44 protein-coding genes are annotated in these 48,850 nt (G+C 69.9%); 12 read left to right on the top strand and 32 right to left on the bottom strand.

Features of this window, described 5'->3' with window-relative positions:
* Positions 1–115: 115 nt before the first annotated feature.
* Genes ACFWQC_RS24560 through ACFWQC_RS24545 form a run of 4 tightly spaced genes read right to left on the bottom strand, consistent with a single transcriptional unit; the run spans position 116 to position 3,386 of the window.
* Positions 116–382, bottom strand: a complete 267-nt coding sequence (locus ACFWQC_RS24560) for an acyl carrier protein (protein ID WP_378684187.1) — start codon at positions 380–382, stop codon at positions 116–118.
* A gap of 15 nt (positions 383–397) precedes the next feature.
* Positions 398–1,585 carry a pyridoxal-dependent decarboxylase, exosortase A system-associated gene (locus tag ACFWQC_RS24555; protein ID WP_378684184.1) on the bottom strand — a complete coding sequence of 396 codons (1,188 nt, stop codon included), beginning with the start codon at positions 1,583–1,585 and terminating at the stop codon, positions 398–400.
* Positions 1,585–2,451, bottom strand: a complete 867-nt coding sequence (locus tag ACFWQC_RS24550; RefSeq protein ID WP_378684181.1) for a hypothetical protein — start codon at positions 2,449–2,451, stop codon at positions 1,585–1,587. Before ACFWQC_RS24550 ends, ACFWQC_RS24555 begins: the two co-directional genes overlap by 1 nt.
* Complete coding sequence (locus ACFWQC_RS24545) at positions 2,448–3,386, bottom strand: glycosyltransferase family 2 protein (protein WP_378684178.1); 939 nt, start codon at positions 3,384–3,386, stop codon at positions 2,448–2,450. The genes ACFWQC_RS24550 and ACFWQC_RS24545 overlap by 4 nt, the downstream gene beginning before the upstream one ends.
* A 123-nt stretch (positions 3,387–3,509) precedes the next feature.
* Between ACFWQC_RS24545 and ACFWQC_RS24540 the strand changes: the two genes are divergently transcribed.
* Positions 3,510–4,175, top strand: a complete 666-nt coding sequence (locus tag ACFWQC_RS24540; protein ID WP_378684175.1) for a polysaccharide deacetylase family protein — start codon at positions 3,510–3,512, stop codon at positions 4,173–4,175.
* 3 nt (positions 4,176–4,178) lie between these two features.
* Here ACFWQC_RS24540 and ACFWQC_RS24535 read toward each other — a convergent pair whose 3' ends face one another.
* Positions 4,179–5,750: an acyl-CoA ligase (AMP-forming), exosortase A system-associated gene (locus ACFWQC_RS24535; protein WP_378684173.1), complete on the bottom strand. Its 1,572-nt coding sequence runs from the start codon at positions 5,748–5,750 to the stop codon at positions 4,179–4,181.
* Complete coding sequence (locus ACFWQC_RS24530; protein ID WP_378684170.1) at positions 5,747–6,412, bottom strand: hypothetical protein; 666 nt, start codon at positions 6,410–6,412, stop codon at positions 5,747–5,749. The genes ACFWQC_RS24535 and ACFWQC_RS24530 overlap by 4 nt, the downstream gene beginning before the upstream one ends.
* A 323-nt stretch (positions 6,413–6,735) precedes the next feature.
* Between ACFWQC_RS24530 and ACFWQC_RS24525 the strand changes: the two genes are divergently transcribed.
* Positions 6,736–8,208, top strand: a complete 1,473-nt coding sequence (locus ACFWQC_RS24525) for a DUF4082 domain-containing protein (RefSeq protein ID WP_378684167.1) — start codon at positions 6,736–6,738, stop codon at positions 8,206–8,208.
* On the opposite strand, the gene ACFWQC_RS24520 is transcribed toward ACFWQC_RS24525, so the two are convergent.
* Entirely contained in the window at positions 8,143–9,525 is a 1,383-nt protein-coding gene (locus tag ACFWQC_RS24520; protein ID WP_378684164.1) for an O-antigen ligase family protein, read from the bottom strand. The genes ACFWQC_RS24525 and ACFWQC_RS24520 overlap by 66 nt on opposite strands.
* Positions 9,526–9,531: 6 nt before the next feature.
* Positions 9,532–10,323, bottom strand: a complete 792-nt coding sequence (locus tag ACFWQC_RS24515; protein WP_378684161.1) for a hypothetical protein — start codon at positions 10,321–10,323, stop codon at positions 9,532–9,534.
* Positions 10,324–10,496: 173 nt separating this feature from the next.
* On the opposite strand from ACFWQC_RS24515, the gene ACFWQC_RS24510 reads away from it, so the two are divergent.
* A complete protein-coding gene (locus ACFWQC_RS24510) occupies positions 10,497–11,204 on the top strand; it encodes a hypothetical protein (RefSeq protein ID WP_378684158.1) in 708 nt (235 codons plus the stop codon).
* Here the strand turns inward: ACFWQC_RS24510 and ACFWQC_RS24505 are convergent.
* From ACFWQC_RS24505 to ACFWQC_RS24445, 13 genes are all read right to left on the bottom strand, one after another.
* The gene (locus ACFWQC_RS24505) at positions 11,188–12,957 is read right to left on the bottom strand and encodes a hypothetical protein (RefSeq protein WP_378684155.1); all 1,770 of its coding nucleotides are present in this window, start codon (positions 12,955–12,957) and stop codon (positions 11,188–11,190) included. The two genes, ACFWQC_RS24510 and ACFWQC_RS24505, sit on opposite strands and share 17 nt — an antisense overlap.
* 12 nt (positions 12,958–12,969) lie before the next feature.
* Entirely contained in the window at positions 12,970–14,223 is a 1,254-nt protein-coding gene (locus tag ACFWQC_RS24500; RefSeq protein ID WP_378684152.1) for a glycosyltransferase family 1 protein, read from the bottom strand.
* Positions 14,220–15,338: a DegT/DnrJ/EryC1/StrS family aminotransferase gene (locus ACFWQC_RS24495; protein WP_378684149.1), complete on the bottom strand. Its 1,119-nt coding sequence runs from the start codon at positions 15,336–15,338 to the stop codon at positions 14,220–14,222. Before ACFWQC_RS24495 ends, ACFWQC_RS24500 begins: the two co-directional genes overlap by 4 nt.
* On the bottom strand, positions 15,335–16,801 hold the full coding sequence (locus tag ACFWQC_RS24490; protein WP_378684146.1) for an oligosaccharide flippase family protein: 1,467 nt from the start codon (positions 16,799–16,801) through the stop codon (positions 15,335–15,337). The genes ACFWQC_RS24495 and ACFWQC_RS24490 overlap by 4 nt, the downstream gene beginning before the upstream one ends.
* Positions 16,798–17,820 (bottom strand): glycosyltransferase family 2 protein, encoded by a 1,023-nt coding sequence (locus ACFWQC_RS24485; RefSeq protein WP_378684143.1) that lies wholly within the window; start codon positions 17,818–17,820, stop codon positions 16,798–16,800. Before ACFWQC_RS24485 ends, ACFWQC_RS24490 begins: the two co-directional genes overlap by 4 nt.
* Positions 17,821–17,846: 26 nt before the next feature.
* Complete coding sequence (locus ACFWQC_RS24480; RefSeq protein ID WP_378684140.1) at positions 17,847–18,473, bottom strand: acetyltransferase; 627 nt, start codon at positions 18,471–18,473, stop codon at positions 17,847–17,849.
* Positions 18,470–19,603: a DegT/DnrJ/EryC1/StrS family aminotransferase gene (locus ACFWQC_RS24475; protein ID WP_378684137.1), complete on the bottom strand. Its 1,134-nt coding sequence runs from the start codon at positions 19,601–19,603 to the stop codon at positions 18,470–18,472. Before ACFWQC_RS24475 ends, ACFWQC_RS24480 begins: the two co-directional genes overlap by 4 nt.
* A complete protein-coding gene (locus ACFWQC_RS24470) occupies positions 19,600–20,616 on the bottom strand; it encodes an NAD-dependent epimerase/dehydratase family protein (RefSeq protein WP_378684134.1) in 1,017 nt (338 codons plus the stop codon). Before ACFWQC_RS24470 ends, ACFWQC_RS24475 begins: the two co-directional genes overlap by 4 nt.
* Positions 20,613–21,683, bottom strand: coding sequence for a Gfo/Idh/MocA family protein (locus tag ACFWQC_RS24465; RefSeq protein WP_378684132.1), 1,071 nt, complete (start codon positions 21,681–21,683; stop codon positions 20,613–20,615). Before ACFWQC_RS24465 ends, ACFWQC_RS24470 begins: the two co-directional genes overlap by 4 nt.
* A gap of 82 nt (positions 21,684–21,765) precedes the next feature.
* Positions 21,766–26,532, bottom strand: coding sequence for a DUF4082 domain-containing protein (locus ACFWQC_RS24460; RefSeq protein ID WP_378684130.1), 4,767 nt, complete (start codon positions 26,530–26,532; stop codon positions 21,766–21,768).
* Between the two features lie 23 nt (positions 26,533–26,555).
* Complete coding sequence (locus ACFWQC_RS24455; RefSeq protein ID WP_378684128.1) at positions 26,556–27,401, bottom strand: glycosyltransferase; 846 nt, start codon at positions 27,399–27,401, stop codon at positions 26,556–26,558.
* Positions 27,402–27,446: 45 nt separating this feature from the next.
* Positions 27,447–28,145: a serine O-acetyltransferase gene (locus ACFWQC_RS24450; RefSeq protein ID WP_378684126.1), complete on the bottom strand. Its 699-nt coding sequence runs from the start codon at positions 28,143–28,145 to the stop codon at positions 27,447–27,449.
* A complete protein-coding gene (locus ACFWQC_RS24445; RefSeq protein ID WP_378684124.1) occupies positions 28,135–28,401 on the bottom strand; it encodes an acyl carrier protein in 267 nt (88 codons plus the stop codon). The genes ACFWQC_RS24450 and ACFWQC_RS24445 overlap by 11 nt, the downstream gene beginning before the upstream one ends.
* A 212-nt stretch (positions 28,402–28,613) precedes the next feature.
* Here ACFWQC_RS24445 and asnB point away from each other — a divergent pair, with 212 nt between their 5' ends.
* Genes asnB through ACFWQC_RS24425 form a run of 4 tightly spaced genes read left to right on the top strand, consistent with a single transcriptional unit; the run spans position 28,614 to position 32,603 of the window.
* Entirely contained in the window at positions 28,614–30,608 is a 1,995-nt protein-coding gene (gene asnB, locus ACFWQC_RS24440; RefSeq protein WP_378684121.1) for an asparagine synthase (glutamine-hydrolyzing), read from the top strand.
* Positions 30,605–31,606, top strand: a complete 1,002-nt coding sequence (gene nadE, locus ACFWQC_RS24435; protein ID WP_378684118.1) for an NAD(+) synthase — start codon at positions 30,605–30,607, stop codon at positions 31,604–31,606. The genes asnB and nadE overlap by 4 nt, the downstream gene beginning before the upstream one ends.
* A gap of 15 nt (positions 31,607–31,621) precedes the next feature.
* Entirely contained in the window at positions 31,622–32,263 is a 642-nt protein-coding gene (locus ACFWQC_RS24430; RefSeq protein ID WP_378684115.1) for an SRPBCC family protein, read from the top strand.
* A gap of 4 nt (positions 32,264–32,267) precedes the next feature.
* Positions 32,268–32,603: an ArsR/SmtB family transcription factor gene (locus ACFWQC_RS24425; RefSeq protein WP_378684112.1), complete on the top strand. Its 336-nt coding sequence runs from the start codon at positions 32,268–32,270 to the stop codon at positions 32,601–32,603.
* 524 nt (positions 32,604–33,127) lie between these two features.
* On the opposite strand, the gene ACFWQC_RS24420 is transcribed toward ACFWQC_RS24425, so the two are convergent.
* The 5 genes from ACFWQC_RS24420 to ACFWQC_RS24400 all read right to left on the bottom strand — a co-directional run bounded on the left by ACFWQC_RS24420 (position 33,128) and on the right by ACFWQC_RS24400 (position 38,061).
* A complete protein-coding gene (locus tag ACFWQC_RS24420; protein ID WP_378684109.1) occupies positions 33,128–34,402 on the bottom strand; it encodes a DUF222 domain-containing protein in 1,275 nt (424 codons plus the stop codon).
* A 397-nt stretch (positions 34,403–34,799) separates the two neighbouring features.
* On the bottom strand, positions 34,800–35,201 hold the full coding sequence (locus ACFWQC_RS24415; RefSeq protein ID WP_378684106.1) for a VOC family protein: 402 nt from the start codon (positions 35,199–35,201) through the stop codon (positions 34,800–34,802).
* Complete coding sequence (locus ACFWQC_RS24410) at positions 35,194–35,601, bottom strand: holo-ACP synthase (RefSeq protein ID WP_378684103.1); 408 nt, start codon at positions 35,599–35,601, stop codon at positions 35,194–35,196. The genes ACFWQC_RS24415 and ACFWQC_RS24410 overlap by 8 nt, the downstream gene beginning before the upstream one ends.
* Positions 35,602–35,628: 27 nt before the next feature.
* Positions 35,629–36,483 carry a hypothetical protein gene (locus ACFWQC_RS24405; RefSeq protein ID WP_378684100.1) on the bottom strand — a complete coding sequence of 285 codons (855 nt, stop codon included), beginning with the start codon at positions 36,481–36,483 and terminating at the stop codon, positions 35,629–35,631.
* Between the two features lie 3 nt (positions 36,484–36,486).
* On the bottom strand, positions 36,487–38,061 hold the full coding sequence (locus ACFWQC_RS24400; protein WP_378684097.1) for a class I adenylate-forming enzyme family protein: 1,575 nt from the start codon (positions 38,059–38,061) through the stop codon (positions 36,487–36,489).
* A 164-nt stretch (positions 38,062–38,225) separates the two neighbouring features.
* Here ACFWQC_RS24400 and ACFWQC_RS24395 point away from each other — a divergent pair, with 164 nt between their 5' ends.
* The 4 genes from ACFWQC_RS24395 to ACFWQC_RS24380 are packed head-to-tail and all read left to right on the top strand — an operon-like array spanning position 38,226 to position 41,887.
* A complete protein-coding gene (locus tag ACFWQC_RS24395) occupies positions 38,226–38,882 on the top strand; it encodes a hypothetical protein (protein ID WP_378684094.1) in 657 nt (218 codons plus the stop codon).
* A gap of 4 nt (positions 38,883–38,886) precedes the next feature.
* The gene (locus ACFWQC_RS24390; protein ID WP_378684091.1) at positions 38,887–40,155 is read left to right on the top strand and encodes an MFS transporter; all 1,269 of its coding nucleotides are present in this window, start codon (positions 38,887–38,889) and stop codon (positions 40,153–40,155) included.
* Complete coding sequence (locus ACFWQC_RS24385; RefSeq protein WP_378684088.1) at positions 40,152–41,183, top strand: hypothetical protein; 1,032 nt, start codon at positions 40,152–40,154, stop codon at positions 41,181–41,183. Before ACFWQC_RS24390 ends, ACFWQC_RS24385 begins: the two co-directional genes overlap by 4 nt.
* A 59-nt stretch (positions 41,184–41,242) precedes the next feature.
* Complete coding sequence (locus ACFWQC_RS24380; protein WP_378684085.1) at positions 41,243–41,887, top strand: DapH/DapD/GlmU-related protein; 645 nt, start codon at positions 41,243–41,245, stop codon at positions 41,885–41,887.
* 19 nt (positions 41,888–41,906) lie between these two features.
* Here ACFWQC_RS24380 and ACFWQC_RS24375 read toward each other — a convergent pair whose 3' ends face one another.
* Both ACFWQC_RS24375 and ACFWQC_RS24370 read right to left on the bottom strand, forming a co-directional pair.
* Positions 41,907–42,581: a LuxR C-terminal-related transcriptional regulator gene (locus tag ACFWQC_RS24375; RefSeq protein ID WP_378684082.1), complete on the bottom strand. Its 675-nt coding sequence runs from the start codon at positions 42,579–42,581 to the stop codon at positions 41,907–41,909.
* The gene (locus ACFWQC_RS24370; protein ID WP_378684079.1) at positions 42,568–43,320 is read right to left on the bottom strand and encodes a sensor histidine kinase; all 753 of its coding nucleotides are present in this window, start codon (positions 43,318–43,320) and stop codon (positions 42,568–42,570) included. Before ACFWQC_RS24370 ends, ACFWQC_RS24375 begins: the two co-directional genes overlap by 14 nt.
* A gap of 294 nt (positions 43,321–43,614) precedes the next feature.
* On the opposite strand from ACFWQC_RS24370, the gene ACFWQC_RS24365 reads away from it, so the two are divergent.
* Complete coding sequence (locus ACFWQC_RS24365) at positions 43,615–44,652, top strand: LCP family protein (protein ID WP_378684076.1); 1,038 nt, start codon at positions 43,615–43,617, stop codon at positions 44,650–44,652.
* An 81-nt stretch (positions 44,653–44,733) separates the two neighbouring features.
* Here the strand turns inward: ACFWQC_RS24365 and ACFWQC_RS24360 are convergent, their stop codons facing one another.
* Genes ACFWQC_RS24360 through ACFWQC_RS24345 form a run of 4 tightly spaced genes read right to left on the bottom strand, consistent with a single transcriptional unit; the run spans position 44,734 to position 48,705 of the window.
* Complete coding sequence (locus ACFWQC_RS24360) at positions 44,734–46,077, bottom strand: LLM class flavin-dependent oxidoreductase (RefSeq protein WP_378684073.1); 1,344 nt, start codon at positions 46,075–46,077, stop codon at positions 44,734–44,736.
* A complete protein-coding gene (locus ACFWQC_RS24355; RefSeq protein ID WP_378684070.1) occupies positions 46,077–46,820 on the bottom strand; it encodes an ABC transporter ATP-binding protein in 744 nt (247 codons plus the stop codon). Before ACFWQC_RS24355 ends, ACFWQC_RS24360 begins: the two co-directional genes overlap by 1 nt.
* Complete coding sequence (locus ACFWQC_RS24350; protein ID WP_378684067.1) at positions 46,793–47,644, bottom strand: ABC transporter permease; 852 nt, start codon at positions 47,642–47,644, stop codon at positions 46,793–46,795. Before ACFWQC_RS24350 ends, ACFWQC_RS24355 begins: the two co-directional genes overlap by 28 nt.
* On the bottom strand, positions 47,644–48,705 hold the full coding sequence (locus ACFWQC_RS24345) for an ABC transporter substrate-binding protein (protein WP_378684065.1): 1,062 nt from the start codon (positions 48,703–48,705) through the stop codon (positions 47,644–47,646). Before ACFWQC_RS24345 ends, ACFWQC_RS24350 begins: the two co-directional genes overlap by 1 nt.
* Between the last annotated feature and the right edge of the window lie 145 nt (positions 48,706–48,850).

Genomic DNA, 48,850 nt, shown 5'->3' with positions numbered 1-48,850 from the left:
CCAACACGGTCCCATCGAGCGCGGAGGGCACCGTGTTGGTCTCGACACGCTCGGCCGCAGGCGGCCTCGCGGCTCGACCAGCGGGGGGCGGGACGGCTCGACAAGCGGGGCGGCGTCAGCCGACCTGCGCCCGCACGTACTCCGCCAAGGACCCGACGGACTCGAAGACCTCGGCGTTGATGTCGTCCTCGTCCATCTCGAAGCCGAAGCGGTCCTCGAGGACGGTGATCAGCTCGACCAGGGCGAGCGAGTCGAGCTCGGGCAGGGAGCCGAAGAGCAGGGTGTCCGCGGTCAGCGTGCCGGCGCCGTGGTCGGGTCCGATCACCTCGGTGATCGCCCCGGCCACCCGGTCGAGGATCGCTTCGGTGGTGTCGATGGTCATGGGACTCCTTGGGTTTCAGACGAGAACTTCGAGCGGGACGGGGTGGCTCAGGAACGCGGTGGGGCTGGCGGTGAGGCCGTACGCCCCGGCCTGGTGGACCACGACCAGGTCGCCCACCTCGGCGCGCGGCAGGTTCACCTTGTCGCCGAGCAGGTCAAGGGGCGTGCAGAGACAGCCGACGACCTGGACGGTCTCCACCGCAGCCTCAGCGTCACCAGCAGCCGCGGCGACCGAGATCGGGTAGTTGCGGCGGATGACCTGGCCGAAGTTGCCCGAGGCGGCGAGCTGATGGTGCATGCCGCCGTCGACGATCAGGAAGGTCTTGCCGCGGGAGATCTTGCGGTCGACGACCCTGGTCACATAGACCCCGGCCTCGCCGACCAGATAGCGGCCGAGCTCGATGACGACCTGCGCGGACGGCAGCGCAGGACGCACGCGGGTGGCGAGCAGCTCCTCGAGGCGCGATCCGACCAGCGAGAGATCGAGGGGCTGGTCCTGGGTGTAGTAGGGGATGCCGAAGCCGCCGCCGATGTTGAGATAGGTCATCGGCGAAGGAAGGTCACCGGACAGCCGCAGCACGAGGTCGACGGTGCGCTCCTGAGCCTCGGCGAGGATCTCGGCGTGCAGGTTCTGGGAGCCGGAGAAGACGTGGAAGCCGGCCACCTCGACGTCGCGGTCGTGCAGCGTCTTGAGCAGCATCGGCACCGTTTCGGCGTCGACCCCGAACTGCTGGGCGCCGCCGCCCATGCGCATCCCGGAGCCCTTGACCTCGAAGTCCGGGTTGACCCGCACCGCGACCCGCGGCCGGCGACCGAGCCGCTCGGCGGCCGCGACCAGGCGGTCGGCCTCCAGCGGCGACTCGATCTCGACGAGCACCCCGGCCGCGACGGCCTGGGACAGCTCGCCGACCGACTTGCCCGGCCCCGCGAAGCTCACCGACCCCGGGTCCGTCCCGGTGTCGAGCGCCACCCGCATCTCGGCCCCCGAGGCGACGTCGAGCGCGTCGACGGTGCGGGCCAGGTGCTGCACCACCGCCGGCATCGGGTTGGCCTTGACCGCATAGCTCAGGTGCACATCCCCGGGCAGCGCCTCACGCAACGAGGCGACCCGGGCGTCGATCGCGGCCCGGTCGTAGGCGAAGAACGGGGTCGATCCGACCCGCTCCGCCAGCAGCCGCACGGGCACTCCACCAACGTCGGTCATCACCACTCCAGACATGTCAGCTCGCTGTACAGGTAGTCGACCCGGGCCGGGTCGAGGGCATCGCTGCGCAGCATCTTCGGTCGAGCCCGCGACAGCCGGTAGGAACCGTCCGGTGCCGCGCCCGCGACCCGGTGCTCGACCAGGGTCGCCGCAGCTCCGTGCTGGGTCAGCAGGTGCGAGGCCAGCCGCGGCGCGTGCCGCCGGAGCAGCTCCGGGTTGCTCGCGTAGAGGACCGAGGCGAAGGCGCGTACGCCCTTGCGGGTGTCCTTGCGGGCCACGACGTAGCAGTGCTCCGAGCCCGTGCTCAGCACCACGTGAAGGGCCGCCGCCGCGGCACGGTGGTCGGCATAGAGGTCCCGCTCCTCACCCTGGAGCACCGAGTCCAGTACGTCGGGACGGCTGCTCACTCGCACCCCGCGCCGCCTCGGCAGCACAGTGGCGGGCGATACGGCCGGCACCAGCGATGTGGTCGTGTCCAGGTCGGTGAACTTGAGCTTCCGGTTGAGCGCGATCACGTTGCCCGAGGGCGAGAAGTCGGTGAACTCGTAGCCGGGCTGCTTGAGCAGCGTGGTCAGCAGCCGCAGTCCTTGATGGCGGTGGCTGTCGAGCACGCACCAGGCGCCCAGGTTGCAGACCTGGAGCTTCTCCGTCCCGACCCGACGCTCGGAGTAGTAGGCGAGGTAGGCCCCGACGACCCGGTCCCCCTCGGCGAGGAAGAACCCGTGGTTGGGCTGGGGTACGTCCCACGGCACCCGCAGCGCCTGGGTCCACTCCAGCTCCTGCACCCGCGGGTTCAGCTGCTCGTGCAGGAAGGTCGAGACGGCCGGGAGGTCCTCTGCGGTGATCGGGGCGAGCACGGCCTTCATGCGCTCGCCACCCACTCGGGCCCCCGCGGGGCGCTCATCCGGCGGGGGCTGACCAGGGTGCGTACGGCATGTCGCGACGTCTGCTTCCCCAGCAGCGCCCGGCTGCACTCGCGGGCCAGCACCATCAGCCAGTACGCAGCCCCCTGGACCCGCCCGCGGCGGACCGTGAAGAGCCGCACCCGGTTGGCGACCAGGAGCGCCCACAGCCCAGGCGAGGTGGTGGACTCTCCGCCGAGGTGCACGGCACGCGCGGCCGGCGCGAACCGCACCCGGAAGCCCCGGTCGCGAGCCCGCAGGTGGAACTCGGTCTCCTCGGAGTAGAGGAAGTAGGACTCGTCCCAGGGACCGCACGCGCGCCAGCACTCGGCACTGATCAGCTGCGTCGAGCCCTCGGCCCAGTCGGTGTCCTGGCCGCGCTCGTACTCCGCCGGGTCGGCCACGATCTCCCCCGCCCACCGGACCCGGCCGGCGCGGTTGGCGCCCACCACGGCGTCGGCGAAGGCCCGCACCAGGCTCGGCGCGCCACGCATCGACTCGATCAGCCGGCCCTCGGCATCGACCAGCCGGGGCACGGCCACGCCGACTCCGAACACGAGCTCGCGGGCGAGCGCCGTGACACAGTCGGGCTCCAGACGTACGTCCGGGTTGAGCACCAGCACCGCGTCGACGTCCGGATCTTCGGCGAAGGCGGCTGCGACACCCGCGTTGATCCCGGCGGCGTAGCCGCCGTTGCGACCGGTCTCGACGACGGTCGCGTCCGGCGCGAGGCGGCGCGCGGTCGCCACGGAGTCGTCGGCGGAGGCGTTGTCGGCGACCACCAGCCGCCACCCCAGACCGGCGAGCCCACCCGGCAGAGAGCCGACGAGATCGGCCAGCAGGTGAGCGCTGTTGTAGGTCACCACCACGACGGCGATGGTTCGGATCGGGAGCGACACACCAGTGAGTCTCAACGGGGTCCACCCCCACCGGACCCGGCTCCCGACCGCAGATCCCCCGTATGAGGTAGGCCAACGCAGACGGTCGCCCGGCACGGCCTCCGGATCCTTAGCGTGGAGAACATGCCCGCCCACGTGACCAACATCTGCTTCCACGGTATCGGCGAGCCCGAGCGCGAGCTGGAGCCGGGCGAGGACCGCTACTGGATCAGCCAGGACGCCTACGAGGACATCCTCGATGCCGTCGCCGGCCGGCCCGAGGTGCGCATCAGCTTCGACGACGGCAACCACTCCGACGTCGCGATCGGACTGCCGGGCCTCCAGGCCCGTGGCCTGAGCGCGACCTTCTTCGTGCTGGCCGGACGGCTGGGGAAGCCGGGGAGCGTCGACCGCCTCGACGTCCGGCTCCTCCGGGTGGCGGGCATGCGGATCGGCACCCACGGCATGGACCACGTCAGCTGGCGCGGCCTCGATGCCGAGGGCGTACGCCGCGAGCTGATCCAGGCCCGCGAGCAGATCACCATGGCGGCCGGGGAGACGGTGGACGAGGCAGCGCTGCCGCTGGGCCGCTACGACCGCGCCACGCTGCGTCACCTGCGCCGCCTGAGCTATGAGCACGTCTACACCAGCGACCGTGCCCACGCGGTGGCCGGAGCCTGGCTGCAACCGAGGTTCAGCGTCACCGCGGAGGACGACGGGGCCAGCGTACGCAGCCAGATCCTGACCGGGCAGGGCATCGCCAAGAGGATGGAACGGCAGGCGGCGGGCCTGGTCAAGAGGCTGCGCTGAGGGTCACGACGTCAGGACGGTCCGGATCAGGACGCGGTCGAACTTGCCGTTCGGCGAGCGCGGGAGCTCGGGACGTACCTCGATGGCCGAGGGCACCATGTAGGGCGGCATCGCGCGGCGCAGCGCGGTCAGCAGCCGGTCGACCTCGATCTCCGTCTGGCCGGCAGGGGGCGTCACCAAGAGGACGATCCGCTGCCCGAGCCGTTCGTCGGGCAGGCCTAGGGCGACCGCGTCGCGGACCAGGCCGGTGTCGTAGGTGACCTCCTCGATCTCGGTCGGGCTGACCCGGTACCCGGAGGTCTTGATCATGTCGTCCAGGCGCCCGACGAAGTAGAGGAAGCCCTCCTCGTCGGCCATGACCCGGTCCCCGGACCACACGCACAGCTCAGGCGTACGCCACGAGGCCTGCTCCCGCGGCAGCGGCCGGAACCGTTCGGCGGTCCGCACGGGATCGCCCCAGTAGCCCTGGGCCACCAGGGCACCACGATGGACCAGCTCCCCTTCCTCGCCGGGCTCGCAGGGCGTCCCGTCGGGACGTACGACCAGGACCTCGGCGTTCGGGATGGCCTTGCCGATGGAGTCCGGACGCCGGTCGACCTCGGCCGGGTCGAGATAGGTGGAGCGGAACGACTCGGTCAGGCCGTACATCAGGAAGGGCAGGGCCGTCGGGAAGTGCTCACGGAGCCGTTGCAGCGTGGCCCGTGGCATCCGGCCCCCGGTGTTCGCGAAGTAGCGCAGCCCGGCCCGAGCTTCCTGCGGCCACTCGACACCGGTCAGCTGCAGCCACAGCGGCGGTACGCAGGTCAACCCCGTCACGCCGTGCTCCGCGCACAGCCGGGGAACCTCGCCCGGCAGCAGATAGTTCATCAGCACGACGTGCGCGCCGGCAGCGAAGGCGGTGGTGATCTGACTGAGACCGGCGTCGAAGCTGAGCGGGAGCACCGAGAGGATGACGTCCTCGGGCCCGTTGCCGAGGTAGCTGCTGACGCTCTCGGCACCCACCACGAGGTTGCGGTGGCTCAGCACCACGCCCTTCGGCCTCCCGGTGCTGCCCGAGGTGTAGAGGATCGCGGCCAGGTCCTGGTCGATCGTCACATCGAGAGGCGCGGAGGCACCGGTCGAGAACACCTCGGCCCAGGTGTGCACCCCGATGTCGAGCGCGAGCTCATCATGGCCCCCCGTCCCGACCAGCACGATGTGCTCGAGCGACTCGCACCCCTTCAGCTCCTCGCGGAGCAGAACCAGCCTCTCCCGTGAGGTGATGAGCACCTTGACCGAGCAGTCGTCGAGGATATGGGCGACCTGGCCGCCCTTGAGCAGCGGATTGACCGGCACGAAGACCCCGCCCGCCGCCATGGCCCCGAAGATCGAGGCGACGGTCTCTGGCCTCTTCTCCAAGAAGACGGCACAACGGTCGCCCCGCGTCAGACCGAGGGCGCTGAGACCGGCGGCGACCGCGTCGACCGCGGCCACGACCTCGGCGTAGGTCTGGGTGAGAGCCTTGTAGGTCAGCGCAGGCGCATCAGGTCGCGCGAGCGCGTGCTCACGGAGGACGGAGTGGAGCGTCGTCCTCATCGCGTCCGCACCGCGATCATCGACTTGGTCAGGCCGAGGACCCTCTCCCTGAGGATGTCGGAGTCGGGGAAGTAGGAGCGCATCTCCGTCATCCCGACCAGCTCGGTCCACTGCACGTCGGCCATCGCCTCGGCCCGTGAGGCGGGAAGCGTGTGGACCAACGGCCAGCGCTCGGCGACCCGGGCCCTCAGTGCCATCGGAAGGAACTGCATCCCGGGGAAGAGCCAGTGCGGCTCGATCGGGAAGTACCGGTAGGGCGTCTGCACCCAGTGCCGCGGCGCGGCCTGACGGATCTGCTCGGCCAGCCTGGACCGCTGGGCATGGCCACCGACGTGCTCGAGCAGAGAGTTGGAGAACACCAGGTCGTACGCCACCGGCGCACCCGCACCTTCCAACGCGCCGCGTGCGTCACAGGCATCTCCCGCCACCGGCGTCAACCAGCCCTCAGCACCGGCTCCGGGCTCGGTCAGGTTGAGCACGACGACGTGCGCGGGTCGTACCGGTGCCCGCAGCCAGGAATCGGTGGTGCCGCCGACGTCGAGGACCTTCATGTCGGCGATATCAGGAAAGAGCGTCGTGAACCTCTCCCAGCGCCGCAGCCGGAGCATGGCGCCGAAGGACGCAGGAGAATCCACCAGTCGGGTTCGGAGCTCGAGCTTCACGTGGCAATCGTCAACGGCCCACCGACCAGAAGAACGGCTCGGGGAACCCGGATCCCCCGTATCAGGTAGACGCCGGGACGCAGTCCCGGCAAATGCACGTCCTGAGAAAACATGGTCGAGATACCGATTTTGGACGATGCTCGAGCCACCCCGGTCTGTGCAGGGTCGGTATCGCAACGGCGCTGCCTACACCCGAACGGTGCAACCACATGCAAACCTCGGAAAGTCGAACCTCTGGACCGGCACGCCCTCCGGGCTCTGCCCGAAAACCGATCCTTCTGGTCTGCAGCACTCTGATCACGGTTGTCGCCATCGCCGCCTGGGTGATCTGGCCGGCCTCGCAGGGCAAGGCGGAGGCGGTCAGCCTGCTCTCCGACGACGCGGTCCCCGCGATCGTGACGGACCCGGATCGTCGTCCCGTCGAGCTGGGTCTGCGGTTCCGGGTGACCGAGCCCGTCGAAGCCGTCGCGATCCAGTTCTACAAGAGCTCCGCGAACACCGGTCCGCACACAGGCACTCTGTGGTCCGGGCGGGGTCGTGAGCTCGCGACGGCACGGTTCAGCGACGAGCCCCGGCGTGGCCTGCAGGTGGCGGACCTCGACCGCGCGGTGGACCTCGAACCCGGCCGGGTCTACGTCGTCTCCTACACCGCACCCAAGGGCCGCTACTCCACCGACCAGTACTTCTTCACCGAGCCGATCTCCACAGGACCGATCACGGCCGGGGCCAACGCCGGCGTCTACTCCTACCGGCCCGGGTCCTTCCCCACCAGTACGTTCGGGGCCAACAGCTACGCCGTCGACATCGTGGTGCGCTGGGCCGGTTCCCGTCAGTCGCCCTCCCCGTCCTCGCCGTCGGATGCGTCGCCGAGCCCGTCCCAGAGCCCGTCATCGAGCCCGTCATCGAGCCCGTCCCAGAGCCCGTCAACGAGCCCATCCCAGAGCCCATCCCAGAGCCCGTCCTCGAGCCCGGCTTCTCCGGGCGTCGCCACCGACCCGCCGTCCCCGAGCGCGATTCCCGAAGGGTTCCCGAACCCGGCGACCACCGGCGTGCCCGCGGGCGTGAAGCTGACGCCGTACACAGGTCCGTGCGACATCACCACGGCCGGCACCGTGATCGACGGCAAGATCGTGAACTGCACGCTGAACGTACGCGCGGCCGACGTCACGATCCGCAACTCGGTGATCAACGGGACCGTGTACAACGACGAGGCGTCCAACGGGCTGGGGTTCCGGATCGTCGACAGCGAGGTCCGGATCGGCAACCGGGGCGGGACCGGCATCGGCAACGTCGGCTTCACCGCCCTGCGGGTGGAGGTCACCGGCGGCAACCGCTCGATCAACTGCTGGCGGGACTGCACCGTTCGTGACTCGTACGTGCACGGCCAGTTCACCGATCTGAGCGGAGTCGCCCACGAGTCCGGGATCCGCATGGGCTCCGGCGGCGTCATCAGCCACAACACGATCGGCTGCGACGCGCCCGACGTCCCGCCGGACGCGGGCTGCTCGGCAGGTCTGACCGGGTACGGGGACTTCGCCACCGTCGAGAACAACCTCATCGAGCGCAACCTGTTCCTGGTGACCACAGGAGGAACCTGCGCCTACGGTGGCTCGTCCTCGGGCAAGGCCCATGGCGACGCCAACCACATCCGCTTCATCGACAACGTGTTCCAGCGCACCGCGGCGCGGCCGAACTGCGGATACTGGTTCCCGATCGCGTCCTTCGACTCCTCAGCGCCCGGCAACGTCTGGAGGGGCAATGTGTGGTCGGACGGCGGTGTCGTGAACCCGGGATGACGGCTCCCCGGGCTCCTTCCGGACCAGCCGGTGCAGGGCGCCGGCGAGACCGACCATCAGGAAGAAGCAGCCGGACGACTGCGGGAACGCGAACAGGTCGTAGAAGGCCATCGCGGTCGCGCCGGCGAGGACCGCGGCGAGCAGCCCCTGAGCGAGCTCGCGGTCGAAGTCGGTGGTCGCGGCCTCCCGAGCGCTGCGGGCCATGAACGCCGCGACGAGGATGACCGCCAGCAGCGCGGCCATGCCGATCAGCCCGGTCTCGATCGTATGGCCCAGGTACTGGTTGTCCAGGATCCAGTACTGCGGCAGGAACGTCCCGGGCCCGCGGCCCAGCCATGGGTCGCGCGCGATGAACTGGAGAGCCACCCCGTAGGCGTCCGTCCGCGACGCCACGCTGGCATCGTCGCCGGCGCCGACGAACAGCCCGGTGAGGACACCGAGCATCCCCGGCACCATGAGATAGACCACGCCGGAGATCCCGGCCAGGCACCCGAGTGCGACCAGGCGCATGCGCCAACTCCAACGGAGGGCGAGGACCAAGATCGCGACGGCGGTGCAGAGAATCGCCGAGCGCGAGAGCACCATGAAGATCGCGATCGCGACCACGGCCAGGACTGCCCGATAGAGCCAGCGTCGTGTGGGTGCGTGCAGGGCGTACACGATCACCAGCGGTAGCGCCATCGACAAGATGACGCCGTACTCGATCGGGTGGGTCGAGGTACCGCTCAGCCGTGGCATGCCGCTGCGTTCGTACAGGCCGATCTCGATGCCGCGTGCGGAGAGTCCGGGGATGCTGATCCGGTCCACCAAGGCCTGCCGCGTCACGAACTGGACCAGGCCCAGCACCGCCACCAACCCGATCCCGATCACCAGCCGGCGCACCACTGCGTGCAACCGGTCGAGCGACGAGATCCCCTCTGCCGCCACCATGGCCAGTCCGGCCATACCGATCGTCCTGAGCAGTCCGCTGTCGGCCGGCGTCAGCTCGTTACCGGGCATGGGAGCGGACATCGCCAGCACGTACGACGCCATCACGGCCAGGAGAAACCCCAAGATCGCGATGCGTAGCGGCTGGACTCCTACATCGATCCGATGGATCCGTTGGACGTGGTACCAGACCCACCACAGGAACGCACCGATCGCGACGATCGTCGCCGGCGCACCGGCGGTGCCCAGGGCCGGGACGACAAGCACCGATCGGATGGAGAGCAGCACGACGATGTAGACCGTCAAGATGGTGGCGGCGTCGATCGCCCGGAGCACACCTGTCGTCGGCTCGCCCGGACTACGCACTCCGGTGAGAGGGGCCGTCCGCATCGTCGCTCACCTGCGTTGCACCGCGGACGACTGCTCGTCATGCGGTACGACCTGGGCGAAACCGTTCCGGGGCGGTGGCCTCACCCGGCCATCCGAGTCCAGGGGCTCGACGATTCTGGGGCCGGCGCGGTCCTCGCCGACGTCACCTGCTTCGTGCGAATCGTCCTCCTCCTGGCGCCTACCGCCACGGCTGCGCGAGAGCAGCAGCCCGTCCAGCAACCCGATGCCGAGGAGCCCGCCCACCAGGACGCCCGCACCGCCGACGATGCCGGCGCGGAGCTGGTCCTTGGTGACCTTCTCCGCGGTCTCGTCGATGGTGAGCCTCTGGATGGCGATGTACTCACGGCGCTTGATCCCCAGGTCGGCCTGCAGGCCGGCGAGCACCCCCGGCGCGGCCTCGAACAGGTCGTTCAGAGCGCCGATCGTGTCCTTCTCGCTGGCGCCGGTCACCTCGACCACGACGATCGGCCCGCTCACCGCCATGTCGGCGTACATCTCGTAGCTCACGTCCGGATGACTCTTCTCGAGGTCGGCCCGGGCCGTCTTGGACGTCATCGCGCGGATGAGGATGTCGCGGGCGGGGTTGAGTCCGCCCAGGGAGAGATAGGGGTTGCCCTCGATCTTCTCGCCCGCTCGGGTGGTCCCATCGGGTGGGAAGAGGAGCAGGGTGCCCTGAGCCGTGTAGGAGGGACCCACCCGCCCCATCATCACCACGACGGCGACGACGGTCAGCCCCAGGGTGACGATCACGAGGTACCAGCGGCGCGCCAAGGCCCCCCACACCGCGCTGAGTTCCATGTGTTCCGGTCGCTTTCGCTAGTCAGTGACTGAAGGCATCCCCGTGCCCGGGCACAGCCATCGTCAGGTTCTCCGGCGTGCTCCGGGCCGCACCCACGTCGTCATACCCAAGACGAGGTACCGACCGGACCGATCGTGGTCCCTCGTCGGTGGTCGCGCACAGGGTGAGGGTTGTGACAGCCCTCGAACTCGTCGGCCTGCTGCTGCGCAGGTGGTACGTCGTGGTCGTCTGCGCACTGCTGACGCTGGGCGGGTCCTTGGTGCTGCTCGACCGGCCGCCCGTCTACTTCACGCAGTTCGAGGTGGTGCTGCTCCCGCCGAAGGAGTCCGTGAACCCGAACACCCTCCGCGAGGACCCTTATGGGATGGTCCCGATGGCGGGCCTGCTGGTGGAGGAGTACAACCAGGGTCGTCACCCGCTCAACATGAGCACCACCGAGACGACCCTCTACGGCGAAGGCCTCAGCCGGGGCGAGCGTGTCCGGATGCGCAACGTCGGCAACCAGTGGCTCCCGATCTACACCAACCCGGTGATCGACGTGCAGGTCGTGGACTCTGACGCGGGTCGGGTCGAGGAGGAGGCGGCCCGGATCGCCCGGGACCTCGACGGCATCCTGCAACGGCGACAGGACGAGCTGGGTGTCCGCAAGGCGTCGCGGATGTCCACCGAGATGGCGCCGGAGGACGTGGTCGTCCAGGAGATCAGCGGTAGCCGGTCGCGTACGGCGGCGGGGCTCGCCCTGCTGGGCGGATCGCTCACGGTGGTCGCCGTGATCTGGGTCGAGCGTCTCTCCCGCGCCCGCGCTGCGCGCCGGATGCAGGCCCGGGAGCACAGCCCGACCGTACGCCGGACCGACCGGGACCTCATCTCGCAGCGGTGACGCCGGACGGGCGCACTGCGCCGGAGGCGAGGGAGAGGTTGAGCAGGAACGCGACCGTCCCGGGCCCCGGATGGTGCCTGCCCGCCAGGACGTCGTCGAGCCAGCTCGGCTCGACGATCTCGCTCTCCGCGAGCCCCGCGACCGTCTCCGGGTGGGCACGCCAGTAGGTCACCACCGCGTCGGCCAGGATCTCGCCACCGACCGGTGGGCGACCGCGGCCCCGGACCCGCTGGCCGACCTTGCGACCGGCCTTGGCCACCATCGTCGCGCCCCGTCGCCAGGAGCTGCGCCATCCGGGCGTGACGTAGGTCGCCGGCGAGGGGCGCCCCTCCAGCGGCAGCCGGGCCAGCTCGACATCCAGCTCGACCTGGAGCCGGGCCAGGAACCGGGAGCCGGCCTTGTCCTCGGGCGCGAGCGCCCGGACGGTCGCGATCCAGCGGTCATCCAGCATCGGGTTGACGATCCGCCGGCGGGCGCTCACCGGCGACTCGGTCGCCCCTGCCCAGTGCTGCATCCGCTGGCCGAGGTAGAGCTCGTCCGTCGCCTCGAACCACGAGCGCCCGCCGTCGGCAAGGGCGGTCAGGACCTCGGCGTGGGCGACCTCGCGGGCCCGTTCTCGGAACGCCGACCGCAGCGCCGATGGCTCGACGGCCTCGTTGACGAACATCCGCCACTCGGCCAGGCGTCGCGCCCGCGCCTCGGTGACCGGGCCGTCGCCGTCGCGGCCGAGGTAGTAGAACCCTCGGGCCACCTCTCCCCCGAGCCCGGAGATCCGCGGTCCCGGCATCGCCCGGGCCTCGGCGAAGTCCAGTGCCGCCCAGGCCAGCGGGTCAGCACCGAGCTCGATCGCGCCTGCGGCAGCTTCACACCGTGCGTACGCCTCCTCGGGCCCGAGCGTGTCGAGGCCGTCCACGCTGATGATCTCGTGTCTCATCTCGTAGCGCTGTGCCAGACCGGCGGCGATCCTCACGTCAGGAGAGTCCGGTCGTCCGAGGGTCACCACTCGTAGCCCGCGTCGGCGCCGGGGCTCGATCGCGGAGAGCAGCAGCCGCGAGTCCTGGCCGCCGGTGAGCTGAAGGATCGCGTCGGGGTGATCGTCGAGGTAGGCCCCCACGTAGCCACGGAGCATGCTGCTCATCGAGTCGACCGCCTCGGCGGGGTCGACACGCTCCCTGTCCGGCTCCTCGGTGAAGGCGTCCATACGGAGCCGGCCGTCTCGGATCTCGACCAGCCGGCCCGCGGGCACCTTCGTCACGGACTCGAACAGGCTGCGCCCACGCAGCTGCCAGCCGAGCAGGCTCTGCACTGCCAGACCGTCGTGGTCGAGCGACGTCGGCGCCAGTCCCGCCAGCACCCGTGCCGACGTCGAGATCGCCGCCCAGCCGTCGCCGAGGCGATAGTAGAGATGACGGAAGCCGAGCGCATCGGTGGTGGCGGTGACGGCGTTCCCGGCGTGCTGCACGGCGCCGAACGTCGGCAGCATCTCGGCGAGCGCCTTCCGGTCTCCGACGGCGAGCATCCGGGCCACGTCCTTGGGTTCGATCTCCAGGTTCCGTCGCCTCAGCTCGCGCGTGAGGACCAGCGTCCGGCCGTCGACCAGCGGCTCGTCAACTCCCCAGGTCGCCGTCTGCAGCCCCGACCGTGTGCCGTCGCAAGCCGCCTCGGGCGCGACGGCCATGACTGCCGCGGCCAAGGCCGGCGGGAACCGGCCGGCGGCTGCGGAGACTGCCGCGAAACCTGGCGGTGAGGACATCATGAAAGAACCCTAGGAAGGGCTCGTGGTGGCGCCGGCGCCACCAGCGATGCGTACCCAATCCATGGGAGCGCCCCTGGCCGTGTTCTCGATGACCCGGCGTACGCCCTCGCGCGTGTGTGCCCAGTTGTCGGTGCGTACGCTCCCGGCGGCCGCCGCCGCCCGGGCCGGGACGTCGGCTGCCCCGACCGCATCGGACAGGGCATCGGCGATGCCTCCAGGTGTCGGGGAGGCCCAGCCGACGTGTGGGTTGTCCAGGTCGGCACGGGCGTCGGGCGAGGAGTTGACCACCGGCACACAGCCCGCCGCGAGCATCTCCTCGGCGACCAGCGAGATGTTGGTGAAGGACATCGCCAGGCCGGCGACGCATCGGTTGTAGAGCGCGTTCAGCTCCTCGGGGGTGAGCCGACCGTGGTGGGTCACCGGGATCCTGAGGTCGGGTGCCGGCGAACCGTAGACGTGGATGGGCTGATCCGGGTGCCGCCGGAGGAACTCCGCGAGCGCGAGGGTGCCGAGCAGGTAGCCGCGCCGCGCCAGACCCGGCTTGGCGTAGAAGACGACGCCGGAGCGCTGATCGTGGTTGTGCAGCGAGTAGACGGAGGTGTCGCACGAGAACGGCACCAGCGCCGAGGAGACGCCCAGATCATCGCGCAGCCGACGGTGCACCATCTCCCCCAGCGCGATGTTGGTGAAGCCGAACCGGTAGGTGTCAGCGGCCAGCTCGTACTCCGAGCCGTGCGGCGAGAAGAGCGGCTCGTAGTCCTGGATGAAGTAGAGCCGGTGCAGCGGCCGTGTCGGCCGGACGGCGAGCACGTGGGCCGACTCCCACCCGGTCGCCACGCAGGCGTCCAGCCCGTCGAACCCCTCATCGACCGAACGAACCTCGGCCCGGACCCCAGGCCAGCAATCACGGATCACCTGGGCCTGAGCGGCCGCCGAGCCGTGGTGCCGGTCGTAGAGCAGCACGACGCAGCGGTGGCCGGCCCGTTCCAGCGCCTCCACCATCCGGAACATCGTGGTGTGACCCCCTGAGCCGGCCGCCGGCGGCGTGGTGAGCCAGCCGACCACGAGCGGGCGTCCACCGGGCACCGGCGGCACCGGACCCAGCTCCAGACGCGTGGAGTCGGCGATGTCCTCGGGCAGCAGGCCGAAGTCGAGGGCGTGTGCGTCGAGCTGTCGATAGGCACGCCGTACGGCGCGGCGGACCATGCCGCGTGGCCCCTCGCGCCGGAGCTTCCCGGCTATGCCGAGGACGCTGCCGCTCATCGGTGCACCACCTCGGCGAGGACGTCCGCGACGATCTCCTGCTGCGCTGCGGTGATGCCCGGGAACATCGGCAGCGAGATGATCTCGTGCGCCAGCGTCTCCGCGACCGGGAACGAGCCGGCGCCGTGGCCGAGCCAGGAGAAGGCGGGCCACAGGTGCACCGGTGCCGGGTAGTGGATGCCGGCACCGACTCCGGCCTCGATGAGCTCGCGCAGCACCCGGTCGCGGTCGGCGACCCGGGCGACGTAGAGATGCCAGACGTGCTGGTTGCCTGGCAGGACCCGCGGCAGAACGACCCCGGGCAGGTCGGCGAGCAGCGTGGCGTACCGTTGCGCGGCCTCGTCGCGCTCGGCGTTCCAGCCCTTGAGGCGCTCGAGCTTGAGAGAGAGCACGGCCGCCTGGACCGAGTCCAGACGTGAGTTGGTGCCGACGTCGAGGTGCTCGTACTTGGCGATCCCGCCGTGGTTGCGCAAGGCACGGACCCGGTCGGCGATCTCCACCGACCCGGTGGTCACCGCTCCAGCGTCCCCGTACGCGCCGAGGTTCTTGCCCGGGTAGAAGCTGGTCCCGGCAGCCGCACCGAAGGATCCCGCCGGCCGGCCGTTCCGGCTGGCTCCCTGGGACTGGGCGGCGTCCTCCAGGAGGAGTACGCCGTCCCCGACCGCGTCGCGGAGCTGCTCGAACGGTGCCACCTGTCCGTACAGATCGACCCCGATGACCGCTCGGGTGCGGCCGGTGACCCGGCGCGCGACGTCTGCGGGGTCGATCAGGAAGTCCTCGTCGCAGTCGGCGAGCACCAGGTCGGCCCCGGCGATGGCGACCGCCTCGGCCGTCGCGACGAAGGTGTTGGCGGGGACGATCACCTCGTCCCCGGCGCCGATGCCCGCGCCACGTAGGGCGAGCACGAGCGCGTCGGTGCCGTTGCCGACGCCGATGCAGTGCTCGACACCGGCGAACGCGGCGTACTCCTCCTCGAAGCGCCGCACCTGCGGTCCGAGCACGAACGCGCCGCTCTCGCAGATCTCGGCGAACGCGCCCACCGCCTCCTCGTTGATGGCCTCGTTCTGGGGCCGCAGGTCGACGAAGGGCACGCTCGGGCGTGGGTTCGCGGTCATGACGGGGTTCCTTCCGGGAGCGGGGCCGGCTCGAGCCGGCGAAGCTGGGTGAATCGGGCGCGCCACCACCGCAGCAGCGGCAGGGCGTAGAGGACGAGAGCGGCGACGGCGACGCCGGCCAGCGTGAGGAGCCGGTTGCTCCCGACGCCGGCGAGCCAGCCGCAGACGATGGCCGCCGGGATGGCCGCGAGGAGCGGGACCGCCGCCGGTCGGAGGAGCTCTCCGGACCGGACCCCGATCTTGGCGAGCGCACGTAGGTAGAGCGGCACCACCACGACCGCGACGACGACGACATGGGTCCAGCCGGCGCCGGCCAGGCCCCAACGGGCGACGCCGATGATCATCGCCGGCACCATCGCCATGACCCACGCGACCTGCACGAGGAGGACGGCTCGGGTCTCGCCCGCGGCGACGAGGAAGGTGGCCACCAGGTCGAGCACGACCCGGACACCTCCGAACACCGCGAGTCCGGTGAGCGCAGCGGCGGCGGGCTCCCAGCGCTCGCCGTAGACCAGGGTGACCAGCGGGACGGCGGCGGCGGCGAGGCCGAGCGAGGCCAGGGTCGCCACGGCGACCAGAGGCGCGATGCAGAGCACCAGGCCACGATTGCGGATCTGCGGCGAGGACGCCTGGGAGAAGGCGGGCAGCGCCACCACCCTGATCGCGGCTCCGAGCGCGCTCATCGGCCAGGAGGAGATGTTGAAGGCCAGCACGTAGAGCCCGAGCTCCTCGGGGCCGAGGGTTCGGGAGACGATCAGGTTGTCGAGGCTCAGCAGCAGCCAGGAGAGCAGATTCGCGGCGGCCAGCGGGAGGCAGAACGCGAGCGAGTCCCGGGCCAGAGCAGGATCGAACCCCAGTCGTGGCACGGTGCGGGTGACGACGAACAGGCCCACCGCGATCACGCTCTGGCAGGCGATCTGGCCACAGGCGAGCGCCTCGGCACCGACGCCGCCCAGGAGCAGGCCGAGGGAGACCACCACCGAGGCCACCAGGCCGAGCCCGTTGATGCCGAACAGCGCACCTTGCCGATAGGCCCTGGTCAGTCGCGCCGAAGGAACGATCGTGAAGCCGAAGACGGCGATGCTGACCGCCATCAGCCTGATCACGCCGACCGACTCCGGGCTGTCAAAGGCGAGCGCGATCGGCTCGGCAGCCAGAGCCATCGTCGCGCCGAGGCCGATGCTCACGCCGAGGCCGATGCTCGCCACCGTCGGCGCCCGCGGCTCCATGTCGGGCGCGCGGACCAGATCGGCGCCGAGCCCGAGGTCGGCCAGGGTGCTCAGGATCGCCCAGACCGTCAGCGCCACCGCATAGACGCCGAACTCTGCCGGCGCGACCAGCCGGGCGACGAGGATCCCGAACAGAACGCTTCCGACCCGCATCGCGATGGTGCCGCCGAGCCCCCAGCCGAGGCCGCGGCTCACTCGCCCGGCCACCGTCCCCTGAGAGGTCGTCGTGGTCATGTGCCGTACCTGCGCTCGAACCGCCACCGCAGGTGGTGTCGGACCTTCGCGGTCGCGCGACTCCACGGCGCCGGACCGGACACCCGGTCCTCGGTCGCCTCGGCCCAGGCGCGTCCCCAGGCTCTGGAGCTTCGGATCGCAGGGTGCGTCTCGGCGGCGAAGCGGAGGTGCTCGAGGAGGACCGCGGAGTCGCCGTGAGCGACTTCCCGACCGCGACGCAGCGACTCCTTGGCCAAGGCCCTCATCGCGTACGGCCGCAGAGTCTGGATCTCGGCGACCTCCGGGGCACGCTCGTCGAAGAGGATGTCGAAGGTGCGCCGCCGCTCGCGCAGGTCGGTGAGCCAGCCCGCGTACTCGGTCAGGTGCATGTTGGCGTCGTGCACGCGGTAGGCCGCCTGGATCGGTCCGTCCACCCGGCCGACGTCCCAGCGCGCCGCGGTGCGCAGCCACATGTCGAAGTCGCCCGAGTGGGGCAGTCGAGGGTCGTACCCGTCGGTCTGCTCGAGCGCATCACGCCGCATCACCGCCTCAGGGCTGACCACGAAGCAACGGCCCTGCCGAGCGGCGGTTCCGAGCCAGTCCCTTCCCGACCAGACCGACCAGCTACGGGTCCTCGTCGGCCCGACCGGCAGCTCGTCGGTGAACGAGCGCGCGTACCCGTAGACGAGGCCGACGCTCGGGTGGTTCTCCATCAGCGCGACGGCGCGGGTGAGCGCATCGGGCATCAGTACGTCGTCCGCGGAGACCAGCGTGACGTAGTCTCCGCGCACCAGGGAGAGCCCGTCGTTGTAGGTCTGGATGTGCCCGGCGTTCCGCTCGTGGACGAGCACCTGGACGCGCGGATCGTCCGCGGCCAGTGAACGTGCGACGTCCGCGCTGCCGTCGGTGGAGGCATCGTCGACGATCAGCACCTCGACGTCGAGGCCGTCCTGGGCGAGGGCTCCCGCGACCGCCTGACGCAGATAGTGCCCGTAGTTGTAGCACGGGATCACGACACCGACCGAGGGGCGTGCCCGCAATGGTCGCGGACGGTGGAACCGGCGCATCAGACCGCCACCCGGACCGGGCGGGCAGGGACCCCAACCCAGGTCTCACCCACGGGAAGATCGTGGAGGAGGACAGATCCCATACCGAGGACGGAATCGGCTCCGATGGTGACATGCTGCCGCACCGAGGAGCTCATCCCGAGGTACGCGGCCTCACCGACGACGACACCCCCGCCCAAAGCGACCCCGGCGCACACGGTGGCGAAGTCGGCCACGATGTCGTCGTGGGTGAAGACCGCGTTGGGCATGACGACGACGTGTCGGCCCACCGACACCTGCGACGTCAGCCGGACCCCGGCGAGCAGGATGCTTCCTGGCCCGACTTCGCACCCCGCGGCGACCGAGGCGTCGGGGTGAATGATGGTCGCGAACCGGTCCGGGGTCACGCCGTAGTCGAGAAGGCGCTCGACGAGCATGCGCCGCACACGGCCGGACCCGGTGCAGATGACCAGGTCCGCGCCGGTGTCGGCGACCACCTCGACGGGGCCGATGACCTTGGCGCCTCCGACGACGGTGCCCCAGCGTCCGCGGTCGTCGTCAACCGCGACGATCTGGTCATAGCCCGCAGCGGCGGCAGCGGTCTCCCCCGCCAGACCGCTCGCCGCGACGAGAACGAGCGTGGTCATCGGCGTGCTCCCCCCTGCCGGAGTACGTCGATGACCCGCGCCTGCTCCGAGTCCGAGAGCTGGTGGAAGAGCGGCAGGATGAGCGTGTTGTCGGCGAGGTGCTCGGTGGCCGGCAGGCTGAGCGACGGCGAGGCGTACGCAGGCTGCCGGTGCGACGCCATGATCCCGCGTCGCGCCGAGATCCCAGCCTCGGCCAGGGCGCTCAGCAGCCCCTCGCGGTCCAGCCCGTACGGGGACCCCACCTCGATCCAGAACGACTGGAAGTTGCTGGTGCCCCAGGCCGGGTCCGCGACCGCGCGCAGCCCGTCGATCTCGGTGACCGACTTCGCGTAGACGGCGGCCAGCTCTCGGCGTCGGGTGACCACCTCCGGCAACCGCGACAGCTGCACCAGCCCGACCGCGGCCTGCAGGTCGGTCATCCGGAAGTTGAAGCCGACCTCGTCGTAGGACTCCGGTGGCGAGACCAGGCTGGCGTGCCGGTCGGCGGCGGAGACGCTCATCGCGTGCTCCCGCAGCCTGCGCGCCCGCTCGGCCAGGTCGGCGCGCGAGGTGGTCAGCATCCCGCCCTCGCCGGTGGTGAGGATCTTGCGCGGGTGGAAGGACCAGGCCGCGATCTCAGCGCCGGCGCCCACGGGGCGGCCTCGGTAGGTCGACCCGGCACCGCAGGCAGCGTCCTCGATGACCATGATGTCGAGCGGGTCGCAGACCTCCCGGATCGCGTCCAGGTCGACCGGCACCCCGCCCTGGTCGACCACGATGACGGCGGTCGTCCGTGGCGTGAGCGCCTCTCGGACGGTCGCCGCGGTGAGGTTTCCGGTGACCGGCGAGACGTCCGCGAAGACCGGCCGGGCCCCGACATAGACCGCCGCGTTGGCGGTCGCGATGAACGAGAAGGACGGGACCACGACGTCGTCCCCCGGACTCACTCCCGCGACGACCAGTGCCAGATGGAGCGCCGTCGTGCAGCTCGAGGTGGCGACCGCGTGAGCAGCCTCCTGCGAAGAGGCGAAGCGGCGCTCGAACTCGGCCACGCGTGGCCCCTGGGCGACCCAGCCGGAGCGGAGCACCTCGGCGACCGCCTCGACCTCCTCCTCGCCCAGCCAGGGCTGCATGACGTTGACGCGGCTCACGACATACCCCCGCTGAGCTCGCGGCCCGCGGCGATCTCGGAGCGCAGCGGCGCCCACCACTCGACGAGCTGCCGCAGCCCCTCCTCCAGCCCGATCGTCGGGGACCAGCCCAGGTCCTCGCGGGCCGCGGAGATGGAGGCGAGGCGGCGGGTGACCCCGTTGACCGCGCGCTCCGGACCGTGCTCGACGCCGAGCGGGGAGTCCATGGCCCGCAGCAGCGCCTCGGCCAGCTCGAGCAGCGAGGTCTCGGTGCCGGAGGCGATGTTGTAGACGCCCTCGTTCACCTCGGAGGCGGCCGCCAGGATGTTGGCCCGGGCGATGTCGGGCACGCAGACGAAGTCCATCGTCTGGCGACCGTCGCCGAAGATCAGCGGCGGCTTGCCGTCGGCGATCCGCTCCATCCACCGCACCAGCACCTCGGTGTAGGCGCCGTGGACGTCCATCCGGGGTCCGTAGACGTTGAAGTAGCGCAGCCCGACGTAGTCGAGCCCGTGCATCGCCCGGAAGGACCGCACCAGCCCCTCGTTGTAGGACTTCGCAGCCCCGTAGAGGGTGTCGTTGTTGTTGTGGTGGTGCCCCTCCGGCGTCGGGAACTCCTCGGCGAGCCCGAAGACCGAGGCCGAGGAGGCGTAGATCAGCTTGTCCACCCGTGCCTGCACGGCGGCCTCGACCACGTTGAAGGTGCCGTCGACGAGCACCTCGTTGGCCAGCCGCGGCTCCTCGGCGCACAGCGTGATCCGGATGGCGGCCTGGTGGAAGACCAGGTCCTTGCCTGCGGTGAGGTCACCGACCAGGTCCCGGTCACGGATGTCGCCCTCCACCAGCCGTACGCGACCGGTGGCGAGGGCGTCGTCGAGGTTGGCCTTGCGGCCCCGGATCAGGCTGTCGAGCACATCCACGTGCGCGACCCCCGCGTCGAGGAGCTGGTCCACGATGGTGGAGGCGATGGTGCCCGCCCCTCCGGTGACCAGGACGTTCGCGCCGTTCAGCTTCGTGAGGTCGGGGGAGGTCATCGGATCAGCTCCAGGGTCGGGGTCTCGGCGGCCACCTCGACGAGGGCGCCACGGGCTCGGAGGCTGGTCTGGGCCGCCTCCAGGACGGAGAGGACACGGAGCCCGGCGGTCCCGTCGGTGCGCGGCGTACGGCCCTCCTGGATCGCCGAGGCGAACTCGCCGACCATCCGGGCGAGCGCCTCGTACTCGGGCAGCGCCGGCGCCCAGGTGTCGCCCAGCCGGTAGGAGATGGTCGCGGCGGCGCGGTCGGCGATGTCCACGCTCTGCTGGACCAGGTCGACGCCGCGGTCGAAGACGCTGAGCCGCTGTTGCGGGTTGAGGTCGTCCCAGACCAACGTACGCCGGCTCCCGCCGATCACCATCTGCCTGATCTTGGTGGGGCTGAGCCAGTTGACGTGGACGTGGGCCATCGCCCCGCCCTCCAGCGGCAGGCTCAGGTAGCCGACACAGGACTTGCCGGCCCTGAGCGGGTCGGCGCCGTGCGCGGCGACCCCGGTGGGGCGCAGCCCGCCGGGCAGGATGAAGTCGAGGATGGAGAGGTCGTGCGGGGCCAGGTCCCAGAAGACGTCGACGTCGGGTTGCACCAGCCCGAGGTTGATCCGCACCGAGTCGACGAACAGGATCTCGCCGAGCGAGCCGTCCTCGACCAGCTCGCGGATCTTCTGCACGACCGGCGTGTAGCAGTAGGTGTGGTCGGCCATCAGCACGAGATCGTTGGCGCGCGCGGCCTCGACCATGCTCCGCCCCGACTCCACGTCGTCGGCCAGCGGCTTCTCGACGAGCACGTGCTTCCCCGCGCGCAGCGCCCGCTCCACCAGCCCTCGGTGCGTCCGGGCCGGGGTGGCGATCGCGACCGCGTCCACGTCCTCGCGCGAGAGCACCTCGTCGAGGTCGGTCGTGGCCAGCACGTCCGACCCGCCTCCGATCACCTCCCGGGCCCGCTCGAGGTCCAGGTCGACCACCGCGACCAGCGTCCATTCCCGCGCGTTCCGGAAGTTGCGGACCAGGTTCGGTCCCCAGTAACCGGCCCCGACCACTGCTACGCCGAGCGGTTCCCCATCAGTCATGTCGACCATGGAATCGGCGAGGGGCGAGGCTCCGAAGAGCCTCGCCCCACCTATCCCCGCAATTAGGGACTCGTTGTCCGGACTACGGTGACGCCGGGCGGAACCTCACGTCCACGAAGTAGTTCGTGGAGTTCCAGGATCGGTTCGGGAGCCCCCCTCCGGTCCCGTACCGATACCGGCCGTTGGCTCCGCCCGGAGCCGTCAGTGGGCCGACCGTCCGAGACTGGGTGAGCGCGGCGGGCGTGGAGGAGTAGCGCCCGTTGGGCGCGTAGTAGGACACGACGTACGTCGCCCCCGGCGTGAGCGCGACCGGGGTCGGCAACGTGGCCTGCTGCCAGCCGGTCGCGGTCTCACCGGTGAAGGTCACCGTCGCGATCCGGGTGCCGGCCGAGTTCCACAGCGAGCCGGTGTGGGTGCCGGTGTTGCCGCTGCCCTTGTAGAACCGGATCGCCGTCACCGAGCCGGCGACCGACGTCGAGAAGGCGGTGCCGACCTCGATCGGCATCAGGTCGAACGTCGACGCGGTCTGCGGCGTGACCCCGGTGAACAGCGAGACCTCTGTCGGGACGGCCGCAGCGGTCGTGAACGACCACGTCTGCGTCGGCAGGCTCACCCCGTCGGTCGAGACCACTCCCGAGGCGCTCACCGACACCGTCGCCCCGGCCGGCAGCGCGGCCGACGGCGTGAACTGCAGCGTACGTCCGTCGCTGCTCCGCGCCGCCGAACCAGCCACCGAGGACCCGTTGGCGGTGGCCGACATGCTCCAGCCGTTCGCCACCGGCGCCGAGAACGTGATCGCGGGATCGACCCCGGTGTCCACGCCTGTCGCGCCCGGGCTCGGATCACGCCCGGTGACGCTCATCGTCGCTGCTGCGCGTTCGAAGACGACGTCGACGAAGTAGTTCGTCGCGCCCCAGCTGAAGGTGGGGAACCCACCCGCGGCGCCGTAGAGATAGCGGCCGTTGTTGGTCGCCGGCGCGGTCAGGTCACCCGAGGTCCAGGCAGTGTTGAAGAACCCGCCGGTGGCCGAGTAGTGGCCCTGCGGAGCGAGATAGGAGACGACGTACGTCGCCCCCGCCGTCACCGGGACAGGCTGGGAGAGCGTCGCCTCCTGCCAGCCCGAGGCGGTCTCGCCGACGAAGGTGACCGAGGCCAGCCGGGTGCCGGAGTCGGACCACAGCGACCCGACATGGGTGCCGTTGTTGCCCGTGCCCTTGTAGAACCGGATCGCGGTCACCTGGCCGTCACGTGCGGAGGTGAATGCGGTGCCCACCTCCACCGGGGACGCATCGCTCACAGCCAGCTGCTGCGGCACCTGGGCACCGAAGAGCGACTGGCTGGTCGCCGACTGGGCCCGGGTGCGGAACGTCCAGCTCTGTGGAGCCAGCGTGGCCCCCTCGACAGAGGTCACCCCGGTCAGACTGACCGAGACGTCCGCATCGGAGGGGAGCGCATCGGTGGGATCGAAGGTGATCTCGTTGCCGGCCTGGTTCAGCGACGAGGTCCCCGCGATCGTCCCGCCCGGGCCCGAGACGTTCATCTGGTAGCCGGAGGTGATCGCGCTCGAGAAACCGACGGTGATGTTGGTGCCGCGCGGCACCGAGACCGCACCCGGCGCCGGGCTCTGTGACGTCACCGTCAGCGTCGGCGCACCCTTCTGGAAGACCAGGTCCACCATGTAGCTGGAGGCCGAGGAGTTGCCCGGGAACCCCTCGCCATAGGTATAGGCGCCGGCGGTCGAGGAGACCGAGATCGGCCCCTTGGAGAGGTCCGAGGCGGCGAACGCGTTCGGTGTCGCCGAGTAGGACCCGTTGGTGTGGTAGGACGCGACGTAGTCGACCCCGGCCTGGACCGCGACCGGCTGGGCGAACGTGAGCGTCTGCCAGCCGGTGGTGCTCTCGCCGGTGAAGGTGCCCTGGGCCAGCGCCTGGCCGCTGCTCGACCACAGGGTGCCGGTGTGCGGCCCGGTGTTGTTCACGGCCTTGTAGAACCGGACACCTGTGACCGTTCCGGTGACCGTCGGGCGGAACCGCACTCCCAGCGTGAGCGAAGCGCGCTCGGAGTCCTCCAGGATCGTCGGCACGTCCTCGTCGTTGTAGATCGAGCACGGGCACACTCCTGGTGTCGCCGGCGGTTTCGCGGTCGTGAACGACCAGCTCTTCCCTCCGGTGAGCGGCGTTCCCTGGGTATCGGTCGCCGCGAGCGTGACCGTGTGCTTCACGAACCCTGCCAACGGGTTGGACGGAGTGAAGGTGACGGTCCTGGTGGTGGCGTCGTAAGCGGTCGATCCCGGCACCGATGCCCCGAGCGCGTCCTTGACCGTGACCTGGACCGAGGAGGACACCACCGGCTTGGAGAAGCGGGCGCTGATGGTCGTCGACCGCGGGACCGAGGACGAGTCCGCCAGCGGCCACTGGCTGATCGCGGAGAGCGGTGAGTCGTCGGTAGACGTGAAGACCACGTCGACGTAGTAGTTGGAGTTGTTGTGCGAGTTGGCCGGGAAGGTGCCGGGGTTGGCGTAGACCCCCGCAGGGGCGGCGCCGTAGCCGCCCGCGACATCGAGCGGGTAAGCCTCCAGGCCTTGGGCACCGAAGGCCCACGGCTGCACCGCGTAGTGTCCGTTGGGAGCGGTGTAGGAGACGATGTACGTCGTGCCAGCACTCAGTGCCACCGGGTTGGCGAACAGTGCCTGTTGCCAGCCTCCTGAGGTCTCCCCGGTGAATGTGACCTGGGCCAGGCGCTCGCCGCTGGTGCTCCAGAGCGAGCCGGTGTGGGTGCCGGTATTCCCGGAGCCCTTGTAGAAGCGGACGCCGGCTGCGTACCCGTCGGCGAGGGGGCTGAAACGCAGGCCGAGCTCAGCAGCACTGGGGTCGTCTGCCGACGGTGTCGCCGGGCTGGTCACGGCCGTCCAGGTGGTCGGGATCGAGGTCTCGCCGAAGATGCTGCATCCGCAGGAGACGTTGAACGTTCGCGACGCGACGGCGCCGATGTTGGCGCTGTCGTCGACCGCACGGACCTGGATCGGGGTGTTGCCGACGCCGTGCTGGATGTACTCGACCGTCCACGCCGAGGTGCCCTTTCCGGGGTGCCAGCTGCTGCCGCCGTCGGTGGAGTACTCCACGCCGGCCACGATCCCTCCACCGGAGTCGGTGGCGGTTCCGGTCAGGGTCACCTTGGCGCCGTTGGGTTGGGCCGATCCCGCCGCGGGTGAGCTGATCGCGACCGACGGACCGGTGGTGTCGGTCGAGGCAGCGACCTGCTGCAGGCCGGCCATCAGCGTGGTCGGCTGAGCGCCCATGTCGGCGAGCAGGTTGACCTGGGCCTGCTGCATCGCCGGGCTCGTCGGGTTGCTGTCGTACTGGCTGTCGTGGGTCGAGTCCAGCCCCCAGGTCCATTGGACGGTGCCGGCACCGAAGACCAGCGCCCCGCTGCTGGCCCGGTAGAGGGTGATCGAGTGGGTGGTCGTACCGTTCCCGACGTTGCGACCGAAGTCGGTCATGTACTGCCCCTCGACGAACGCGGTCGTCTCCGAGGCCCGGATCAGCCCTGGTGGACGGAACCCGTTGTCCTGATCCTCGTCGGACTCATACCCCACCGTATGTGGCGCCAGCTCGGTGGTGGCCCCTGTCATCTGCCCCAGCCCGGTGCCGCGCCACAGCCGCTGCCGGCCCTGGTCCCGGGTGACGGTCAACGGTTTGTCGGTCCAGTTGGACATGAAGATCGTGCCGGTCAGGGCGTTCTCGGGGAGCCCGCCCCCCTTGCTCTTCGGCGCGTAGCGCGGGTCTCGCCAGGTGGAGGTGGACTCGTCGGCCGGGTCCTCGGTGCCCCAGGCCTCCTTGTAGGTCACCAGGGTGCGGTAGGAGTTCGTCCCGGCCGCGCCCACCTGAGAGGACTCGTACCGAGTACGCCAGTAGACCTCGTTGCCGCTGAGGAACTGCAGGTTCACCCCGGCGTCGCGGGCAGCCTCCACGTTGGCCCGCTGGGCGCCGCTCCAGTACTCGTCGTGGCCGACGGAGAGGAAGGTCTTGTGGTTGGTGAGCAGCTCGCCGCGACGGTCGGTGTCGACCCCGGCGATGTAGCTGACGTCGTATCCGTTGCGCTCGAGGAATCTCACCAGCGGGTACTCGTTGGCGAAGTAGAAGTCCCGCGCCGGGCTGTGCCGGGTCACGAAGGGCCGGTTGTAGCTCAGCTTGTACGCCCGTCCGTTCGCGGCACCGTGGTAGAAGCTGGAACCGCCGTAGAGGTTGTACGCCTGCCAGGTGGTGTCCGAGGTCTGGAAGACGACGTCGGAGTGGCTGGAGTCGTCGCGGACGATGAAGGTGATGTGGCTGGCACCACCGGTGTCGGAACGGCGCAGCCGCGCGACGTAGACACCGGAGACCGCGTCGGACGGCACCTGCCATCTCGCCGAGACCGCCCAGTTGCCGCAGTCGGTCAGTTCCGTGCTGGTCTCACGCGTGCAGTTGGGCTGGTTCTGCGGCAGGTTCGCGGACGGCGTGACCGACGCGATCCGCCGGGCCCCGTCGCCGCCGTACCACCCGGTGCGGTAGATGGTGATCGAGTAGGCCGACGCGTTGGTGTCGACCTTGAAGTCGATCGGGTCACCGACGTCGACACTGATGTCGGTGGCGAAGCCCTGGATCGAGTCGTCCCCAGCCCCGTCGATATCCCACTCGCTCGAGGGCGAGCCCGGTTTGGAGTTCTCACAGGCGATCTTGTTGCCGCCCGGAGCACACGGGTCGCCGGCGGCGTACGCCGTGGATGTGGTGACCGTGAGGCCGGTGAGGACGAGGACGGCTCCGAGCAGTGGTGCCAGGAACCGACGGCCCCCGGATCTGGGATGCATCATGAAGGACGTGCCCCTTCTGGAAGTCACGCTCGCGAGCTCTCGTCGCGCAGCCAGGTCGTGTAGTCGCCCGCGCGCACGGCTCTTCGGGAGAGACGACGCGCGAGGAGGGTGATCGTCAGGAAGACCGGGACCCGGACACCGATCGAAGGCCGACGCAGCCCGAGCTTGATGAGGTCCGAGACAGAGGTCGACGCGTGCCGCGCCGCGTGCTGGTCGGCCTGGTGGTTGCCGGTCGCCACCCTGGTCCGGCGCCGGACCAGGTCGGCGACCGTTCGCGGCGGCTGCACCACGACCGAAGCGTCCATGACGATCCGACGCTCCTGCGGTGCGAATGCCTCGGAGACCACCAGGTCGTCGTTCATCAGCCTCGTCTGGGCGTCCACCCGCCTCTGTCCCTCCTCGGACAGACAGAACGCGCCTCGGCCGAACAGGCCGCTGCGTACGTTCGGGAGGTTCTCCCAGACCCGGTAGTAGGCCCGCACCGGCCAGGACGAGGCACTCACCGGAACCTCGCGGAACGGCCCGGCGGCGTGCACCCCCGGCTCCGCGACCGCCCCGACCAGGCGGAGCGCGTCAGGCCCGGGAAGGCGTACGTCGGCATCCAGATGGATCCGAGGGAAGACAGAGGTGGCCGCGTTACCCAGCTCGACCGCGAGTGCCTTCGAGGCGGACGCGGTCTCGAGGACACGTACGCCCGGGACCGACCGCGCCACCGTGGCGGTGTCGTCGGTGCAGCCGTTGCAGACCACCACCACGTCGAAGGTTCCTGCCGGGACACCGTCGAGCAGCGCGGTCAGGTTTCCACGCAGGCCAGCCGACTCGTCGTGCGCAGGCACGACGACGCTCGCTGCTGTCGAGGAACGCTCCATGCTCCGGAGCATCGCTGCCCGGCGCAGAGCCACGACCGGCCGGGCTCACTCATCACCCAATATCGGTGACGGCGGGTCAGCCGGCCCTCCTGGCAGCACGAAGTTGATCATGGTGCCGTTGTCGTAGTCCCGAGCGATGACCCGGCCCGGGTTGCCGCCGACCAGACAGCGTGGCGGCACGTCCTTGGACAGCACGGTCCCGGCGGAGATGGTGCAGCCCTCGCCCACCGTGATCGCCCCCGAGATCACCGCCCCCGGGCCGATCCAGACGTCGTCGCCGATGGTGGGGACGCCGTGGTCTCCCGCGGCGATCCGCTGGCCGATGGTGACGTTGTGATGGAGCACGCAGTTGCTGCCGATCATCGCCGGCCCGATGATGATCCCGGAGCGGTGCATGAGCAGCAGCCCGGGGCCGATGTCGGCGCGCCGTCCGATGTCGGCGTGGTGGATCCGCATGTTGTGCCGGTTCCAGAACCAGAAGATGCCCAGAGCGGCGGTCCCGAGCAGCCGGCGCCTCTCGCGAAGAGTGCCCGCCCAGCGCCCGAAGCGGTAACAGGCCACGCAGCGGAGCTCGTAGTCGGTCAGCCAGAAGCGGGCCTTGGCGAGCAGAGACGGGCGCGGGGTGCCGAGGTTGATCGTGTACATCTTGGCCAGGTCGACGGCGAAGTCACCGTCTTCCCGGCCGACCTGACCAGGCTTGACCAGCGGGGCGGGCTTGACCAGCAGGGCGGGTTTACCCAGCAAGGCGGGCCGCCGCCGTCTTCCGGTCCACGTACTCCACCAGGTTGGCGACGCCGTCGAGGTTCGCCGGAACGGTCTCTGCCTCGGTGACGCTGATCTCGAACTCTTCCTCGAGGAACTCGATGAGCTCCAGGATCCCGGTCGAGTCGATCACTCCGGACTCGACCAGCGAGTCCGTCGGCGCCGGCAACCGCTCCTCGTCACCCAGCAGGAGGCTGTCGAGGATGAACGCCTCGATCGTGCTCTGTACGTCCGCCATCGTCTGTTCTCTCCTTGCTCGCCTACGCAGCGCCGGTCCGGCCGGCCACGTCCTTGCACGCCCACTGTTCTGACAGGCGACATGGCCCGAGGGCGGTCACTGGCGCGAAACATGCCGACATTGGGTGATAAACGCCCGGGTGGGGGCCCGCTCTCCCGTCCCCGCCGACAAGCCTTGGCGCTCAGACGCGCAGACATCTACCGAGGAGAGCCATGTGCGGAATCTGCGGGGTCCACTCCGCCGCCGAGGCGCCCGACCCCGGTCTCGTACGCCGGATGCTGGCTGCCCTGGCCCACCGCGGACCCGACGGCAGCGGCTACTACCGCGACGAACGGGTCGCCCTCGGCCATACCCGGCTGGCGATCGTCGACACGATCGGCGGCGTACAGCCGATGTGCGGCGAGGACGAACAGGTCTGGGTCACCTTCAACGGCGAGATCTTCAACCATGTCGAGCTCGCCGCCGACCTCCGCGCACGCGGTCACCGCTTCCACACCCGTAGCGACACCGAGGTGATCGTGCACGCCTGGGAGGAGTGGGGGCCGGGGTGCTTCGACCGGTTCAACGGACAGTGGGCGCTGGCCATCTGGGACCGGCGCACCGGTGATCTGGTCCTGTCGCGGGACCGGTTCGGCGTACGCCCGCTCTACTACACGCGGGCTGGGGGAAAGCTGCTGTTCGCCTCTGAGGTGAAGGCGCTCTTCGCGGATCCGGACGTGCCTCGCGAGCTCGACCCGGCCGGGATCGACCAGGTGCTGACGTTGTGGTCCACGGTCGCGCCGCAGACGGTCTTCACAGGGATCGAGCAGGTGCCGCCGGGCAGCTACCTGACCTTCCGGGACGGTGTCGAGGCCAGCCGGACCCACTACTGGGCGCCGACATTCCCCGCCCACGGCAGCGAGCGGCGCACCGATCTGGCCGCCAATGCCGAGGCGCTGCGGGAGCGGCTGGTGGCCGCCACGCGGCTGCGGTTCGAGCGCAGCGATGTTCCGGTGGCCGCGTACCTCTCCGGGGGGATCGACTCGGCGGTCACCGCCGGTGCGATCGCAGGGTTCACGGACGTACCGCTGCACACGTTCTCGCTGCGTTTCGCCGACGACGAGTTCGACGAGGGCAGCTACCAGACCCTGATGGCGAAGCGGCTGGGCACGGTGCACGAAGACGTTGTGGTCCGCGAGCGCGACATCGCCGACGTCTTCCCCGATGTCGTACGTCACGCCGAGAGCCCGCTGCTGCGTACCGGCCCGGCACCGATGTTCCTGCTCTCCCGCCTGGTGCGCGAGTCGGGCTTCAAGGTGGTGGTCACCGGTGAGGGCAGCGACGAGGTGCTGGGCGGATACGACATCTTCCGCGAAGGCAGGATCCGCGAGCTGTGGACCCGGGACCCGGCGGCCGCGGAGGCTGCCGTGGAGCAGCTCTACCCGTGGATGAAGCGCTCCCCGCACCAGGCTCCCGCCTTCGCCAAGAGCTTCTTCGGCCGCAACATCGTCGCCGGAGACCCTGCCATCTCGCACCGGCCCCGCTGGGACGCCACGGCAGTGCTGCGCTCGATGCTCACCCCCGAGGTCCGTGAGGCCAGCGACCGGAGTCCCGCCGACGATGTCGTCGCCGCGATGCCCGCGGAGGGGGCCGAATGGGACCCACTGTCGCGGGCCCAGTGGCTGGAGATGACTACCCTGCTGCCCGGCTACATCCTGGCCTCCCAGGGCGACCGGATGCTCATGGGCAACTCGGTCGAGGGGCGCTTCCCGTTCCTCGATCCGAACGTCGCCGAGCTGGCCGCCCAGGTCCCTGCCGACCACAAGATCAACGGCATGGACGAGAAGCACCTGCTCAAGGTCGCCTTCGCCGACCTGGTGCCCGAGGAGATCCTGCGCCGCCCCAAGCAGCCCTACCGGGCGCCGGACGCCGCTGCCTTCTTCGCCGGCGGCACCCCGGACTGGGTCTTCGACGTCACCTCGGGCCCGGCACTGGAGGCTGCCGGGGTGTTCCGGCCCACCCTCGTCCAGCGGCTGCTGGAGAAGGCCCGGCGAACCCAGGGGCGCGGCCTGGGCAACACCGACAACATGCGTCTGGTCACCGTCCTGTCCACCCAGCTGTTGCACAGCGAGCTGCTCGCCGCGCCGCTCGCCGGGCCGGCTGCGCCGCCCGAACCGCTGACCGTCTTCGGCCCCACTCTCGAACCCACCGGAAGGACCCAGATATGACCACCCAGAACGCATCGTACGGACTGGAGACGCTCCGCTTCGACGAGGAGGCGGAGGCGAACCGGATCGGTGAGGCGATCCGCCACTATCTGGTGGCCTACAAGCGCAAGGGCATCGTTCTCGGTGTCTCCGGCGGGATCGACTCCAGCGTGGTCGCCGCGCTCGCGGTCAAGGCGCTCGGCCCGGGGCGGGTCTTCGCGCTGCACATGCCCGAGCAGGAGTCCGCCGAGGACACGATCGGGTTCAGTAGGAAGCTGACCGACGCCCTGGGCATCGAGTCGGTGCTCGAGGACATCTCCCCGGTCCTGGTCGGGCTCGGTGCCTACCAGCGGCGAGACGATGCGATCCGGCGGATCGTGCCGGCGTACGGACCGGGGTGGAAGTCGAAGATCGTGCTGCCCAGCGTGGTCGACTCCGACGCGTTTCGGCTCTTCTCGGTCGTCGTCGAGGACCCCTCCGGCACCCAGAGCACGCACCGCCTGACGACCGAGGCCTACCTCGAGATCGTCGCCGCGACCAACTTCAAGCAGCGCGCCCGCAAGGCGCTGGAGTACTTCCACGCCGATCGGCTCAACTACGCCGTCGCCGGCACCCCGAACCGGCTCGAGTACGACCAGGGCTTCTTCGTGAAGCTCGGCGACGGCACGGCCGATCTGAAGCCGATCGCGCATCTCTACAAGTCGCAGGTCTACGCGATGGCAGCCCACCTCGGTGTACCCGAGGAGATCCAGGCCCGCCCCTCGACCACCGACACCTACTCGCTGGAGCAGACGCAGGAGGAGTTCTACTTCTCGCTGCCCTACCAGCGGATGGACCTGTGCCTCTACGGACTCAACCACGACGTCCCGACCGCCGAGGTCGCCGAGGCCACCGGACTCACCGTCGAGCAGGTCGAGCGCGTCTACGGCGACATCGAGCAGAAGCGACGCACCACCGCCTACCTCCACGCGGCTCCTGTGCTCGTCGACGAGGTTCCGTTGAATATCAAGATTGCTTGATATAATGTCGGAGGCATGAGCACACCACCCTTCATCCCTGCCGACCACCTCGGCGCCGTGAACCGCGCCCTGACCACGACGACCCGCGGCGGCGAGGAGCTGCGCGTGCTGGTGGTCGAGCGCAGCTACGACGCCGACCCCGACGAGGTCTGGGACGCGCTCACCACCAAGGAGCGCATCCCGCGCTGGCTGATGCCGGTCACCGGCGACTTCGAGGTCGGCGGCCGTTACCAGCTCGAGGGCAACGCCGGCGGCGAGATCCTCGCCTGCGACCGCCCGAAGCTGCTCTCGATCACCTGGGCCTACGGCGACATGATGTCCTGGGTCGACGCGACCCTGACCGCCTCCGGCGGCCGTACGCTGCTCCGCCTCGAGCACTCCGCCCCCGTCCCGCCGGAGCAGTGGAAGGAGTTCGGCCCCAGCGCAGTCGGCATCGGCTGGGAGCAGATGCTGCTCGGCCTGGCCCTCCACCTCTCCGCCCCCGAGGCCGAGAAGATGGACCCGATGTCCGCAGATGCGCTGCCCGCGATGATCGAGCACACCAAGGGCTCCGCCGCCGCCTGGGTCGAGGCCGACATCGCCTCCGGCACCTCCCCCGACCAGGCCCGTGCCGCCGGCGAACGCTGCGTCGCCGCCTACACCGCGATGCCGGAGTAGCCGCTTGCACGCCTTCGACGTCCTCGGCGACCCCGTACGCCGCCGCATCCTCGAGCTCCTCGCCGGCGACGACCTCACCTCCGGCGAGATCGTCGAGACCATCTCCGCCGAGTTCGGCATCCGCCAGCCCGCCGTCTCCATGCAGCTCAAGGTCCTGCGCGAGCACGGCTTCGCCAACGTACGCCCCCACGGCACCCGCCGCATCTACTCGCTGGACACCGGCCCCATGGCCGAGGTCGACGCCTGGCTCACCCCCTTCCGGCGCTTCTGGACCCAGCACCTCGATGCTCTCGACACGGAGATTCGGCGTGGGCGTCGGGAGGGTTCTATGGGGGACTGAAGCCGCGCGTTGGTCTCGGGAGGGCACGCAGAAGGACCGTGGCTTCGTTTCAAGGTTCGCCGCCGACCCTTGCTTCGATTGTTTCTCCTGTATCGGGTCGGCGGCGAGAGTGTGGCGCAGCGGATTCAGTTGGACACGGGCCTGGGCCGTGGGCGGGCCGTGCGCGGACGGCTCAGTGCCTCACTGGCGCCTATGGCAGTGGGCGCTGCCTTGTGAACCGTTCACAAGCCAGCCGTCACTCTGGTTGGGTCGGGTTCGGTGCTGGCAGGGTCATCAGTTCCCCACTGATCCGAAGAGTTCCCCACGGGCGTGGAGGTTCCCCACCCTCCGGAGCGTGGGGAACCTTCGCCGCAGTGGGAAAAGTCCCCATCAGCAGGGAAACGGCCAGTGCGGAGTCGAGGGAGCTGGCCAGAGCGCTCGTGGTGCATCGCGGCGGACGGGTTCAGCGAGAGCTGAGACCGGTCGCCAGTGGGGTCGTCGGGCCTGGCGCGCAGGCCCTGGCGACGTGATTCCTGACCCCCGACTTAGGGGCGGCGGGTGAACCGGACGGTGCCATCCGGTAGCCGCTCATGGACGTAGGCAGGGTTGTGCGCCAAGCGGTGATGATGCGGACACAACAACGCCCCGTCCTTCAGATCCGTCTTCCCACCCACAGCCCACGGCTCTAGATGATGCGCATCGCACCACTCCGGCGGCATGTCACAACCCTCGGCCTGGCAGCACTTCCGCTGCAACCGCATCGCCTTGCGCTGAATCGGCTGGAAGAACCTACTTCCCCGACCGGCATCGAGCACTTCGCCGTCACTACCGAGAACCCAGGGGATGATGGTGGCGTTGCACGCCAGCCGCCGCGCCTCAGCCGCTGAGATCGTCGCACCGTTGGTCTCGTCGTAACCAAGGGTGGCGGTGCCGAGGTCCTTGCGGAGCTCCTCGAGGCTGATGACCACGTTGATGGTGGTCGCGTCGCCACCGTGGCGGGGTAGCGCGGCGGGGTCGATGGTCTCCAGGAGCCGGGCGAAGCCTTGGCCCATCAGCCGCTCCCACGGCGGCAGCGGGGCGCCCTTACCGACGAGCTGCTGTTTGCGGGGTTGGGCGTAGGCCTCGACCAGCCGCTTGAACCGCATCCCGATCGAGACCGGGAGCACCCCGTCGAAGCCGACGGTCCCGTCGTAGTTGTCCCAGACCCGCAGGGCGGTCTTCTGGTGGGCACGTTCTTCCTCAGCCAACAACGCTTGGGCTTCGGCGTCCTCGAACCGGGCCGGGTCGATCTCGGCCAGGATCCGCTTGCCGACGATGCGGAGCTCGTTGGCGGTCAGGCGACCGGCGTAGTCGACCAGCAGCTTCTCCGCCAACACCAGATCCTCAGCACTGGCGACCGGGTCGGCATCGATCTGGTCGAGCGCCTTGGTGATCACCCGGGCCTTGTCCTGCGACACGACACCCTCAGCCAGGCCGGCGGCAACGAGGTCGTACTTCGCGACACCCGCCGCGAGCTTGATCTGCGAGCGGGCCACGGCCTTGTCAACCAACAACTCGGCCCGCATCCACCCAGACGCGTCCTTGGCCCCGGTCTCCTCGGCGATGTCGCCGGCAGACGCGAGCACCCGCAGTCTCAACGCGGCTTGTTGGGCCTGAAGCTTCTCCAACCGCTCCAGCAGGTCCTTCTTCTGCCCGGTGCGCCAATAGTTGGGGTCGGTCGCGAGGAGTTCTTGGAGGGCGGTCTCGATGGCCTTCAAGGCAGCCTCGATCGCGTCGCCGGGGTTGGCGCCCCAGTGGTCGATCGAGCGGCCGAGACTCATCGCCATCCTCTCCTTCAGAGGTGTGCTGTGATGAGTCTGATTCTACGCCATCAACGCTCGCTTGACCATCTATTTCCCCAGGTCAACCACCATTTTAGCGGTCAGCGAACGACCTAGCATATGTGGATGGTAAGTGGCCCGAAGGGCCACCCGTCCGACCCCACAACCCCAGCCCAACACGCAAGATCCTCTCCGCGCCACACCCGGGCCGCCGCCCCGATAGCCAGCCAATCTTTCTCGATCTGGTCCGGAGTCCAGGACCGCGAAGCGGCCGGCGAAGCCGGCGGGCCGAAGGCCCGTCCTTGACGCCGGTCCAGATCGAGAGACCCTCAAAGAACGGGTCGGCGGCCCACCCCAACCCCGAAGAAACAGTCCGCAACAGACAACCGAGAAGAGATCACTCGATCCGAGCCCGACGCCGATCAGTAGTGATGAGCTCGACATTGATCCCAGCAGCCCGCACGAACGCGATGAGCTCATCGTCGAACATCTCCCCAGGCTGAGGAGGACTGAGCGTATGAGCCCCGGCCACCCCGAGCTCGACCAGAGTCGACTCCAGATCAGGAGCCATGAAGGCCAGGTGGTGGAGGCCGTACGCATGCGGCCCGGGAGTCACCGGAGTGACGAGCTTGATGGCGATCGAGTCCGGCTTCTCCAGAAAGACGCCGCGGACCCCGTGGCGGGTGCTGACGACCGGGTCCGTGACGCGACGGTAGCCGAAGAGCCGTTCGAAGGCCTCGGCGGTGCGGAGCAGGTCGCGGACCTGGATGCCGATGTGGTCGAGTCGAAGGTCAGGCATTCTCACCTCGCATCGGGACGCCTTCGGCGACAGCGGTGGCGATGGCCATCCGGGGCCCGGGAACGGTGGCGACGCGGACGGCGGTGACACCGGCCAGAGCCGCGAGATCGGCCGCAGGGCCTTCGAGGGTGACCTCCAGGGACCCAGGAGAATCCTCGAGCACCGTGATCCCACGCCACGGCAGCGGTCCGGACCATTCGCCGGGTCCGAGCGCCTTCCAGACGGCCTCCTTGGCTGCGTACCTCATCGCGAAGGCCGTGGCGGGGGTCGTCGCGGCCATGCACTGGGCGATCTCGACGTCGGTGAACCAGCGCACCGCGAACCCGGATCCACGCAGTCCGAGCAGCCGCGCGAAGCGCCTGATGTCGGCGACGTCGATCCCGACCCCCTGAAGGCTCATCACGGTTTCATCGCCCTCGTCAGCAGCTCAGGCGACCGGACTGTGGGTCGCCACCATCTTGAGCAGCTCGGCGGCGACCGCCTCCGAGCCCGCCTCGTTGAGGTGGCCGCGGTCGAAGGTCAGGTTCTCGTTGAGCACGTGGTAGACGTTGCCGTCCTCGCTGCGCAGTCCCGTGCCCGCCGACTCCACCGCGGCGATGTCGACCAGACGCCCGGTGGCCGCGTATCTCTCCCTGATCAGAGCGTTGTAGCGCTCGCGGGCGACGTTGTCGGCCGGTCCCATCCTGTCGTCACCGCCCAGGACCGCCTTGACCTTGGACTTCCAGTTGCGGTCCGCGGTCAGCGGCACGGTCGTGTAGAGGAAACGTACGTCGGGATGGGCCGCCTCGAGATCGGCCATCGTCGACACGTATGCGTCGAAGACGGGGTGCACGTCGGTGGACGCTGTGACGTCGGCGTAGCAGAGCTTCATCAGCGCCACGTCGACGTGCGCGGCCGCTCGGGTGTCCATCACGTCGGCGAACGCCGCGAACTTGCCGAGAGGCTCCCCGTTGACGCCGAGATACGCATGCATGAACGTCGGGTGCCGGGCGTCCTCGACGGAGGAGACCTCCGCTATCACGGGCGCGGGCACCGGGGCATCGGCGTAGACCCTGAGGATCCCGTCGAGGATGTTCGTGCCCACCGACTGGTGCCCGAACAGCACCGTGGTCTCCCCCGACGTCCGCAGCTCGTCGTCGGACGGCCACGCGACAGCGATCGGATCGTTCATTCCTGGACTCCTGGCCAGCCAGGTCCCGGTCAGTGTGACCGCGACGATGAGCACCCCTGCCCACACGCCGGCCAGGAGCTTGACCGATGCGGGCACCTCTCGCACCGCCATCTCTCAGCCCACCTTGACCTCGCCCACACTGTCGTCCTCGATGTCGGCATCGTCGATGCAGTTCTCGGTGCCGGACGGCTCCTCGGTCAACCTCATGCACATGGCCCGTACGTCCCGCTTGTTCACCTTCCCGCTCGCGTTGAGCGGCAGCGCATCGTCGAAGCGGACCACCTCGGGCACCATGTGCTTCGAGAGCCGTTCACGACAGTGCGCGATGACGTCAGCGCCCCGCAGTCCGGCCCCGCGCCGACGCACCACGACCAGCTCGACCCGCTCCCCGGCGATCTCGTCCGGAAGCCCGACCGCTGCCGCCGCTACGACATCGGGCAGGTCGAGCACCACCGACTCGATGTCCTGGCAGGCGATCCGGTGCTCCCGCGACTTGATGAAATCCTCGATCCTGTCGACCACGTAGATGTAGCCGTCCTCGTCGACCTTCGCCAGATCCCCCGTACGCAGCATCCCGCCGGGCATCTTGCGGGCGGTCGCCTCGGGGTCGTCGAGATAGCCGGGCGAGATGTTCGCACCGCTGGCCCAGATCTCGCCGATCTCACCGGGCCCGACGTGCACCCCGTCGCTGTCGAGCACTCGCAGGTCCACGCCCGGGATGCCTCGGCCGATCGACCCCGGCCGGCGGAGGAGCTCCTCGGGCGGGAGGTAGGAGAGCCGAGCGGTGGCCTCGGTCGCCCCGTACATCACGAAGACCTTGGCCTGCGGCTGGGCGCGCGCCATCTGCTCCACCAGAGCGGGCGCGAGCTGGGCACCGGCCTGCTGGATCGTTCTCAGGGACGGAAGCGGCGTGGTGCCGAAGGTGCTGTTGCGCAGCAGCATCCCGAAGGTCGAGGGCACCCCGGCGAGGCCCGTGCAGCGCGCGGACGCCATCCGGTCCACCACCGCCTGCGGGAAGACGAACGTCGACTGGATGACCATCGCGGCACCGACCCGCAGATGTGTGTGCAGGAGCGAGAGCCCGAAGACGTAGGGGAACGGCAGCACGACCAGCATCCGGTCCGCCGGCGTGATGCCGAGATAGCCGAGGATCGCGGTCGTGTTCGCCTGGATGTTGCGGTGGGTGATCCGCACCGCGCGGGGGTCGCCGGTGGTGCCGGACGTGAACATGTAGAGCGCGTCCTGGTCCGGGTCGACCTCGACCGTCCCCGGAAGCTCGACAGGCGTCGATCGCTGCTTCGGGACCAGCCGCTCCTTCCGCTCCACCACGACCGGAAGACTCCTGGGCAGGCTCAGCCGCAGCGCCTCGGCCTGGGCGCGCCCGACGAGCAGCGCGTCGGCGCCGACCCACCGCACCCGGGCCTCGACCTCCTCGGTCGGCAGCGTGACGGCAAACGGCACCACGACCAGCCCCAGCCGGAGCGCGGCGAGATAGGCCGAGACCCAGAACAGCCCGTTGGGCGCCATGATCCCGACCGGCGAGCCCGGAGTCAGACCGAGCACGGAGAGCCGTCCCATGAGCACGGACACGCTGGCTCGCAGCTCTTCGAAGGTGTACTCGCGACCCGCTTCGGCGAGCGCTATCGAATCCTCGGGCGCGTGCTCGAGAAGAAAGTCGGCAGTGTTCAACGTGGCCCGTCCCCCGGGATGCTTGGGCCGGGACCGTTCCCGGCTACGGCAACGTCGCACGCCTCACCTCGACCGGCGGTGGGCCGTTCGGCAGGCTGCCTGAAATTGAGTACGCGACCCACCCATCGGTCCCGACTCGGCCCCACTGCGCGTCGACTGGTCTCGTGAACCCCAAGCGCCTCCTCATGTTCGTGCTGCTCGGCGTGCTCGTCGGCGTCGCGATCTTCTGGGCGCCCGGACGCTTCGCCGACTCCTCGTCCGGCAACGACGGCGGAGGCTCGAGCTCCTCGTCCCAGTCCGGCTCGCCGGGAGCCGACCCGAGCTCCGAAGCCGGATCCGATTCCGGCAAGAAGTCGGAGAAGGACCCCGAGCCCGCGACCGAGGCGCTGCCGAAGGCCGCGTCGACGCCGACCGAATCGGGCCTGCCCGGCCTCACCGAGAAGCCACGTACGAAATCGGCGGCGCTGATCTCGGAACCGCTGCCGAAGCAGGCGGTCCGCAAGGGCGCCCTGGTGGCCGGCTACCCGACAGCAATCGCACCCCCGTCACGCACCACGGTCGACGTCTCCAGCGTCTCGCCCACGAAAGGTGCGCTCCAGGTGGCGCTGACCGCGAGCTGCCGGAAACCCTGCGACGTACTCCGTCACTACCGGACCCGGCTCGCGCAGCACGGCTTCAAGGAGGTCGCGACGACCTCGGTCGAGAACACTCCCGCGATGTCGCTGCGCCGCGGTGACGAGACCGTGAACGTCACGGTCACCCACACCGGCCGCCGCAACGTCGAGTTCAGTCTCCTCTCCGTCCTCCGCACGAAGACCTGAGCCGGTGTATCTGTCTCTCAGCGACCGTCCCACCACGAGTGCCGAGCCGCGGCAGGCCGGCGGGCGGGTCTCCCGGACCGTCGTCACCCTCGGCATCGTCAGCCTGCTGACCGACATCTCCTCGGAGTCGGTCTCGGCGATCCTGCCGCTCTACCTGACCGCGGTGGTGGGGCTCTCGCCGGTGGCGTACGGGCTCATCGACGGGCTCTACCAGGGCGTCTCCTCGCTGGTGCGGATCGCGGCCGGGTGGGCGGCCGACCGCACCGACCGGCCGCAGCCGGTGGCACTCGCGGGCTACGCGATGAGCGCGGTCGCGCGGCTCGGGCTGATCTTCGCCGGTGGCTTCGGGACGATCTCGGCGGCGATCTCGCTGGACCGGGTCGGCAAGGGCGTACGCACCGCTCCGCGCGACGCGATGATCGCCGCCTCCAGCGACCCGGCGCACCTCGGCCGCAGCTTCGGCGTCCACCGAGCACTGGACACGATCGGGGCCACACTCGGGCCGCTGCTCGCGTTCGTGATCCTGTGGCGGATCGCCGACGGCTACGACACCGTCCTGGTCGTCTCGCTCGGCTTCGCGGTGCTCGGGGTCGCGACGATGGCGTGCTTCGTGCCGTTCCGCACCGGCGCCGTCCGTGCTCCAGGTGGTCGAGCCTGTCGAGACTCCCGCCGCAGCGAGCCGCGCCCCAAGGCTCCCAGGGTGCGTTGGCGCACAGTGCTCACGCCAGGTCTCGCGCGGGTGACCGGGGTGTCCGCCGTGCTCGCCCTGCTCACCATCGGTGACGGGTTCGTGTACCTGGCACTGCTGGAGACCGGCGGCTTCGCGGCGCAGTGGTTCCCGGTCCTCTACGTCGGGACCAACCTCGCCTACCTCGCCCTGGCCGTCCCGATGGGCCGGCTCGCGGACCGGGTCGGGCGCGTCAGGGTCCTCGTGCTCGGCCACCTCCCGCTCGCGGCTGCCTACCTGTGCGCCGCGACCGGGTCGGGGATGCTCTGGACGACGTGCGCCGCGGTGCTCCTCCTCGGCGTCTTCTACGCCGCGACCGACGGCACCCTGGCCGCAGTCGCGGGGCAGCTGGTTCCCGAGACCGTACGCGCCAGTGGCATCGCCACCGCCCAGACCGCGGTCGCACTGGCCCGGCTCGTCGCGGCGACCGGCTTCGGCCTGCTCTGGTACGCCGTCGGCCCCCGGGTCGCCATGCTCGCGGTCTGCGCGGTGCTGCTCGCCGCGATCCCCGCCGGGCTCGCGGTGCTGCGCAGGGCGGCGCGATGACGACGTTCTGGGTCAAGCACCGCACGACCGTCTTCGGTGCGATCGTCGTGCTCGTCACGGCCGGCGTGACGGCGTACGCCCTCTCCGCGATCGCCGAGAACGACCGGCGTACGTCCACGGCGACCGCGGCGACGACCACCTCCCTGGCGCAGGTGGAGAAGGGGCCGAGAATCCTCTTCAGGCACACCGGGCGGGACGCCGACTACGGCCACGTCGGCGCGGTGGTGCTCGCCGACCCCGGCGGCGCCCGGGCGCTCACCGACCTGAGCTGTGACCGGGTCTACGCCCAGGCGGAGTCGATCTCCTGCCTGACGACCGAGCGGGGGGTGGTGAGCCGCTACCGAGCCACCGACCTGGCGACCTCGACGCCGGGGAAGGCGTGGCGGGAGGTCGACGGGACCGACCTGACCGGGCTGCCCAGCCGCACCCGGATCTCGCCGGACGGGCAGCTGGTCGCCTCGACGGTGTTCGTCAACGGCGACTCCTACATGGTCAGCGGGTTCTCGACCCGCACCCTCATCCGCCGGATCGGCGGGGCGAGCTACGGGGACCTGGAGAAGTTCAAGCTGGTCGTCGACGGCCGCCGGGTCGCCCCGGTCGACCGCAACATCTGGGGCATCACCTTCGCCGACGACGACCGCACCTTCTACGCCACCGTCGCAACGGGCGGGCGGACCTACCTGGCCCGCGGTGACCTCACCGAACGCTCGCTGAGGACCATCGCCGACCACGTCGAGTGCCCGTCGCTCTCTCCCGACGGCACCCGGATCGCTTTCAAGGAGGCCGACAAGGACGGCACCCGGTGGACGCCCGCGGTCCTCGACCTGGCCACCGGGAAACGGACCGTGCTCGCCGGCGAGAGGCACAGCATCGACGACCAGATCGAGTGGCTCGACGACGACACGGTTCTCTACGGCCTGGAGCGCGAGGGGGAGCCGGTCAGCGACGTCTGGGCGCTCGACACCACCGCCTCCGCGACCCCTCGCGTGCTCATCTCGGAGGCGGCCTCGCCCGCGGTTCTACGCTGAATCGGGTACTCCATCGCGGGTCCGCCCACTGACCGACCGAGTTTCGGTTTGCTGTGGGGATGACCGTTGAGGAGACTCACGCCGCTCCCAGGGACGAGCCGAGAATCGTGCCCAGAATCGAGCGCAGCGCGGACATCGACGAACGTGCCACGATCGGCGACGGGACGATCGTCTGGCACCTGGCCCAGGTCCGCGAGCACGCCAGGGTGGGCAGCGAGTGCATCATCGGCCGCGGGGCGTACGTCGGTCCCGGGGTCGTGGTGGGAGACCGCTGCAAGATCCAGAACCATGCGCTGGTCTATGAACCCGCAGTGCTCGAGGACGGCGCTTTCGTCGGGCCGGCGGTGGTGTTCACCAACGACTACCTCCCCCGTGCCGTCAATCCGGACGGCACCCTCAAGGACGGCAAGGACTGGGAGGCCGTCGGCGTGACCGTACGCACCGGCGCCAGCATCGGCGCCCGGGCCGTCTGCATCGCGCCGGTCACGATCGGCGCCTGGGCGATGGTCGCGGCGGGCGCCGTGGTCACCCGCGACGTACCCGACCACGCGCTGGTCGTCGGGGTCCCGGCGCAGCGGATGGGCTGGGTCGGGCACGCGGGCGCGCCGCTGGTCGCCCAGGGAGATGCCTGGCGCTGCCCGAGGACCGGCACCCTCTACGTCCTGCGCGGCACGAGCGAGGACAGCGGCCTGGTCGCGGTCTGACGAGCCGATCGAGCCACGATCAGGCGGCCCGCCACTCGGCCTTGTGGGCGATGCTGACCGCCGCGATCTGCGAGGAGACACCGAGCTTGGCGAGGATCGACTTCACCTGGGTGCGCACCGTCGCCTCCGACACGACACGGAGCTTGGCGATGTCACCGACCGTGGAGCCGTCCATCAGGTGCTCGAGCACCTGCGACTCCCGCGGAGAGAGCTGCGCGAGCCGGCGACGGATCTCGATGACGCCCTGCTCCTGCCCCACCCACCCCCGGATCAGGCGCTCACGGTCGTCGACGTCGAGCACGCTGAGCCCATAGTTGAGCCTGCGTACGGTGCCCAGGATCTCGCCCAGCGGCACCGTCTTGGACAGGACCGTGCGAGCCCCGACGTGCAGAGCATGACCCCAGCGGGTCTCGTCGGTCGACCCCGTCACCACGACGACGTCGGCACCCGTCCTCGCGAGCGGGGCGATGAGACGTACGCCGGAGCCGTGCTGGCCAAGGTCGAGGTCGAGCAGGACGATGCGCGGCTGGGAACGCATGATCAGCGAGGTGAGCCTGGCATCCGAGGGCGGCTCCTCGGGCAGGTCGACGCGGTGGGCGTCGTAGCCCTCGAAGGTGAGGGCCAGCTCGAGCGACTCGGCGAACAGGGTGTGGTCCTCGACGATGACCACCTTCACCCTCTTACGCGGCGACACCACGGCGACCTCCCCGGGTCGGGATGTCGTGCTCGTCGGTCCCTCGGCGCGCCCGGCCCTCGGCGCAGCCGAGCATCGGCATGCCGAGCACGAACGTGGTGCGCTCGCCCGTCTCGGCCAGCTCGAGGTAGCCGCCCTGGCGTTCCATCAGGTCCCGCGCGGTGTGGAGACCGATCCCCTGACCGGTGGACCCCGGGCGACTGACGCCCCAGGCGAAGATCCGCCTGCGGAGCTCCGGCGCGACACCTGGCCCGTGGTCGGTCACGGCGATCTCGATCGAGGTGCCTCCCGGCCCAGCGGGACGCATCTCGATCCGGACCGACCCGCCACCGTGGGCGGCGGCGTTGTCGAGGAGCACGTTGAGCGCCTCTGTCAGCTGGTCGGAGTCACCCAGCGCCAGCATCCGGCTGGGCCGCCACTCGATCTCGGTGCCCTTGGCCTCGTGAGCGAGGACCATGGAGCCGACGATCGCATCGAGATCGATCACCTCGGCGACGTCGGCCCGCGCGTCGGATCGTGGGCCCGGGACCTGCAGCCTCGCGGCATCCTGCTGTCGCTGGACCATCCGCTCGAGCCGCTGCAGCTCGCTCTCCACCATCGCCGCCATCGCAGCCCGCCGCTCCCCGTCGATCTCATCGAACGAGTTCAGCAGGGTCGTCGCCGCCCGGATCCCAGCCAGCGTCGAGGCAGCCTCGTGCAGTCGGGCACGTTCGTCCGCACCGACTCTTGACTTTGACACAGCTCTCCCCTGGTCATCCTCGATCTGCGCCCTCCCCATGACGCGTTCAGCTGCGTGAAACGTGCGCGGACCCCGAGGACCGACACGAACAGCGCTCTACAGCAAAGGGAGCCTACTGAACCAGGCGGCGCGACGTATTGCCTACCTATTTTTGATTACCAGCCGTTACCGACTGGTGCCTGAAATTGAGGAATGGAGAGCATCTGACGCCCGCGCTCGGGCAGTCCCGGGTCCCATACTCGGGTGGCCATCCTCGATCATCCGCCCGTGCCGCCGCAGCCGGAACCTGCGGACGTGCCCCCCGCGCGCGGCTGGCGACGTGCCCGCAAGCCACTGATCGGGCTGCTGGTCTGCCTGCTGCTGCTCTGCACCGCGGGCCTGGTCGGCATCCTGTGGCTCCAGGCGAAGGTGGAGGGGAACATCCAGCGGCTGCCCGACACCTTCGCCGGGCTCACCGACCGTCCCGCCAAGCCTTCCTCCGGCTCGGCCGCCGACGCGGTGAACATCCTGGTCCTCGGCACCGACACCCGTTCGGACACTGCCACCACGGGCGCCGAGGCCCCTGGGTGGCAGCCCGGCCAAGCGCGCTCGGACACCATGTTGATCGTCCACCTCGACGGCGACCGTCGTTCCGCCTCGGTGATCTCCATCCCGCGCGACTCCTGGGTCAACATCCCCGGCCACGGGAAGGGAAAGGTCAACTGGGCCTACTCCTTCGGTGGCCCCAACCTCACGGTCGAGACTGTCGAGAAGATGACCGACGTACGCATCGACCATCTCACCGTCATCGACTGGGACGGCTTCAAGGCCCTGACCGACGCCGTCGGCGGCGTCGACATCAACATCCCCGAGACCGTCTACGACTCCGCCCGCGGAGTCCGCTGGGAGGCTGGATCTCACCATCTCGACGGCGAGCAGGCTCTCCTCTACGTACGCCAGCGCTACGGCCTCCAGGACGGCGACCTCGACCGCGTCGCTCGCCAGCAAGCCTTCCTGCGTACGCTCCTCCAGCAGACCCTCCACCAGGAACTGCGCAAGGACCCCGACCAGGTCCTCGACCTGCTCGGCCTCTTCTCGAAGCACGCCTCCGTCGACGACGAGTGGTCGACGACCCAGATGGCCAAGCTCGCCGCCTCGCTCCGCAACCTGCGCTCCGGCGACATCAGCTACCTGACCGTCCCCACCGACGGCACCGGCATGGTCGGCGACCAGTCGGTCGTACGCCTGGACCCCTCCCGCGACCGCGACCTGTGGCGCGCCGTCCGTGAGGATCGGATGGGTGACTGGGCCGACGACAACCAGGATCTGCTGACGCCTGACGTTGTCCGCTGACCACATTCCTCGCCGAGTCGGCTCGTTGTAACGAGCCGACGCGGCGGTGTTTTCGGTCAGGATGAGCCGACTCGGCAGTCTTTAGGAAGCAACCTCCGCAGCCTCGAGGTCGAGCCGGGTCCCTGGACGCGGCAGACCGTAGTGATCTCGGAGAGTGACACCGGAGTATTCCGTACGGAAGAGCCCACGCTCCTGCAGGATCGGCACGACGGAGGACGCGAAGGCCTCGATGCCCGAGGGGAGCACGGCGGGCATGATGTTGAACCCGTCGGCAGCTCCGTTCTCGAAGTAGTGCTGGATGGTGTCGGCGACCTGGACGGCCGTGCCGGAGAAGGTGCGGTGGCCGCGACCACCACCCAGCTTGCCGATCAGCTCGCGCACGGTGAGCCGGTCGCGGCGGGCCCAGTCGACGATGAGCGTGTAGCGGCTCTTGGCGCCCTCGATCTCGTCCTCGGTCGCTATGTCGGCCGGCAGCTGCTCGTCGAGCTGGAGCCGTGAGGGATCCACCTGCAGGAGCTGGGCTAGCTGCGCCACCGCGTACTCCGGAGCGATCAGCCGGTCCAGCTCCTCTTCGAGCTCGCGGGCCTCGGCCGCCGTGTCACCGATCACCGGGACGATGCCCGGCAGGACCAGCACGTGGTCGGGGTTGCGGCCGGCGGCGACGACGCGCCGCTTGATGTCGGCGTAGAACGCCTGGCTCTCGGCCAGCGTCGGCTGGGCGGTGAAGATCGCCTCGGCCCAGCGGGCCGCGAACTCCTTGCCGTCGTCGGAGGAGCCGGCCTGGACGAGCAGCGGGTGGCCCTGCGGCGACCGCGCCAGGTTGAGCGGACCCTCCACCGAGAAGTGAGGCCCGACGTGAGAGATCGGCCGAATCCGGTCACCGAGCGCGTGCACCCCGGCGTCCTTGTCTGCCACGATCGCGTCGTCGCCCCAGCTGTCCCACAGCTTGGTGGCGACGTCCAGGAACTCCGATGCCCGCTCGTAGCGGGTCTTGTGCAGCGGCTGCCCCTCCAGACCGAAGTTGCGCGCCGCGGCGTCCCCGGCGGTCGTGACGATGTTCCACCCGGCCCGACCGCCGGAGATGTGGTCCATCGAGGCGAGCCGACGGGCGAGGTTGAACGGCTCGTTGTAAGAGGTCGAGGCGGTGGCGATCAGGCCGATGTGCTGCGTCGAGACCGCCAGCGCGGACAACAGCACGGTGGGCTCGATCCGCCCCGACGGCCGACGGCCGGGCTCGCCGAACAGAGCCGGGGAGTCAGCCAGGAACAGCGAGTCGAACTTGGCCTCCTCCGCCACCCGCGCCAGATGCTGATGCGCCGCGAGCGACAGGTTGGCGTGCGGGTCCGAGTCAGGCAGCCGCCACGACGCCTCGTGGTGACCGGTGTCGAGCAGGAACAGGTTGAAGTGGAGCTGTCGGGCGCCCATCAGGCCACCTCCTCCTCGACCACGCCGAGCTCGGCCAGCAGCTGGGCCCGCAACGCCGCGAACCGCGGGTCGCCCGGGCTCCGCTTCGCGCCCAGGTCGATCCGGAGGTCGGAGCCGACGACGCCGTCGACCAGCACGATCACCCGGTCGGCGAGCGCGATCGCCTCGTCGACGTCGTGGGTGACCAGCAGGATGGCAGGGGTGTGGGCGGCGTACAGCTTCTTGAGGAGCTTGTGCATCTTGATCCGGGTCAGCGCGTCCAGGGCGCCGAACGGCTCGTCGGCGAGCAGCAGCTGCGGGTCGCGTACCAACGACCGCGCCAGCGCCGCGCGCTGCTGCTCGCCACCGGAGAGCTCGTGCGGCCAGGCCTTGTCGCGGCCCTCCAGACCGACCTCGAAGAGCGCCTCGAGACCACGGGCGCGGGCACCGGGACCCGGCAGGCCCAGGATCACGTTGTCCAGCACCCGCCGCCAGGGCAGCAGCCGGGAGTCCTGGAAGACGACCGAGACCCGCTCGGGCACCTCCACGACACCCGAGCCCGAGACGGCGCGGTCGAGACCGGCCAGCGCCCGCAGCAGCGTGGACTTCCCGGAGCCCGAGCGCCCGATCAGCGCCACGAACTCGCCGCGAGCAATGGTGAGATCGAGCGCGTTGAGCACCCCGCCGGCCTCGGAGAAGCTGCGGCGCAGCCCCTCGACGCGTACGGCGGACTCCCTCAGTGACTCTCCAGCGTGCGTCGCCATGCCAGTGCCTTCCTCTCGGTGAAGCGGACGATGCCGTCGGCGACCAGGCCCAGCAGGGCGTAGACGACCAGGCCGACGACGATGATCTCGGTCTGGCCGTAGCTGGACGCGAGGGTGATCATGTGGCCGATGCCGCTGGTCGCGTTGACCTGCTCGACGACCACGAGCGACAGCAGCGCGTTGAGCACCGCGAACCGCAGCCCGAGCAGGAAGTCCGGGGTCGCGCCCGGCAGCACGACATGGCGGACGAACGCTCCACGGCGCAGGCTGACGGTCTCGGCGAGCTCCGCGTAGCGGCTGTCGATGCCACGCAGCCCGTTGTGGGTGTGGATGTAGATCGGGATGAGTACGCCGAGGGCGATCGTGATCACCTTCATCGGCTCCCCGATCCCCAGCCACAAGATCAGCAGCGGCATCAGCGCCAGGCTCGGGATCGCACGCTTGACCTGCACCGGCCCGTCGATCACCGCCTCTCCGACCCGGCTGAGCCCGGAGACCAGCGCGAGCGCCAGCCCGACACCGACCCCGATCACCAGCCCGAGCGAGGCCCGGTAGGCCGAGGTCGCCAGGGCCTCGGGAAGCCGGCCGTCGGCGATCAGCCGCTGAGCGGTCTCGACCACCACCCACGGCTCGGACAAGGTACGCGGATCGAGCACGCCCGTCGCCGAGGCGAGGCACCACAGACCCAGGAGCAGGACCGGTCCGATCCACAGCGTGCCGGGGACCCTCGGCCCTGGGCCGAGCCGGCGGCGTACGACCCGCTTGTCGGTGGTCTTCTCGGAGACGACGCCGACGAGCGGCGCCTCGACTGCGGTGGTGGCCATCACCGACCGCCCTTCACGGTCTCTGCGATGACCTTCTCGTAGCGGCGGTCGTAGAGGTCGTTGACGTCGATGTCGGGCTGGCCCTGCTCCTTCACGAGGATGTCCGCGGTCTCCTGGTGACGCTCGATGAACCCGTCCCAGCTCTCCGGGATGACGTTCTGGCCAGAGGTCTCGAAGACGACTCTGCCGTCCTCGAACGTGAGTCCCTCGTGGTCGACGTAGTAGGCCTGGATCCACTCGTCCGGGTGCTCGTCGACCCACGTCTCGGCCTTGACCCACAACGCGAGGAAGTCCTTGAACGCGGCCGCCTTGCCGGCGTCCGCGAAGGTCTCCTCCGGCCCGTAGATCAGCGTCGCGTCATCTCGGATGCCGGTCCGGATCGAGGTGGCACCGTCACGGCCGTACTTGGCCAGATAGGAGGTCAGCTGCGGCCCACCCAGCGGGGCGACGTCGACCTGGTTCGAGGCCAGCGCGTTGGCGAAGGTGTCGTCGACGCTCTGGATCTCCACCAGTTCGACGTCCTCCTGGCTGAGCCCGGCAGCCTCGAGCGTCTTGAGGACCAGCGCGCCCTGAGCCTGGCCGGGCGAGTAGGCGATCTTCTTGCTCTTCAGGTCCTCGAGCGTCTTGACCTTCGACTTCGGCGCGATGCCCAGCTCGTAGATCGGGTTGTCGAGCGGGTCCGGGTTCTCGGTGACCGCGACGATCTTGACCGGGGTGTCGGTCCAGGTCGCGAACAGCGGCGGGATGTCCGCGACGTAGCTCGCGTCCAGCGCGTCCGCACGAAACGCCTCGATGCTCTTCGGACCACCGGAGATGTTGGCCCACTCGATCTCGTAGCCCTCGACCTCGTCGATCAGGCCGGACGCCTTGAGCGCCACCTCGATCGGCGGCAGCCCGAGGCGCAGGACGGTCCCTTCCGGGACTTGGTCGGGGAGCGCCGCGTCGGCGGCGAGCTTGGAGGCACTGGACGCATCGGCGCCACCACAGGCCGTCAGACCCAGGAGCAGGGTCGAGAGAACGGCGGCGATGGCGGTCAGGCGCGGTGGGGTGGGGCGGATCATGGCTCTCCTCTGGTTGGTCCGTCAAAACCAGAGTAAATCACTAGACTTTAGCCATAAACGCCCGTTCGGATCCTGAGACCGCCGAGACGTCAGGTACGCAGGCCGAGACGTCACTTGCGTCGGCCGAGATGGCAATCGATTGCCA

The sequence above is a fragment of the Nocardioides sp. NPDC058538 genome (assembly GCF_042719275.1).
In the GTDB taxonomy this organism is placed as follows: Bacteria; Actinomycetota; Actinomycetes; order Propionibacteriales; family Nocardioidaceae; genus Nocardioides.
This window is presented reverse-complemented; position numbering and strand designations above follow the sequence as displayed.

Bases quoted from the DNA above. Each gene is read 5' to 3' on its own strand.
- ACFWQC_RS24505 (WP_378684155.1), bottom strand. From the start codon at position 12,957: ATGTCCTCACCGCCAGGTTTCGCGGCAGTCTCCGCAGCCGCCGGCCGG.
- ACFWQC_RS24550 (WP_378684181.1), bottom strand. From the start codon at position 2,451: ATGAAGGCCGTGCTCGCCCCGATCACCGCAGAGGACCTCCCGGCCGTC.
- ACFWQC_RS24355 (WP_378684070.1), bottom strand. From the start codon at position 46,820: ATGGCGACGCACGCTGGAGAGTCACTGAGGGAGTCCGCCGTACGCGTC.
- ACFWQC_RS24360 (WP_378684073.1), bottom strand. From the start codon at position 46,077: ATGGGCGCCCGACAGCTCCACTTCAACCTGTTCCTGCTCGACACCGGT.
- ACFWQC_RS24515 (WP_378684161.1), bottom strand. From the start codon at position 10,323: ATGGAACTCAGCGCGGTGTGGGGGGCCTTGGCGCGCCGCTGGTACCTC.
- ACFWQC_RS24480 (WP_378684140.1), bottom strand. From the start codon at position 18,473: ATGACCACGCTCGTTCTCGTCGCGGCGAGCGGTCTGGCGGGGGAGACC.
- ACFWQC_RS24490 (WP_378684146.1), bottom strand. From the start codon at position 16,801: ATGACCACGACGACCTCTCAGGGGACGGTGGCCGGGCGAGTGAGCCGC.
- ACFWQC_RS24470 (WP_378684134.1), bottom strand. From the start codon at position 20,616: ATGACCTCCCCCGACCTCACGAAGCTGAACGGCGCGAACGTCCTGGTC.
- asnB (WP_378684121.1), top strand. From the start codon at position 28,614: ATGTGCGGAATCTGCGGGGTCCACTCCGCCGCCGAGGCGCCCGACCCC.
- ACFWQC_RS24535 (WP_378684173.1), bottom strand. From the start codon at position 5,750: ATGAGGACGACGCTCCACTCCGTCCTCCGTGAGCACGCGCTCGCGCGA.
- ACFWQC_RS24455 (WP_378684128.1), bottom strand. From the start codon at position 27,401: ATGGAGCGTTCCTCGACAGCAGCGAGCGTCGTCGTGCCTGCGCACGAC.
- ACFWQC_RS24405 (WP_378684100.1), bottom strand. From the start codon at position 36,483: ATGGCGGTGCGAGAGGTGCCCGCATCGGTCAAGCTCCTGGCCGGCGTG.
- ACFWQC_RS24560 (WP_378684187.1), bottom strand. From the start codon at position 382: ATGACCATCGACACCACCGAAGCGATCCTCGACCGGGTGGCCGGGGCG.
- ACFWQC_RS24500 (WP_378684152.1), bottom strand. From the start codon at position 14,223: ATGAGCGGCAGCGTCCTCGGCATAGCCGGGAAGCTCCGGCGCGAGGGG.
- ACFWQC_RS24520 (WP_378684164.1), bottom strand. From the start codon at position 9,525: ATGCGGACGGCCCCTCTCACCGGAGTGCGTAGTCCGGGCGAGCCGACG.
- ACFWQC_RS24380 (WP_378684085.1), top strand. From the start codon at position 41,243: ATGACCGTTGAGGAGACTCACGCCGCTCCCAGGGACGAGCCGAGAATC.
- ACFWQC_RS24430 (WP_378684115.1), top strand. From the start codon at position 31,622: ATGAGCACACCACCCTTCATCCCTGCCGACCACCTCGGCGCCGTGAAC.
- ACFWQC_RS24465 (WP_378684132.1), bottom strand. From the start codon at position 21,683: ATGACTGATGGGGAACCGCTCGGCGTAGCAGTGGTCGGGGCCGGTTAC.
- ACFWQC_RS24345 (WP_378684065.1), bottom strand. From the start codon at position 48,705: ATGATCCGCCCCACCCCACCGCGCCTGACCGCCATCGCCGCCGTTCTC.
- ACFWQC_RS24555 (WP_378684184.1), bottom strand. From the start codon at position 1,585: ATGACCGACGTTGGTGGAGTGCCCGTGCGGCTGCTGGCGGAGCGGGTC.
- ACFWQC_RS24420 (WP_378684109.1), bottom strand. From the start codon at position 34,402: ATGAGTCTCGGCCGCTCGATCGACCACTGGGGCGCCAACCCCGGCGAC.
- ACFWQC_RS24410 (WP_378684103.1), bottom strand. From the start codon at position 35,601: ATGAGCCTTCAGGGGGTCGGGATCGACGTCGCCGACATCAGGCGCTTC.
- ACFWQC_RS24385 (WP_378684088.1), top strand. From the start codon at position 40,152: ATGACGACGTTCTGGGTCAAGCACCGCACGACCGTCTTCGGTGCGATC.
- ACFWQC_RS24540 (WP_378684175.1), top strand. From the start codon at position 3,510: ATGCCCGCCCACGTGACCAACATCTGCTTCCACGGTATCGGCGAGCCC.
- ACFWQC_RS24415 (WP_378684106.1), bottom strand. From the start codon at position 35,201: ATGCCTGACCTTCGACTCGACCACATCGGCATCCAGGTCCGCGACCTG.
- ACFWQC_RS24350 (WP_378684067.1), bottom strand. From the start codon at position 47,644: ATGGCCACCACCGCAGTCGAGGCGCCGCTCGTCGGCGTCGTCTCCGAG.
- nadE (WP_378684118.1), top strand. From the start codon at position 30,605: ATGACCACCCAGAACGCATCGTACGGACTGGAGACGCTCCGCTTCGAC.
- ACFWQC_RS24445 (WP_378684124.1), bottom strand. From the start codon at position 28,401: ATGGCGGACGTACAGAGCACGATCGAGGCGTTCATCCTCGACAGCCTC.
- ACFWQC_RS24495 (WP_378684149.1), bottom strand. From the start codon at position 15,338: ATGACCGCGAACCCACGCCCGAGCGTGCCCTTCGTCGACCTGCGGCCC.
- ACFWQC_RS24460 (WP_378684130.1), bottom strand. From the start codon at position 26,532: ATGATGCATCCCAGATCCGGGGGCCGTCGGTTCCTGGCACCACTGCTC.